Source organism: Cytobacillus spongiae, from assembly GCF_021390075.1.
Map to the genome: position 1 here is coordinate 1 of NZ_CP089998.1, position 57,671 is coordinate 57,671.

At 39.5% G+C, this 57,671-nt stretch carries 50 protein-coding genes (1 of these 50 running past the window's edge); 41 read left to right on the plus strand and 9 right to left on the minus strand.

What is annotated here, in order from left to right; translation table 11 throughout:
* Positions 1-176 precede the first annotated feature (176 nt).
* From LS684_RS20515 to LS684_RS20680, 34 genes are all read left to right on the plus strand, one after another.
* Positions 177-1,166: a polysaccharide deacetylase family protein gene (locus LS684_RS20515; RefSeq protein ID WP_233811730.1), complete on the plus strand. Its 990-nt coding sequence runs from the start codon at positions 177-179 to the stop codon at positions 1,164-1,166.
* Positions 1,167-1,210: 44 nt separating this feature from the next.
* Positions 1,211-2,452, plus strand: coding sequence for a M16 family metallopeptidase (locus LS684_RS20520; RefSeq protein ID WP_169215962.1), 1,242 nt, complete (start codon positions 1,211-1,213; stop codon positions 2,450-2,452).
* A 128-nt stretch (positions 2,453-2,580) separates the two neighbouring features.
* Positions 2,581-2,814, plus strand: coding sequence for a YlmC/YmxH family sporulation protein (locus LS684_RS20525; protein ID WP_169215961.1), 234 nt, complete (start codon positions 2,581-2,583; stop codon positions 2,812-2,814).
* A gap of 164 nt (positions 2,815-2,978) precedes the next feature.
* A complete protein-coding gene (gene dpaA, locus LS684_RS20530; protein WP_233811731.1) occupies positions 2,979-3,881 on the plus strand; it encodes a dipicolinic acid synthetase subunit A in 903 nt (300 codons plus the stop codon).
* Positions 3,878-4,471: a dipicolinate synthase subunit B gene (dpaB, locus tag LS684_RS20535; protein ID WP_169215960.1), complete on the plus strand. Its 594-nt coding sequence runs from the start codon at positions 3,878-3,880 to the stop codon at positions 4,469-4,471. The genes dpaA and dpaB overlap by 4 nt, the downstream gene beginning before the upstream one ends.
* Before the next feature lie 365 nt (positions 4,472-4,836).
* On the plus strand, positions 4,837-5,886 hold the full coding sequence (gene asd / locus LS684_RS20540) for an aspartate-semialdehyde dehydrogenase (RefSeq protein ID WP_267930464.1): 1,050 nt from the start codon (positions 4,837-4,839) through the stop codon (positions 5,884-5,886).
* Positions 5,887-5,972: 86 nt separating this feature from the next.
* Positions 5,973-7,211: an aspartate kinase gene (gene dapG / locus LS684_RS20545; RefSeq protein WP_169215959.1), complete on the plus strand. Its 1,239-nt coding sequence runs from the start codon at positions 5,973-5,975 to the stop codon at positions 7,209-7,211.
* Positions 7,212-7,233: 22 nt separating this feature from the next.
* Positions 7,234-8,106, plus strand: coding sequence for a 4-hydroxy-tetrahydrodipicolinate synthase (gene dapA / locus LS684_RS20550; RefSeq protein ID WP_225003027.1), 873 nt, complete (start codon positions 7,234-7,236; stop codon positions 8,104-8,106).
* A gap of 551 nt (positions 8,107-8,657) precedes the next feature.
* Positions 8,658-10,325, plus strand: coding sequence for a ribonuclease J (locus LS684_RS20555; RefSeq protein ID WP_233811732.1), 1,668 nt, complete (start codon positions 8,658-8,660; stop codon positions 10,323-10,325).
* Between the two features lie 184 nt (positions 10,326-10,509).
* Positions 10,510-11,247: a ClpP family protease gene (locus LS684_RS20560; protein WP_432418847.1), complete on the plus strand. Its 738-nt coding sequence runs from the start codon at positions 10,510-10,512 to the stop codon at positions 11,245-11,247.
* A complete protein-coding gene (locus LS684_RS20565; protein WP_169215955.1) occupies positions 11,244-11,450 on the plus strand; it encodes a YlzJ-like family protein in 207 nt (68 codons plus the stop codon). The genes LS684_RS20560 and LS684_RS20565 overlap by 4 nt, the downstream gene beginning before the upstream one ends.
* Before the next feature lie 191 nt (positions 11,451-11,641).
* The gene (locus LS684_RS20570) at positions 11,642-14,005 is read left to right on the plus strand and encodes a DNA translocase FtsK (protein WP_169215954.1); all 2,364 of its coding nucleotides are present in this window, start codon (positions 11,642-11,644) and stop codon (positions 14,003-14,005) included.
* A 423-nt stretch (positions 14,006-14,428) separates the two neighbouring features.
* Positions 14,429-15,154, plus strand: coding sequence for a GntR family transcriptional regulator (locus tag LS684_RS20575; RefSeq protein WP_169215953.1), 726 nt, complete (start codon positions 14,429-14,431; stop codon positions 15,152-15,154).
* A gap of 50 nt (positions 15,155-15,204) precedes the next feature.
* A complete protein-coding gene (locus LS684_RS20580) occupies positions 15,205-16,302 on the plus strand; it encodes a BMP family lipoprotein (protein ID WP_169215952.1) in 1,098 nt (365 codons plus the stop codon).
* A 214-nt stretch (positions 16,303-16,516) separates the two neighbouring features.
* Positions 16,517-18,052, plus strand: coding sequence for an ABC transporter ATP-binding protein (locus LS684_RS20585; protein WP_169215951.1), 1,536 nt, complete (start codon positions 16,517-16,519; stop codon positions 18,050-18,052).
* On the plus strand, positions 18,045-19,094 hold the full coding sequence (locus LS684_RS20590; RefSeq protein ID WP_233811733.1) for an ABC transporter permease: 1,050 nt from the start codon (positions 18,045-18,047) through the stop codon (positions 19,092-19,094). Before LS684_RS20585 ends, LS684_RS20590 begins: the two co-directional genes overlap by 8 nt.
* Positions 19,095-20,054, plus strand: coding sequence for an ABC transporter permease (locus LS684_RS20595; protein WP_233811734.1), 960 nt, complete (start codon positions 19,095-19,097; stop codon positions 20,052-20,054).
* A gap of 656 nt (positions 20,055-20,710) precedes the next feature.
* Positions 20,711-21,988, plus strand: a complete 1,278-nt coding sequence (gene yfmF, locus LS684_RS20600) for an EF-P 5-aminopentanol modification-associated protein YfmF (RefSeq protein WP_169215948.1) — start codon at positions 20,711-20,713, stop codon at positions 21,986-21,988.
* A gap of 2 nt (positions 21,989-21,990) precedes the next feature.
* A complete protein-coding gene (gene yfmH / locus LS684_RS20605; protein WP_233812123.1) occupies positions 21,991-23,280 on the plus strand; it encodes an EF-P 5-aminopentanol modification-associated protein YfmH in 1,290 nt (429 codons plus the stop codon).
* 64 nt (positions 23,281-23,344) lie between these two features.
* Positions 23,345-24,061 carry an elongation factor P 5-aminopentanone reductase gene (gene ymfI / locus LS684_RS20610; protein WP_233811735.1) on the plus strand — a complete coding sequence of 239 codons (717 nt, stop codon included), beginning with the start codon at positions 23,345-23,347 and terminating at the stop codon, positions 24,059-24,061.
* Between the two features lie 89 nt (positions 24,062-24,150).
* Positions 24,151-24,408: a DUF3243 domain-containing protein gene (locus LS684_RS20615; RefSeq protein WP_169215945.1), complete on the plus strand. Its 258-nt coding sequence runs from the start codon at positions 24,151-24,153 to the stop codon at positions 24,406-24,408.
* A 253-nt stretch (positions 24,409-24,661) separates the two neighbouring features.
* On the plus strand, positions 24,662-25,453 hold the full coding sequence (locus LS684_RS20620) for a DUF3388 domain-containing protein (protein WP_233811736.1): 792 nt from the start codon (positions 24,662-24,664) through the stop codon (positions 25,451-25,453).
* Positions 25,454-25,472: 19 nt separating this feature from the next.
* Positions 25,473-26,375, plus strand: a complete 903-nt coding sequence (locus LS684_RS20625; protein WP_233812124.1) for a helix-turn-helix domain-containing protein — start codon at positions 25,473-25,475, stop codon at positions 26,373-26,375.
* Between the two features lie 80 nt (positions 26,376-26,455).
* A complete protein-coding gene (pgsA, locus tag LS684_RS20630) occupies positions 26,456-27,034 on the plus strand; it encodes a CDP-diacylglycerol--glycerol-3-phosphate 3-phosphatidyltransferase (protein ID WP_169215942.1) in 579 nt (192 codons plus the stop codon).
* 72 nt (positions 27,035-27,106) lie between these two features.
* A complete protein-coding gene (locus LS684_RS20635; protein ID WP_233812125.1) occupies positions 27,107-28,342 on the plus strand; it encodes a competence/damage-inducible protein A in 1,236 nt (411 codons plus the stop codon).
* 260 nt (positions 28,343-28,602) lie between these two features.
* Entirely contained in the window at positions 28,603-29,640 is a 1,038-nt protein-coding gene (gene recA / locus LS684_RS20640) for a recombinase RecA (protein ID WP_169215940.1), read from the plus strand.
* Between the two features lie 428 nt (positions 29,641-30,068).
* On the plus strand, positions 30,069-31,628 hold the full coding sequence (rny, locus tag LS684_RS20645) for a ribonuclease Y (RefSeq protein WP_169215939.1): 1,560 nt from the start codon (positions 30,069-30,071) through the stop codon (positions 31,626-31,628).
* 166 nt (positions 31,629-31,794) lie between these two features.
* Positions 31,795-32,598, plus strand: coding sequence for a TIGR00282 family metallophosphoesterase (locus LS684_RS20650; protein ID WP_225003034.1), 804 nt, complete (start codon positions 31,795-31,797; stop codon positions 32,596-32,598).
* Positions 32,599-32,735: 137 nt separating this feature from the next.
* Positions 32,736-32,996: a stage V sporulation protein SpoVS gene (spoVS, locus tag LS684_RS20655; protein WP_034760060.1), complete on the plus strand. Its 261-nt coding sequence runs from the start codon at positions 32,736-32,738 to the stop codon at positions 32,994-32,996.
* Positions 32,997-33,101: 105 nt separating this feature from the next.
* Entirely contained in the window at positions 33,102-34,025 is a 924-nt protein-coding gene (locus LS684_RS20660; protein ID WP_169215937.1) for a dipeptidase, read from the plus strand.
* Positions 34,026-34,263: 238 nt separating this feature from the next.
* Positions 34,264-36,006 (plus strand): 2-oxoacid:acceptor oxidoreductase subunit alpha, encoded by a 1,743-nt coding sequence (locus LS684_RS20665; RefSeq protein WP_233811737.1) that lies wholly within the window; start codon positions 34,264-34,266, stop codon positions 36,004-36,006.
* 3 nt (positions 36,007-36,009) lie between these two features.
* Positions 36,010-36,876 (plus strand): 2-oxoacid:ferredoxin oxidoreductase subunit beta, encoded by an 867-nt coding sequence (locus tag LS684_RS20670; protein WP_233811738.1) that lies wholly within the window; start codon positions 36,010-36,012, stop codon positions 36,874-36,876.
* 138 nt (positions 36,877-37,014) lie between these two features.
* Positions 37,015-37,716, plus strand: a complete 702-nt coding sequence (locus LS684_RS20675; protein ID WP_169215934.1) for a class I SAM-dependent methyltransferase — start codon at positions 37,015-37,017, stop codon at positions 37,714-37,716.
* A gap of 346 nt (positions 37,717-38,062) precedes the next feature.
* A complete protein-coding gene (locus tag LS684_RS20680) occupies positions 38,063-38,245 on the plus strand; it encodes a hypothetical protein (protein ID WP_233811739.1) in 183 nt (60 codons plus the stop codon).
* A gap of 90 nt (positions 38,246-38,335) precedes the next feature.
* Here LS684_RS20680 and LS684_RS20685 read toward each other — a convergent pair whose 3' ends face one another.
* The 6 genes from LS684_RS20685 to LS684_RS20710 all read right to left on the minus strand — a co-directional run bounded on the left by LS684_RS20685 (position 38,336) and on the right by LS684_RS20710 (position 46,295).
* Positions 38,336-40,024 (minus strand): alginate lyase family protein, encoded by a 1,689-nt coding sequence (locus tag LS684_RS20685; RefSeq protein WP_233811740.1) that lies wholly within the window; start codon positions 40,022-40,024, stop codon positions 38,336-38,338.
* Positions 40,017-41,021 carry a glycosyltransferase gene (locus tag LS684_RS20690; RefSeq protein WP_233811741.1) on the minus strand — a complete coding sequence of 335 codons (1,005 nt, stop codon included), beginning with the start codon at positions 41,019-41,021 and terminating at the stop codon, positions 40,017-40,019. Before LS684_RS20690 ends, LS684_RS20685 begins: the two co-directional genes overlap by 8 nt.
* On the minus strand, positions 41,018-42,145 hold the full coding sequence (locus tag LS684_RS20695; RefSeq protein ID WP_233811742.1) for a glycosyltransferase family protein: 1,128 nt from the start codon (positions 42,143-42,145) through the stop codon (positions 41,018-41,020). The genes LS684_RS20690 and LS684_RS20695 overlap by 4 nt, the downstream gene beginning before the upstream one ends.
* Positions 42,146-42,167: 22 nt before the next feature.
* Complete coding sequence (locus LS684_RS20700; RefSeq protein ID WP_169215930.1) at positions 42,168-43,763, minus strand: CgeB family protein; 1,596 nt, start codon at positions 43,761-43,763, stop codon at positions 42,168-42,170.
* On the minus strand, positions 43,763-45,043 hold the full coding sequence (locus LS684_RS20705) for a nucleotide sugar dehydrogenase (RefSeq protein ID WP_233812126.1): 1,281 nt from the start codon (positions 45,041-45,043) through the stop codon (positions 43,763-43,765). Before LS684_RS20705 ends, LS684_RS20700 begins: the two co-directional genes overlap by 1 nt.
* Positions 45,044-45,491: 448 nt before the next feature.
* The gene (locus tag LS684_RS20710) at positions 45,492-46,295 is read right to left on the minus strand and encodes a coiled-coil domain-containing protein (RefSeq protein WP_233811743.1); all 804 of its coding nucleotides are present in this window, start codon (positions 46,293-46,295) and stop codon (positions 45,492-45,494) included.
* A 720-nt stretch (positions 46,296-47,015) separates the two neighbouring features.
* Here LS684_RS20710 and LS684_RS20715 point away from each other — a divergent pair.
* The 3 genes from LS684_RS20715 (at position 47,016) to LS684_RS20725 (ending at position 50,019) form a co-directional block, all read left to right on the plus strand.
* The gene (locus LS684_RS20715; protein ID WP_169215927.1) at positions 47,016-48,200 is read left to right on the plus strand and encodes a BMQ_0737 family morphogenetic spore coat protein; all 1,185 of its coding nucleotides are present in this window, start codon (positions 47,016-47,018) and stop codon (positions 48,198-48,200) included.
* 94 nt (positions 48,201-48,294) lie between these two features.
* Positions 48,295-49,461: a hypothetical protein gene (locus LS684_RS20720; RefSeq protein ID WP_233811744.1), complete on the plus strand. Its 1,167-nt coding sequence runs from the start codon at positions 48,295-48,297 to the stop codon at positions 49,459-49,461.
* A gap of 72 nt (positions 49,462-49,533) precedes the next feature.
* A complete protein-coding gene (locus LS684_RS20725) occupies positions 49,534-50,019 on the plus strand; it encodes a M67 family metallopeptidase (RefSeq protein ID WP_233811745.1) in 486 nt (161 codons plus the stop codon).
* A 74-nt stretch (positions 50,020-50,093) separates the two neighbouring features.
* Here the strand turns inward: LS684_RS20725 and LS684_RS20730 are convergent, their stop codons facing one another.
* On the minus strand, positions 50,094-50,789 hold the full coding sequence (locus tag LS684_RS20730) for a galactosyltransferase-related protein (protein WP_233811746.1): 696 nt from the start codon (positions 50,787-50,789) through the stop codon (positions 50,094-50,096).
* A 366-nt stretch (positions 50,790-51,155) separates the two neighbouring features.
* Positions 51,156-52,031, minus strand: coding sequence for a glycosyltransferase (locus LS684_RS20735; RefSeq protein ID WP_233812127.1), 876 nt, complete (start codon positions 52,029-52,031; stop codon positions 51,156-51,158).
* A 168-nt stretch (positions 52,032-52,199) separates the two neighbouring features.
* On the opposite strand from LS684_RS20735, the gene LS684_RS20740 reads away from it, so the two are divergent.
* Positions 52,200-53,405 (plus strand): hypothetical protein, encoded by a 1,206-nt coding sequence (locus LS684_RS20740; RefSeq protein WP_233811747.1) that lies wholly within the window; start codon positions 52,200-52,202, stop codon positions 53,403-53,405.
* 53 nt (positions 53,406-53,458) lie between these two features.
* Here LS684_RS20740 and LS684_RS20745 read toward each other — a convergent pair whose 3' ends face one another.
* On the minus strand, positions 53,459-54,667 hold the full coding sequence (locus LS684_RS20745) for a coiled-coil domain-containing protein (RefSeq protein ID WP_233811748.1): 1,209 nt from the start codon (positions 54,665-54,667) through the stop codon (positions 53,459-53,461).
* Positions 54,668-54,948: 281 nt separating this feature from the next.
* Between LS684_RS20745 and miaB the strand changes: the two genes are divergently transcribed.
* The 3 genes from miaB to LS684_RS20760 all read left to right on the plus strand — a co-directional run.
* Entirely contained in the window at positions 54,949-56,514 is a 1,566-nt protein-coding gene (miaB, locus tag LS684_RS20750) for a tRNA (N6-isopentenyl adenosine(37)-C2)-methylthiotransferase MiaB (protein WP_169215921.1), read from the plus strand.
* 1 nt (position 56,515) lies between these two features.
* A complete protein-coding gene (locus LS684_RS20755; protein ID WP_169215920.1) occupies positions 56,516-56,947 on the plus strand; it encodes a YlbF/YmcA family competence regulator in 432 nt (143 codons plus the stop codon).
* 312 nt (positions 56,948-57,259) lie between these two features.
* A protein-coding gene (locus LS684_RS20760) for an outer spore coat protein CotE (RefSeq protein WP_169215919.1) crosses the window boundary here: on the plus strand, positions 57,260-57,671 show its 5' portion. It continues 125 nt past the right edge of the window; 412 of the gene's 537 nt are visible here — the first part of the coding sequence; the start codon lies at positions 57,260-57,262; the stop codon falls past the right edge of the window.

Here is a 57,671-nt window from a genome sequence, read left to right on the forward strand (position 1 = left end):
TCGTCCAGCTCCGGCGGCTAGAGGCTCGAGGTCATAAGGAAAACCTGCCAGAAAGGCAAAGGACGCCTTTCCGACAGCTTTTCCTTATGCTTGTCGCCTCTGGGCGAGCAGCCTGCGCTTTTGTTCTACCATGTCCTTTTTCTTCATATGTTTTAGGAGAAGGAAGGTGGACATGTATGGGAAAAAAATACTTGATTGGAATCAGTCTAATTGCTATTCTGACTATAGTCGTGGTTGAGAACCCTTTATCAGATCAGTATCTCACAAGGTTAAAGCAGGAATCGCTGGAAGTGAGCGGAGTAAGCGAAACCAGTGATTTAACACGAAGAATAAGGGAAGAAGCTAAATCAAGGGAAATTCCGGCAAAAGATGCTATGATAGATACTGTTTGGAAAGCAACACCTGGTTATAATGGAATAAAGGTGGATGTGGAAGCATCTCTAACTAATATGAAAAAGGAAAAGTCGTTCAATGAAGACAAGCTGATCTACAAGCAAGTTCCACCGGAGAAGCACTTGCCTGATTTGCCCGCATCTCCCTTATACAGGGGAAATCCAGATAAACCAATGGTATCCTTTATCATAAATGTAGCCTGGGGAAATGAATTTATTCCTGATATGCTGGCAACTTTGAAAAAGCATCAAGTATATGCTACCTTCTTTTTAGAGGGGAGATGGGTTAAGAATAATCCGGATTTAGCGAAGATGATCGTGGATGCGGGACATGAGGTAGGAAATCATTCATATTCACATCCTGATATGAAAACGTTACATTCAGGTAAGATAAGAGAAGAAATGAAGAAAACGAATGAGATTATTGAGGTTACGACTGGTGAAACAGTGAAGTGGTTTGCTCCACCTAGCGGAAGCTACAGGGATGAAGTGGTAGAGATTGCACATGACATGCAGATGAGAACCATTATGTGGAGTGTGGATACTGTGGATTGGCAAAAACCTCAGCCTGACGTCTTAATCGATCGTGTGATGAGGAAAATGCATAAAGGGGCTATTGTTCTCATGCATCCAACAGCTTCTACTGCCAATTCACTCAATTCGTTGATTCTTCAAATAAAAGGAAAAGATTTGAGGCTGGGTACGGTTTCAAGCCTGGTTAAAGAGGAACGTATTTTATTGGACGCCGATAATTCATCCGGGCCAAGGAAATAGTAAGAAGAAGCAGTAAGTTTGCACCATGAATAGGAGGAAGTTTTTTGATTAAGAAGTATACATGCCAAAATGGACTGAGAATCGTGCTGGAAGAAATCCCTCATGTCCGCTCAGTAGCGATAGGAGTCTGGATTGCAACAGGGTCAAGAAATGAAACGGAACAAAACAATGGGATTTCCCACTTCCTGGAACATATGTTCTTTAAAGGGACTAAAACAAAGACAGCCCGGGAAATTGCCGAGTCTTTTGATAGTATCGGCGGACAGGTAAATGCTTTTACATCAAAGGAATATACCTGTTACTATGCCAAAGTATTGGACAATCATGCAGATTACGCATTACATACACTTTCTGATATGTTCTTTAACTCTACTTATATAGAAGAGGAACTGAATAAGGAGAAAAATGTGGTGTATGAAGAGATTAAAATGTATGAAGACACACCTGACGATATCGTTCATGACCTGCTTAGCAAAGCAGTTTATGAAGAGCATCCGCTAGGATACCCGATTCTCGGAACGGAAGAAACTTTGGACTCCTTCAATCAGGCTAAATTAAAAGAATATATGCATGACATGTATACCCCTGATCAAGTAGTGGTATCTGTGGCAGGAAATGTAAATGAAACGTTCATCAAAGAAGTAGAAAAGTTATTTGGATCCTATGAAGGTGGTAAAGGACCTGAAGACCGGGTCAAACCGGCTTTTCAGACCAATAAGCTGACTCGAAAAAAAGATACGGAGCAAGCTCATTTGTGTCTTGGTTTTGACGGATTGCAGATCGGCCATCCAGACATCTATAATCTGATTGTATTAAATAACGTATTGGGAGGAAGTATGTCATCCCGCTTGTTTCAAGAAGTCCGCGAGCAAAGGGGACTTGCTTACTCTGTTTTTTCTTATCACTCCGCTTATGAAGATAGCGGAATGGTGACGATCTATGGAGGAACAGGCGCAAATCAATTAGATCAATTGTTTGATACGATCGACAGCACCTTGCAAGCCTTAAAAGCGGAAGGTATCACCTCAAAAGAATTACTGAATAGCAAAGAACAGCTCAAAGGGAATCTGATGCTCAGTCTAGAAAGCACAAACAGCCGTATGAGCCGTAACGGAAAGAATGAATTGCTTCTGAAAAGGCACAGAACCCTTGATGAGATCGTTGAAGAGATTGATGGTGTAACAATGGATAAGGTAAATCATCTGGCCAAGGACATCTTTACGGATGATTATGCATTATCAATCATAAGCCCTGAAGGAAAACTTCCTCAGAATATTAGAAATTAACTGGTTAAAGCAGGCTGTAAAAGGTCTGCTTTTTTACATGTTTGCTGAAAATGTGCCAAGAAATCCTTCTAAAAAAACTGGACAGTGTATACATTGTACTACAGAGCTCAATTTATGGAGGGATCTACATGAGGTTAAGTGAGTTAAGTGGTAAAGAGATCGTGGACTACAAAAAAGCAGAACGTCTTGGGGTACTTGGGCAAACGGATCTTGAATTCAATGATAAATCAGGGAGCATCAATGCACTTATCATTCCGACAGGGAAATGGTTGCGAAAGCAAGGGGGGGAGATCAGGGTGCCCTGGCATCAAATTCGGACAATTGGAGCAGATATGATCATACTTGAAGTATCGGAAGATTAAAAAACGGGGCTGCCCCGTTTTTTTTTTTTGAATAAAAGTCATCAGACATTTACTATCACGGTTCCATTTGCTTTTATACTCACCCATTAGGTAAGAGCTACATACACTGTTGAAGTGAAAAGGGATTTAGAATAGCGATTATGTTAAAGTAGGTGAAATCAGTGATGCTGACCGGAATGCAGATCGCAGTTCTAGGCGGAGATGCCCGACAACTTGAGATTATTCGAAAGCTTACGGAGCTTGATGCTAAGATATCGCTCGTTGGTTTTGAACAACTGGATCATGCCTTTACAGGGGCTTCGAAGGAAAAGCTCGATGAAGTGGACTTTTCCATAATCGATGCCATCATCTTACCTGTACCCGGCACGAATCTACAAGGGGAAATTGATACGATATTTTCTAAAGAAAAAATCATTTTAACAGAAGAAATCGTGTCTCAGACGCCAGAGCACTGTACGATCTATTCAGGAATTAGTAATAAGTATTTGGATGAAATCATGTCAATAACGAAGCGGAAACTTGTTCAATTGTTTGAGAGGGACGATGTTGCCATTTATAATTCCATACCTACAGTAGAGGGAACGATTATGATGGCTATTCAACATACAGACTTTACCATTCATGGATCGACCATTGTGATATTGGGTCTCGGGAGAGTGGGTATGAGTGTAGCCAGAACGTTCCATCATTTAGGCGGAAAAGTGAAGGTTGGCGTTCGCAAAAGCGAGCATCTTGCCAGGGTAACCGAAATGGGATTGGAGCCATTTCACTTAGATAGCCTGGAAAAAGAGGTAGAGGATTGTGATATATGTATCAATACCATACCGGTGCATATTGTGAAAGCTGCTGTGATAGCCAAAATGCCGGCTCATACATTAATCATCGATTTGGCTTCAAAGCCTGGAGGGACAGATTTCCGTTATGCGGAAAAGCGAGGGATTAAAGCATTGTTGGCGCCTGGATTGCCTGGAATCGTAGCGCCTAAGACTGCAGGACAGATTTTGGCGAATGTTCTTTCTCAATTATTAGAGGAAGATTTTGATTCAGGGAAGGAGAATTCTTCATGAGTGTAAAAGGAAAGCGAATTGGGTTTGGATTGACAGGGTCTCATTGTACCTATGATGCAGTATTTCCCGAAATCGAACGGTTAGTGAACAATGGGGCTGAAGTGATACCGGTTGTGACGTCAACAGTAATGAATACTGAAACGAGATTCGGTAAAGGAGAAGACTGGATTAAGCGTATTGAAGACGTTACGGGCCATAAGGTCATTGATTCCATCGTAAAGGCTGAACCACTCGGTCCTAAAATCCCCCTTGATTGCATGGTAATCGCTCCTCTTACAGGAAATTCCATGAGTAAATTCGCCAATGCCATGACTGATTCCCCCGTGTTAATGGCTGCTAAAGCGACTCTTCGAAATCACCGTCCGGTAGTTCTTGGGATTTCTACAAATGATGCGCTTGGATTAAACGGTGTGAATCTAATGAGATTGATCTCGACGAAAGATATTTACTTTATCCCGTTCGGGCAGGATGCACCTGAAAGTAAACCGAAATCAATGGTGGCAAGGATGACAATGATCCAGGAAACAATTGAAGCTGCAATTGAGGGGAGGCAGCTTCAGCCGGTTGTCATTGAAAGATATTTAGATTAATACGTTAAGAAGGCTATCACCTGACACAGCTGAGATGGCCTTCTTTTCATGCATAAGTAGATCAGAAGATTGGGTCTTCCGTAGTTCCAGGAAAAGGTGAAGTCAGTCATGAATAGTTTGTAGGAAATATAGAATTCATATCAGTAGAAGATCTGGCCCTTATTTGGGTGCATACTGGCTGCACGGAGGAATGGATATATGTCAATAATCAACCAATTCCATGGGAAGTGTCGTAGGAAATAATATCTTATATAAAAAATTCCCTATTGTCGAATAATTGTTTATGTTAAAATATTCTTTATTATAGTAATAGACTAAAAGGATATACCTACTATGAGAATACTGAATGGCTGGAAGGAGAGAAGATTTTGAATACAACGGGATTTCATGTAGCGGTTGTAGGTGCCACTGGTGCAGTTGGTCAGCAAATGCTACAAACATTAGAAAAAAGGGATTTTCCAATAAAACAACTCACGTTACTATCTTCGGCGCGCTCAGCAGGATCTACCGTTACCTTTAAAGGGAAAGAATGGACGGTTGAAGAAGCGAAGCCGGAAAGTTTTGAAGGAGTGGATATTGCCTTATTTAGCGCAGGTGGAAGTGTATCCAAACTTCTTGCACCGGAAGCCGTTAAACGCGGAGCGATTGTCGTGGACAATACAAGTGCCTATCGTATGGATCCGGATGTTCCCCTTGTAGTTCCTGAAGTAAATGAAGAAGATATCAAGCTTCATAAAGGAATCATTGCAAATCCAAATTGTTCTACGATTCAGATGGTGGCAGCACTTGAACCGATTCGAAAAGAGTACGGTTTGTCAAAAGTCATTGTGTCGACATACCAGGCAGTATCAGGGGCAGGCGCAGTGGCAATCGATGAGCTTCATGAACAGACCCAGGCGATTCTTTCCGGTGAATCCTTTGAACCGGCTGTGCTGCCTGTAAAAGGGGATAAGAAGCATTATCAGATCGCATACAATGCCATTCCACAAATTGATAAATTTCAGGATAACGGCTTTACATTTGAAGAAATGAAAATGATCAATGAAACGAAAAAAATAATGCATATGCAGTCATTAAAGGTATCTGCAACTTGCGTCAGATTACCTGTTGTAACAGGTCACTCAGAAAGTGTATATATTGAAATTGAGAAGGATGCTGTTTCAGTGAAAGATATACACTCACTGTTAAAAGATGCTCGTGGTGTGACATTAGAAGATATTCCTGAAGAACAAATTTATCCTATGCCCGCTCATGCTGTAGGGAAACCGGATGTTTTTGTAGGCAGAGTGCGAAAAGACCTTGATGAAGACAAGGGCTTCCATATGTGGGTTGTGTCGGATAATTTACTTAAGGGAGCGGCCTGGAACTCGGTCCAAATCGCAGAAAGTCTATTAAGACTCGGTTTAATTAAATAAAGAAGAGGAATCATTCCAGTTATAAAACTATCTATCCACTATTCGTTCTCTCATACCTCTTGAACATATGACAATGAGGTGTAGTCATGAAAGTGATCGTTCAAAAATTTGGTGGAACGTCTGTACGAAATGAGGCTGGCCGTCTGAAGGCCCTCAGTCATACAAAAAAAGCGATTGAAAAAGGATATAAAGTGGTGGTAGTCGTTTCAGCCATGGGAAGAAAAGGTGAACCTTATGCCACTGATTCCCTATTATCCTTAATTGGCGGCAAAAATACGTCAATAAGTAAAAGAGAGCAGGACTTATTATTATCTTGTGGGGAAATCATTTCAAGCCTTGTTTTTTCCAATATGCTCCTTGAAAATGGAATCCGGTCCACCGCTTTGACAGGTGCTCAAGCTGGATTCCGGACAAATGATGATTTTAACAATGCCAAGATAGTAGAAATGAGGTGTAGCAGGCTCTTGAAAGAGCTGGAGACTCATGATGCAGTGGTGGTTGCTGGTTTTCAAGGTGCAACCAAAGACGGGGATGTCACCACTATCGGAAGAGGGGGTAGTGATACGTCAGCTTCTGCTTTGGGTGTGGCATTAAAAGCTGAATATATTGATATTTTTACGGATGTTGAGGGGATCATGACTGCGGATCCCCGAATCTCTTCAAAAGCAAGACCCATACAGGTTGCTTCGTATAATGAAGTGTGTAATATGGCCTATCAGGGAGCGAAGGTGATTCATCCGCGAGCAGTTGAAATCGCAATGAATTCAAACGTTCCGATTCGAATCCGATCTACGTATTCAGATGGTGAAGGGACCCTTGTCACCACTTTGGAAAATACGAAGGCACATAAAGAATTTCGAAACCACCCTGTAACAGGAATCGCACATGTGACGAGCCTCACCCAAATTAAAGTATTCGCAAAGGAAGAACAATATAATCTGCAAGCCGAGGTCTTTAAAGCGATGGCGAAAGAGGGGATAAGTGTAGATTTTATTAACATATCCCCCAGGGGAGTGGTTTACACTGTACCTTCCACTCTGGCGGACGGGGCGATTACCGTATTGGAAGCTTTAGGGTATAAACCTGTCGTAGAGTCAGAGTGTGCGAAAATTTCAGTGGTAGGGGCAGGCATGACTGGCGTACCTGGAGTGACTTCAGCCATCGTATCGACGTTGTCCAATGAAGGGATCCGAATTCTCCAGTCTGCTGATAGTCATACGACCATTTGGGTACTTGTGAAAGAGCAAGACTTGATTAGTGCAATCAATGCACTTCATGATACGTTTCAGTTGCAAGAGAGAAGCGCTACTTTCAGAGTGGGATAAACATAAGAGGAGAGTGACAAGATTGACTTTTGGCCGCGTTTCTACGGCGATGGTGACCCCATTTGACCGTAAAGGAAATATTGACTTTACCAAGACGACCCAATTAATTCAATATCTGATCGGAAATGGATCAGATTCGTTGGTAGTCGCAGGGACTACTGGTGAGTCCCCGACCCTAACAAAAGAAGAGAAAATCGCATTATTTCGTCATACAGTAAAAGTGGTGAATGGGAGAGTGCCTGTCATTGCCGGTACGGGCAGCAATAACACCCACGCCTCAATCGAACTTACCAAGAAGGCAGAGGAAGCAGGCGTAGATGCCATTATGCTTGTAGCCCCTTATTACAACAAGCCGAGTCAGGAAGGTCTCTTTCAACATTTTAAGGCGATTGCTGAATCGACTACCTTACCTGTCATGCTTTACAACATTCCGGGAAGATCAAGCGTCAATGTGACTCCCGAAACCATAATCCGATTGTCAGGAATCAATAACATTGTTGCTGTTAAGGAAGCAAGCGGTGATCTGGATAGTATGACTGAGATCATTTCTCATACATCAGATGATTTCATGCTGTATAGTGGTGACGACGGACTAACTGTTCCTGTTTTGTCAATAGGAGGAACTGGAATCGTGTCAGTTGCATCACATATTATCGGAAATGAAATGCAGGAAATGGTTGGCGCCTTCTTGGGTGGGAAGCATATGGAGGCAGCCAAGATGCATCAACAACTCCTTCCGGTCATGAAGGGCTTGTTTGCAAGTCCAAATCCGACACCGGTAAAGACTGCCCTCCAGATGAAAGGTCTGGATGTGGGATCTGTCCGCTTACCACTCATTCCGCTGACTGAAGTGGAAAGAGCAAAACTGTCTCAAGTGCTAAAGGCATTATCCTGAGAATAAGAGGCTGGGACCTACGTGTTTGAGTCTAAATAAAGCCCGAACTAATTTGCCTTTTAGGAGGTGATTTAGTTCGGGTTTTTAACTTGTTCAATGTGCTCCTAGTTTATTCTTTATCCAGCGGTTGATTGGTGTGCAAGACAGCCTTCTGAGAAGACACACGGGCTACCCCGGGAAAGCATAGTCTTGTACGGAAATCATGAGCGGTATTCAGAACAAACACTCAATTAGTTTGTTTCCATTTGAAGGATTTTTCGCTTTGTCCCAATCTCTTTTATATTCGATAACTACCAACGTATAGAGGTCCTGTTCCTGTAAGAGAAATAACAGGATTGCAATCCGGGCAACACCTTCGAAGATTAATTTATTTTAAAGAAGAAGGATTTAGTCCCAATGTATCGAAATAGTAATGTAGTAAAATGAATGCAGTCTTTTTCCTAATCATATTCTAGGAAGGATAAAATTGGTTGTACTCCCAAAATATTATCAAGTATAATAAATCGTAACTGATTGAAGATCGGGAAAGGCACAGCATAGGAGGACATAATGTGAGTAAGACAAAGAATGAAAGTATAAAGATCATCCCACTCGGAGGAGTCGGGGAAATTGGTAAGAACATGTACGTAATTGAAGTAGATGAAGAAATTTTTGTGATTGATGCAGGGCTGATGTTCCCTGAAAATGAAATGCTTGGGATCGATATCGTTATTCCTGACATTCAATATCTCATCGAAAATAAAGAACGTGTGAAAGGTATCTTCCTTACTCATGGACATGAGGATAGCATAGGGGCCATTTCATATGTACTCAATAACATTAAAGCACCTGTTTATGGCACCCGTTTAACGAATGCGCTCGTAAAGGCAAGATTGAAAGATGAAAATGTCCGTGAAGATGTGAAGTTCTTTACGATTCATTCCGATAGCTACCTCACTTTCAATGGTGTCAATGTCACGTTTTTTAAAACCACTCATAGTATTCCGGATTCAGTTGGTGTATGTATTCACACATCAGAAGGAGTCATCGTACATACTGGAGAATTCAAATTTGATCAATCAGCTAAGCATCTTTATCGACCTGATTTAGGAAAGATGGCTCAAATCGGAGAGAAAGGTGTTCTCTGCTTGCTGTCTGACAGCACAGAAGCTGAGAGACCGGGATATACCACTTCCGAGGCAGTCATTGAACAACATATTACAAGTGCCTTACGGACGGCATCCGGCAGAGTGATTGTCGCCTGTTTTGCATCAAACCTAATTCGCCTTCAGCAAGTTTTTGATGCGGCAGAGCAGAATAATCGAAAGGTCGCTGTCGTGGGGAAGAGTTTAAAGAGAGTATATGATGTAGCGCTAAAATTAGGCTACCTTCATGTCCGTGATGAGATGATCATTGGAATTGATGAAATAAGTGATCATCCAAAGGGTGAAGTCGTCATCATCGCTACGGGAACTCAAGGAGAGCCTTTTGAAGCGCTTCAACGAATGTCAAAACGATCTCATCGACTTGTCAATATCGAAGAAGGGGATACAGTCCTTATTACAGCTACTCCGTCACCTGGAATGGAAGTCATTGTAGGAAAAACAATCGACATGCTGTACAGAGCAGGAGCAAACGTCTTGACCGCTAATAAGAAAGTTCATGTTTCAGGACATGGAAGCCAGGAAGACCTAAAGTTTATGTTGAATATCATGAAGCCGAAGTATTTCATTCCGATACAAGGGGAGTATAAAATGCTGGTGGCCCATACTCAAATCGCACATGATATCGGTCTTCCTTTCAAGCAAATCTTCATCTTGGACAAAGGAGATGTGCTCCAATACAAGGATGGTAAGATGAGAATGAGCGGACGTGTACAAGCAGGGAATGTGTTGATCGATGGAATCGGTGTAGGAGATGTGGGGAATATTGTTCTCCGTGATCGAAAGTTATTATCAGAAGATGGTGTCTTTACAGTGGTTGTAACCATCAACCGGAAGTCCAAATCCATTGTGTCAGGACCTGAAATCATTTCCCGGGGCTTCGTCTATGTGAGAGAATCAGAGGAATTAATTCAAGGGGCCGGCGGTATTGTGACGGATGTGGTGCATACCTATTTGCAAAGAGGGTCATTTGAATGGACAACCATCAAACAAGATATCCGGGATCAGCTTAATTCCTATTTATTCAATAAGACAAGAAGAAGACCGATGATATTACCGATCATCATGGAAGTGTAAAAAGGGAGGCTATTTGTGAAATATGACAAATAGCCTCTTTTTTTAGATCATCTTCAAACAATGGTTGCGAACGAAAATCCCGTGAACATAAAGTATAAAGTATGAAAACACACCCATATTAAAATAATAAAAAGAGAATGGAATGAAAAGGAGATGTTTTCATATGGCAGAAAATCACGAGGGAATGCAACAGGATCAGCCCAACAAGGGGCAGGATGATAATAAAGATAAACCATCAGGATTAATGGAAAAAATTCAGCAATTAGGACAGACCAACGTACCTCAACTCTCACAGGATTCCAATATTCATTGCTTGACCATTGTCGGTCAAATCGAGGGGCATATGCAGCTCCCCCCTCAAAATAAAACGACAAAGTATGAACATGTTATACCTCAACTTGTCGCAATTGAACAAAACTCTAAAATAGAGGGTTTGGTCGTGATCTTAAATACAGTGGGAGGGGATGTGGAAGCTGGGTTGGCGATCTCTGAAATGATTGCTTCCTTATCTAAACCTACCGTTTCCGTTGTACTCGGAGGCGGGCATAGCATAGGCGTGCCGATTGCGGTTTCATGCGATTTCTCCTATATTGCCAGTACAGCAACAATGACCATTCACCCTGTTCGCTTGACAGGATTAGTAATTGGGGTACCCCAGACTTTCGAATACTTAGATAAAATGCAGGAGAGAGTGGTCAGTTTCGTGACAAAGCACAGCAATATTTCAGAAGAGGACTTCAAAGACTTGATGTTTGCAAAAGGTAACCTCACAAGGGACATTGGAACGAATGTAGTTGGTGATGATGCTGTCTCATACGGACTGATAGACGGTATCGGCGGCATAGGAACGGCCATAAAAAAAATTAACGAGCTGATTGAAATCAAAAAACAATCGGATCAACAAGAGGGATTAGTGCAATGATTCTTTACACGATGGTTCCAAATGACTTTGTATTCCCGACAGATGCAAGTGTTTTCAGCGGCCAAATGATGATGGAATATCAAGGTGTTCCTGTTTTAGTACAGCAAGAAGAAAACCGATATCGAATTGTAAGGGTGATGAGCAGCGATCCAGCTCATTATCTTGATGATCAGATATGCCCAGGGGAATTTATCAACAATTAAGAGAGAAAGAGGATTTTCCCGAAATAGTGGTTATGCTATAATATTACTGGAAGAAACAAAACATAATGATACATTAAGTTAACGGGAAGGGTCTGACACCTTAGGCACATATATTGCCCCAAAGGATCAGCCCTTTCTTCATCTTTGGGTACATATGAAGAAAGACTTCAATAGAATTTAGGTGAAAAGGATTGGCAAAACGGAAAAGAAGAAAAAAACGTTCCTCTACGAGTTCAACCTTAAAACAGACCATTAAGTATGAAATCACAGGAATGATACTGGCAGCCCTCAGTTTGATTTCCATCATCGAGCTTGGCGCCGTGGGGAAGGCGTTGGTATATTTCTATCGATTCTTTCTGGGTGAATGGTATATGGTTGCTCTCTTATGGATGCTTTATTCAGCAGGATATCTCATGATTAAGAGAGAGGTCCCCATGTTATTCAGCCGCAGATTGGTGGGGATATACATCATCATCGCGAGTTTTTTACTGCTGAGTCATGTGAAACTATTTGACTTGCTCTCAAATGAAGGTTCTTTTGAAAATCCCAGCGTCATCCTGAATACATGGGATTTATATTGGATGGATGTAGGCGGTGAAACAAGTACATCTGATCTTGGAGGGGGAATGATAGGGAGCGTTTTATTTGCCGTTTCTTATTTTCTCTTTGATTCGCCCGGGGCAAGGATTGTAAGTGCGACATTCATCTTAATCGGCATTATTCTAGTGACGGGCAAATCCATAGGGGATGTACTGGGTAGAGCCGGGAAGCGCTTCGGTGCTTTCTTAAGTGGACAATGGTCTGCCTTTAAACAGGACATGACGGATTGGAAAGAAGAGCAATCAAAGAAGAAAGAAGTGAAAGAAAAGAAAAAGAAAGAAACTGCTGCCATACAGAAGGAAGCGATGGAGCCGGTCCATTCCCATGAAGAAGAGACGAGGGAACCACTGATCTCAAATTTCGCGGAAAGGGCTTATGGAGGGGATCAGGCTAAAGAGGATCCACATTCTTCACATGGAGAAATGAATGGTGAGAAAGAAGGCTTAGGTGGTCAGGATAAACCGGATGAAGAAGGCGAAGAGGATACAGCCCCGCCTATAACGTTTACGGAAGTGGAAAATAAGGATTATAAACTCCCTTCCATCTCTTTGTTAAAGAGCCCGAGAAAAACCGATCAAAGTAATGAGTATCAGTTGATACATGCCAATGCAGCGAAGCTCGAACGAACTTTCCAAAGCTTTGGGGTCAAGGCAAAAGTAACGCAGGTTCATTTAGGTCCTGCAGTCACCAAATATGAAGTTCACCCTGATGTTGGGGTGAAAGTCAGCCGGATCGTAAACCTGAGTGATGATTTGGCGTTGGCTCTTGCCGCCAAGGATATCCGAATTGAAGCTCCGATTCCCGGGAAGTCGGCTATCGGTATTGAAGTCCCGAATTCAGAGGTAGCAATGGTATCCCTTAGGGAGGTCCTTGAAGCAAAGGAACAAAATAAACCGGATTCCAAGCTTCAAATTGGATTAGGACGGGACATCACGGGTGAAGCGGTACTGGCAGAATTGAATAAAATGCCTCATCTGCTGGTGGCCGGCGCTACAGGAAGCGGAAAAAGTGTATGTATCAATGGGATCATCACAAGCATTTTGATGAGGGCAAAGCCACATGAAGTGAAACTGATGATGATCGATCCCAAAATGGTCGAGTTAAATGTATACAATGGAGTTCCCCATCTATTGGCACCTGTTGTAACGGATGCCAAAAAAGCTTCTCAGGCCTTAAAAAAGGTCGTAAGCGAAATGGAACGCCGATACGAATTGTTCTCTCACACAGGAACAAGAAATATTGAAGGGTACAATGAGTATGTAAAGAAACAGAACATAGAGAATGAAGAAAAGCAGCCTCTCTTACCTTACATTGTGGTCATAGTGGATGAGTTGGCGGATTTAATGATGGTCGCTTCCGGCGATGTAGAAGACGCCATCACGAGGCTAGCACAGATGGCACGTGCAGCGGGGATTCATTTAATCATTGCAACTCAGCGTCCGTCAGTGGATGTCATTACGGGTGTCATTAAAGCAAATATTCCGTCCAGAATTGCCTTCGCTGTTTCATCCCAAACCGATTCAAGAACCATTCTGGACTCGGGCGGGGCAGAAAAACTCCTGGGAAGAGGAGACATGCTCTTCATGCCTGTCGGAGCTTCGAAGCCCACGAGAGTTCAAGGCGCTTTCTTATCTGATGAAGAAGTAGAAGAAATCGTGGATTTCGTCATTTCTCAGCAAAAAGCGCAATATCAGGAAGAAATGATTCCAGATGAAATACAAGAAGATGAGAAAACAGGCGAAGCAGAAGATGAGTTATATGATGATGCGGTGCAGTTGATCGCTGAAATGCAGACAGCATCTGTATCCATGCTTCAAAGGAGATTTAGAATCGGGTATACAAGAGCAGCCCGTCTGATCGATGAAATGGAAGTAAGGGGGGTTGTCGGCCCCTATGAGGGAAGTAAGCCAAGAACCGTCTTAATCGGAAAGCCTTCAGAAGAACAGAGCTCTTAATAAAAGGTGTGTCACCCTAATTCAAAAGAATGGGGCTGACACACCTTTTTTATTTGGAAATGGAGGTTCACACGTAAAAATGAATTGTACATAAGGAATACATTCTAGTTTATCCACTATTATGTTATACTATTAAAAACGCTTACATTTGTCATGCTTTTGTCTCGGGAATGTAAATATTGTTATTTAAACCTTCACCGTTGTAAATTAATTGTAAAAATACTCCATGAAAACCTTTTACTCGCACAAAAATTACCATTAAAATGCAAAAAAAGATTTTTAATTGTCATTCTAGTCTTTTTTTTCGACAAAATCACACAATGCTATTTATTTATTAATAGAAAAGTGTTATAGTATTTTCGATTAGTAGGAAAGATATACATCAGAGGTCTGATGTCTTGAGAAAATTTGGTGGTGGTTCCAGTGACAATAAAGACAGACAATCGACATTTATACTTACAAGTGATTGACCGTTTGAAGAAAGACATAGAAGCAGGAGTGTACAAAGAAAAAGAAAAACTCCCTTCTGAATTTGATCTCTCCAAACAACTGGGTGTGAGCAGGGCTACTCTAAGGGAAGCTCTCAGAATTCTTGAGGAAGAAAGTGTCATAGTAAGACGTCATGGAGTAGGTACATTTGTAAACGCTAAACCGCTCTTTACTTCTGGTATTGAGCAGCTGAACAGTGTAACGAACATGATTAAGCAGGCTGGTATGGAGCCAGGGACCATTTTCTTAAGCTCGACAACTCAAGAAGCTACTGAGGATGATGTGAAGAGGTTTACTTGCGATGAAGAGGACGACGTGATCCTGATTGAGAGGGTTCGTACTGCAAACGGGGAACCGGTTGTATATTGTGTGGATAAAATTCCGGAAAGAATCATGCCAAGGAATTTCACGCATGAGGATAATTCGATATTCACCGTTTTGGAAAAACGAGAGAATAAGAGAATTACACATGCTGTGGCACAAATTGAACCGATGGGATATCACGATAAAATCTCCCCTATTCTAAATTGCGATCCTGAAACGGCCTTACTCGTCTTGAAACAAATGCATTTCGATGAAAACGATGAGCCGATTCTGTATTCAGTAAACTATTTCCGATCAGACAAATTTAGCTTCCAGGTATTACGGAAACGAGTATAATATCAATCCATCTTACTACTAATTTATTACATTAATAGGGGGTACTCTAGGTGAAAAAACGTAAATTTGGTTTAGCGTTGTCATTTGTTCTAGCTGCTGGTACATTATTAGGTGCTTGTGGAACAAGCGAGGACAAAGAAGGTGCATCTAGTGGTGAAGGTAGCAAGAAAGAAGATCAATTTACAGTAGCAATGGTTACGGATGTTGGTGGAGTAGATGACAAATCTTTCAACCAATCAGCTTGGGAAGGTTTAAAAGCTTTCGGTGAAGAGCACGGCTTAGAAAAAGGTAAGAATGGTTATGACTACTTGCAATCACAATCTGATGCTGACTATGCTACGAACTTAAACACATTAGCTCGTCAAGACTTTGACTTAGTATATGGTATCGGCTTCCTTATGGAAGGTGCGATCAATGATATTGCACAACAACAAAAAGATTCTCACTTTTCAATCGTTGATGCTGTTGTAGATCAACCAAACGTTGCAAGCATCACGTTTAAAGAGCAGGAAGGTTCATTCCTTGCGGGAGTGGTTGCTGGATTAACAACGAAAACGAACAAAATCGGTTTCCTTGGCGGTATGGAAATCCCTGTAATCGAGCGTTTCCACTCTGGATTCATCGCTGGTGTAAAATCCGTTAATCCAGATGCTGAAATCGTAGCAGATTATGCAGGAGCTTTCGACAAAGCGGAACTTGGTCAAACAATCGCATCTAAAATGTACTCTCAAGATGTAGATGTTATCTTCCATGCAGCTGGTGGAACTGGAAATGGATTATTTAAAGAAGCACGCGATTTAAAAGAAAAAGACCCTTCTCGTGAACTATGGGCAATCGGAGTTGACTCTGACCAATCGGCAGAAGGTAAAGTCGGAGATCACAACATCATCTTAACGTCTTCATTAAAACGTGTTGATAATGCCGTATTGGATCTTGCTAATAAAGCAAAAGAAGGCAACTTCCCTGGTGGAGAAGTTATCTCTTACGGTCTTAACGAAGAGGGTGTTGGATTAGCAGAACTTAACGAAGAGCTTTCTAACAAAGACGAGGTAATGACGAAGGTTGACGAATGGAAAGAAAAAATCAAGAGCGGGGAAATCACTGTTCCAGAATCTCTTGATGCAGCAAAATCATTCTCAGCTAACTAATTGAAAAGGGATAATGGGGCCAATGCAAGCCGGTCTCTTATCCCTTTTTTAAAAAGAAAATTCACAATAATTAAAAATCTAATTGAAGCATAGAAATTATTTCTATCTTTCATTTAGAGTTTTAAAACGGGGAAACCCTTTTTTTCTAGCGTGTTAAGGTCTGACCTCTAACTACTAGATAAATATCCCTAGCCTATGCAAGGAGTGATCAGCAATGGATTATGTAATTGAGATGCTGAATATTCGCAAAGAATTTCCCGGCATCGTAGCAAATGATAATATTACCCTCCAGCTCAAAAAAGGTGAAATTCATGCGCTTCTTGGTGAAAACGGAGCAGGTAAATCAACACTGATGAATGTATTGTTTGGACTTTATCAGCCTGAACAAGGAGAAATTCGTGTTAAAGGAAAGAAAGTAAACATCACGAATCCCAACATTGCCAATGATTTAGGGATCGGAATGGTTCACCAGCATTTTATGCTTGTTGATACTTTTACGGTTACTGAGAATATTATTCTCGGTCGAGAACCGAAGTCAGGTGCAACAGTTGATATTAAAAAGGCAGAGAAGGATATTCTTGATATATCAGAAAGATATGGTTTGAAAGTTGACCCTTCTGCCAAGATTTCTGACATATCTGTTGGCATGCAGCAGCGTGTGGAAATCCTGAAAACGCTTTATCGCGGTGCGGAAATCCTGATCTTTGACGAACCGACAGCGGTACTGACTCCTCAAGAAATCAAAGAGCTGATCCAAATTATGAAAACGCTCATTCAAGAAGGCAAGTCTATTATTCTAATTACACACAAACTAAAAGAAATCATGGAAGTGTGTGATAATGTAACCGTTATTAGGAAAGGGAAGGGAATCGGGACAGTACAAGTTTCAGATACAGACCCGAACCATCTTGCAAGCCTCATGGTTGGACGGGAAGTGACCTTCAAGACTGAGAAGAAGGATGCAACTCCTTCAGACAATGTTCTTGAGATTCGGGAATTGAATGTAAAAGACCACCGCAATGTTCCGGTTGTGAAGGGGTTGAACCTGGAAGTCAAAGCAGGGGAGATACTAGGAATAGCAGGAGTCGATGGGAACGGACAAAGTGAGTTGATAGAAGCCATCACAGGGTTACACAAAGTCGATAGTGGATCTATTAAATTGAACGGGAAAGACATAGTCAATATGAAGCCCCGTAAGATTTATGAAACAGGCGTAGGACATATTCCCCAGGATCGACATAAGCATGGACTGGTATTGGATTTTCCGATTGGAGAAAATATGGTTCTACAAACCTATTACCAAAAGCCCTATTCCAATAAAGGGGTATTAAGCTATAAAAACATTTACAACCAAGCGAGAAAACTGATTAAAGAGTTTGATGTTAGAACACCTTCAGAATTTACTCTTGCCAGGGCTCTATCCGGAGGTAACCAGCAAAAGGCGATCATCGGAAGGGAAGTGGACCGCGATCCCGATCTTCTGATCGCGGCGCAACCGACTCGCGGCCTGGATGTAGGAGCGATTGAGTTTATTCACAAACGCCTGATCGAACAACGGGATAACGGAAAAGCGGTTCTATTACTTTCATTTGAATTGGATGAAATCATGAATGTCAGTGATCGTATCGCCGTTATCTATGAAGGGCAAATTGTAGCCATAGTGAATCCTAAAGAAACAACGGAACAGGAACTTGGACTGCTCATGGCTGGTTCGAAGAGGAAGGAAGCGGGGGAGAACTCACATGTCTAATCGTTTAACAAATATCTTAATCCCGGTCATTTCGGTCCTTTTAGGTATTATTGTGGGAACCGTCATCATGCTGGTCAGTGGTTATGATCCGATTGCAGGATACTCTGCACTTTGGCAAGGGGTATTCGGAGAGATTTATTATGTAGGTGAAACGGTACGTCAAGTGACGCCATACATCTTAGCGGGCTTGGCGGTAGCCTTTGCATTCAGGACCGGATTATTCAATATCGGGGTTGAGGGACAACTGATTGTAGGTTGGCTGGCTGCGGTCTGGGTAGGGGTTGCTTTCGAAGATCTGCCAAAGATCATTCACCTGCCCCTTGCAGTTATCGCAGCTGCACTGGCTGGTGCTTTATGGGGATTCATTCCAGGTTTGCTTAAAGCAAGATATCGTGTACATGAAGTAATTGTAACGATCATGATGAACTATATTGCGCTTCACCTCACGAATGCCATTATCCGTGATGTATTGACAGAACGTAAAGATCGTACAGACTATATAGCTGAGACGTCTTCACTTAAGTCACCTTTCTTTGAAGCTTTAACGGATTACTCAAGACTTCATTGGGGTATTTTTATAGCCCTGGCCTGTGTTTTCATCATGTGGTTCTTATTAGAGAAAACAACTCGTGGATATGAACTGCGTTCCGTAGGCTTCAATCAGCATGCTTCCCAGTATGCGGGGATGAACGTGAACGGAAACATTATTCTCTCCATGGTCATCTCAGGAGCGTTTGCGGGACTTGCCGGCGCTATGGAAGGATTAGGGACCTTTGGTTATGCCTCTATTAAAGGAGGATTTACAGGGGTTGGTTTCGACGGAATCGCTGTAGCTCTATTAGGAGGTAACGTGGCGATCGGTGTGGTATTCGCAGCATTGTTGTTCGGAGGCCTGAAAGTGGGAGCCCTAAATATGCCTCTTGAAGCAGGTATTCCAAATGAATTGGTGGATATCATCATCGCCCTTATTATTTTCTTCGTAGCATCAGGTTATATGATTCGTTATCTCATTCAACGTTTTAGTAAAAAGGGGGTGAAATAAGTGGGCTTTATCGATATCTTAACAATCCTTATTCCTTCAACATTATTGTGGGCGTCACCACTTATTTTCACTGCTTTAGGCGGAGCGTTCTCTGAACGTTCTGGAGTGGTAAATATCGGTCTTGAAGGGTTAATGGTGATTGGTGCTTTCTCAAGTATCGTTTTCAATATTGCATTTGCAGATACGTTTGGCTCCGCGACTCCTTGGGTAGCTCTTTTGATTGCCATGTTAATGGGAGGTCTCTTGGCTGTTCTCCATGCCGTTGCTTCCATTTCATTCAGAGCGGACCAGGTTGTTTCGGGTGTAGCCATCAACTTACTTGCCATCGGCTTAACGCTTTTCCTGGTTAAACGCATATACGGTAAAGGTCAAACGGATATCATTTCTGAAGGATTCGGAAAAGTGGATGTTCCATTCCTTCATAAAATTCCGGTGCTTGGAGATATTTTCTTTTCCAACACATACTGGCCGCCATTTGTTGCGATTATTGTATCAATCATTGTTTGGTTCATCATGTTCAAGACTCCATTTGGGTTAAGACTCCGTTCCGTAGGTGAACACCCGATGGCAGCTGACACCATGGGAATTAACGTGACGAAAATGCGCTATATCGGCGTTATCATTTCAGGTGCTTTCGCTGGGGTCGGAGGGGGAGTTTATGCTCAATCGATTTCCTCTGACTTTAGTCATGCTACGATCAGTGGACAGGGGTTCATGGCCTTAGCCGCCTTGATTTTCGGTAAATGGCACCCACTGGGAGCCATGGGTGCAGCGTTATTCTTTGGATTCGCCCAAAGCTTAAGCATCATCGGGTCAAGCATCCCTTTATTTGAAAACATTCCAAGTGTATACCTGTTAATCGCCCCTTACGTATTAACCATCCTGGCACTTACCGGCTTCATCGGACGTGCAGATGCGCCTAAAGCGCTTGGAACACCGTACATCAAAGGGAATCGATAATGTCGATATTATAACGAAGAGACTGGGACAAAAGGATTTATACCAAACAAAACCCGAACTATTATGCCTGAGAATAGGTAAAATAGCTCGGGTTTTTTGATTGCTCAAATATACCTAAGATTTCAATGCTATCCAGAGGTTGATTAGAGTGCAAAACGGAAACTCCTTCGGGGTAGCTTATGTGAGACCTGTCCAGCTGCGGGGCTTAAGGGCACATGTCATAAGTCAAACCGTCCAAGTAGGCAAAGGACACCTTCAGGGCCGTTTCTCCTTATGCCAAAAGCCTCTCGGAGGAAGCCCTTCTGCTTTCCTTCCCGGCGGCTTGCCGAGGAGACTCACGGGCTGCCCGGGGAAAGCGGAGTCTTGCACGGAAATCATTAGCTGCATAAAGAAGCATCAATGAAATGGTTCGTGTTTAAGCGAGGTTGTTATAGTTTTGTCCCAGTCTCTTTTTACTTTATTCTTTCCCTGTCATAATGAAAACTCCACATGCATATATTAGTTTACTCTATGGGTAATTTTCCAATAGAGGAAGATGCTTGAAATCAATATATCACTACATGTATAGTTATACATAAATACCGTACAATAAAGGTGTTTATAACTTTTTTGAATACAAAAATTGACGGAAGTATGGAACCAAGGAGGACGGTACGATGACAGCCATAAATGAAGTAGTGAAAAAGAAGCATGGATACACGCTACATATCGTTCAGACAGATAAGTATAAAACGAACAGCCTGATCTTGAAAATGAAAGCTCCTTTGGATCATGAAACTGTGACACTACGAGGGTTGCTCCCTCATGTCATGCAAAGCAGCACGAATACTTATCCGAGTACAACGGATTTAAGGTCTTACTTGGATGAGTTATATGGCGCGAACTTTTTCGTGGATTTAGGGAAAAAAGGAGAGTACCACATTGTCAGCATGTCTGTTGAAATCGCCAACGAAAAGTTTTTAAAGGACTCTGAGCCCCTGCTTCAAAAAGGGATTGAATTTTTGTCAGATGTATTGCAAAATCCTCATGTTGATGAACAAAACGGATTCGATGAGAAAACGGTCTCTAAAGAAAAACGGAACCAAAAGGTGAGAATCCAAGCAGTATATGATGATAAAATGCGATATGCGAATTCTCGTCTGGTCGAGGAGATGTGTAAAGGAGAAAGGTTCGCCCTTCATGTAAATGGAGTTAGTGAAGAAGTGGACGCTATTACGGCCAAGAGTTTATATGATTATTACAAGAAAGTCATGAGTGAAGACCAATTTGATCTATATGTAATTGGAGATGTAGATGTCCGAGAGGTTGAAATGCTGTGCGACCGGCTCCTTCATTTGAATGAACGTACTCCCCAGGAAGTGGATTCGTCAGAGGTGAAGAGGAAAGAAAAAGAACATGTCGTGAAAGAGAAGCAAGACGTCAAGCAAGGAAAGCTCAATATGGGCTACCGTACTCATACGAAATACGGTGATCGTGACTACTTTGCCCTGCAGGTTTTCAATGGCATTTTCGGCGGTTTTTCCCACTCCAAATTATTCATTAATGTTAGAGAAAAAGCGAGCCTGGCTTATTATGCGGCAAGTAGACTGGAAAGCCATAAAGGCTTATTGATGGTCATGTCCGGAATTGAATTCGAAAAGTATGATCAGGCAGTAGGCATCATCAATGAGCAGCTTAAGGCAATGAAAGATGGGGACTTTACAGAAGGAGAAATAGACCAAACGAAAGCGGTCATCCGCAATCAGCTGCTTGAAACCATTGATACGTCCCGTGGGCTGGTTGAGATCCTCTATCACAACGCTGTCGCCCATGAAGAGATTGATTTATCACACTGGCTGAATGAAATCGAAAAAACGACGAAGGAAGATATCGTCAAAGCAGCCCAAAAAGTCGAACTTGATACCATCTACTTTTTAACAGGAATGGAGGGATAATGATGAAGAAGATTTCCTTCGATCAACTACAAGAAAACCTGTATTATGAAAAGATGTCGAATGGACTGGATGTCTATATTCTCCCGAAAAAAGGGTTCAACAAGACCTATGCTACGTTTACAACGAAATACGGAAGCATAGACAATCATTTTGTTCCTTTAGACGAAGAAGAATACGTCAAAGTGCCAGACGGGATCGCTCATTTCTTGGAACATAAATTATTTGAAAAAGAAGACGGGGATGTATTTCAGCAATTCAGCCGCCAGGGAGCGTCTGCCAATGCCTTCACATCCTTTACGCGAACGGCCTATCTTTTCTCAAGTACAACCAACGTGGAAAGAAATCTGGAAACCCTAATTGACTTTGTTCAGGACCCATACTTTACAGAAAAGACGGTTGAAAAAGAAAAAGGAATCATTGGACAGGAAATCACCATGTATGATGATAACCCTGATTGGCGTTTGTACTTCGGGGTAATACAGAATATGTACAATAACCACCCTGTAAAGATTGATATCGCAGGAACGATCGAGTCCATCACACCGATCACCAAGGATATGCTGTATCAGTGCTATAACACATTCTACCATCCAAGCAATATGCTTCTCTTTATAGTGGGATCTGTAGATCCCGATCAAATCATGGATCAAATACGTTCTAATCAAGAGAAGAAGGATTATGAGAAAATGCCTGAAATCAAACGTAAATTTGAAGATGAACCTGAAACTGTGGCAGAGCAGAAAAAGGTCCTCAAGATGAACGTTCAAAGCCCTAAATGCCTGGTGGGCCTTAAAGCACCCGAACCAAAACAACAGGGACGGGAAATGCTTAGACAAGAGCTTTCAATGAATGTTTTTCTCGATATGTTGTTCGGTAAAAGCTCTTCACACTACTCTGAACTATACAACGATGGTTTGATCGATGAAACGTTCCATTATGACTTTACACAGGAAAACGGGTTCGGATTCCTGACGGTAGGTGGAGATACAGAAAGGCCCGATGAGTTGGCTGAGAAGGTGCAATCATTACTGCTCAAAGCAAAACAAGAGTCACTCTTTAAAGAAGAGGACTTAGAGAGAACGAAGAAAAAGAAGATTGGAGCGTTTTTACGGGCCATTAATTCTCCTGAGTATATTGCGAACCAATTTACCCGATATGCTTTTAACGAAATGGATCTCTTTGAAGTTGTCCCTACTCTTGAATCATTAACATATAATGACATACAAACAGTAGTGAACACGATTATAAGTGAAGAACGATTCACGGTTTGTCAAGTAGTACCTAATGCATAAAACAGAGGGAGCTGCCGGATGGTAGTTCCTCTCTTTATGTCGATGAATTCTCGAGGTGATACAAATGAAATATGCTTTAATAACTGGGGCTTCAGGTGGGATCGGAAGCAGTACGGCATTAAGGTTGGCGGAAAATGGATGGAATTTATATTTGCATTATCATTCAAATGAGACTGCAATGATAGAATTGGTACGTCAGGTGGAAAAGTATGGTGTGGAGGTCGTCCCCATACGGGCAAATCTTGCTTATCCTGAAGAAGTAGAGAGTCTTGTGAGCAATATCTTTCAACTTGATGCCATTGTATATAGCAGTGGAAACTCGAGTTGGGGGCTATTCCAGGACTTGAAAGAAGAAGAGATGGACTATATGATGAACGTTCATGTGAAAAGTCCCTTGCTCCTTGTGCAAAAGTTGCTGTCGAAGTTGATGGAGCGTAAAGGGAATATTGTTATGGTAAGCTCCATATGGGGACAGATAGGGGGAGCTTGTGAGGTCGTATACTCTACGGTTAAAGGTGCTCAACTTGCTTTCGTGAAATCATTGAGCAAGGAAGTGGCGCCAAGTGGTGTAAGGGTCAATGCCATCGCTCCGGGTGCAGTTGATACTGCCATGATGAGTTCGTTCACTGAAGGGGAGATAGATGCCCTTCAAGAGGAAATTCCAATGGGGCGACTGGCTCAGGCGGATGAAATAGCTGACACGATTCATTTCCTCACCTCTCCTAAAGCCTCTTATATAACAGGTCAAACCCTCGCAGTCAATGGGGGATGGCATACTTGAAAAAGTTTTTCAGCCAAAAGATAAAGGCGAATAATTTTTCCTCCGGGATACAAACTAAGGTTGTATTTCAATAAAGGAGGTCATGACAAATGTCTGTATTAGATAACTGGTCTGATTGGAAAAACTTCTTAGGCGACCGCCTTCACCAAGCTCAACATGGTGGGATGGAGAACGAAACGATTTCTGATTTAGCCTATCAAATTGGTGATTATCTGGCGAATCAAGTTGAAGCAAAAAACGATCAGGAAAAAGTGTTAGCTGATTTATGGTCTGTCGCTTCTCCTGAAGAGCAACATGCCATCGCAAACATGATGGTTAAACTTGTAAACAACAACGGTACTCGTTAAGGAGAGGGATTTTTCCTCTCCTTTTTCTCATATTTAGGGCTGGATTTACTTCTTTTATTATGTGATCAATGCTTATAGTGATCAATAAAACCAGTTCCTTTATGTTAAAATGAGAAATTGTACATATTTATGTAGGTTTTGCTTTTCTATTATTGGAAAATCATTTATTATAATACCTAGATGTTTTTATGACTTTACGAAATGTGTCAATTTCTATCGAATTGAAATGTCACACATGTCATGGAGGTAACCAATGGAACGCAAAGAATGGTATTTAGAGTATGAAATCCAAAAAAATCGTCCTGGCCTCTTAGGTGATATTTCCTCGTTATTAGGAATGCTTTCTATAAATATTGTGACGATAAATGGAGTCGATGAAGGAAGAAGGGGAATGCTTCTCCTTGCCAATAATGATGAACAGATCATGAGACTTGAATCCATCCTGCAAACGATGGATACAATCAATGTGACAAAGCTCCGGGAACCAAAATTAAGGGACCGGCTTGCGGTCCGTCACGGGCGGTATATTCAACGTGACGCCGATGATAAGAAAACGTTTCGGTTTGTCCGTGATGAACTTGGTTTATTAGTCGATTTTTTAGCAGAGCTATTTAAGCAAGAGGGACATAAACTTGTTGGGATCAGAGGGATGCCCCGTGTGGGGAAGACGGAATCCATCGTGGCTTCTAGTGTATGTGCAAATAAGAAATGGCTTTTTGTTTCTTCTACACTATTGAAGCAAACGATAAGAAGCAAGCTGATTGAAGATGAATACTCATCTGAAAATCTTTTTATTATCGATGGAATCGTTTCAACTCGCCGGGCAAGTGAGAAGCACTGGCAGCTTGTAAGAGAAATTATGAGATTACCTGCAGTGAAAGTGATTGAACATCCTGATATTTTCGTTCAAAACTCTGAATATTCACTTGAAGATTTTGATTATATCATTGAACTGAGAAACGATCCTGATGAAGAGATTACATATGAATTGGTAGAACAAAATAATCCATTTCAAAATTCCGATTTTGGAGGTTTTGATTTTTAATATTGGAAGGTGTTAATTGGTGACGGAATTAGGAATTCGTTTAAAGGAAGCGCGGGAAGCTAAAGGCTATAGCCTGGATGACCTGCAGAAAATAACCAAAATTCAAAAGCGTTATTTGGTCGGGATTGAGGAAGGCTCGTATGATGCGATGCCTGGGAAGTTCTATGTGCGGGCATTTATTAAACAGTATTGTGAAGCGGTTGGTCTTCCATCTGAAGTGATCTTTGAGGAATATAAGGATGATATTCCGACTACATACGATGATGAAATACCTGTTTCCCTTTCAAGGGTACAGTCCAGGAAGTCTGTATCAGAAAGTTCCGGCAAGGTATTTGACTTCGTTCCAAAGCTTCTTATCGCATTGTTTGTCATTGGTGCATTGGTAGTTGTATGGGTTTTTTGGCAGGGGAAAGTGGGGGACAAGGCTCCTGAGAGGCAACCTTCTGAGAACCAGGAGCAAGTGGCTGTAGATGAAAATGAAAAGGCTGAAAAGGAGAAGCCTGCAGATGTAGGCGATGATCAAGCTGAAACAGAAGAAGATGCTCCTGCTCAAGAAGAAGATGAGGCTGACGAAGAGGAACCAAAGTCGGAACAGTCACTGGATGCAGTTAATACAGAAGGCAAGAAAACCACTTATGAGCTTAAAAATACAGACGACTTCAAGCTCCGATTATCGGCTAAGGGCGACACGTGGATCGGGGTTTACAACACTGAGGATGATTTATTGTTTGAGGGCCTTCTGAAGGAGGGGAATGAAAAGGAATTTGACTTTTCCAAGGAGAAGGTAGCTTATCTGGTCATCGGAAATGCTGCGAATACAGATATTTCAGTGAATGGAAAAATGCTGGAGTATAAAGTGTCTCCTACAGAGGTAGTAAGGCAGGATATCGTCATCAACTACGAACGGGAAGCAACACAATAGTGAAGAATGAAGGAGTGTTCATAACTCCTTCATTCTTACATACTAGCAGGATAACGTTTATGAGCATTGGAGGTAGAAAGGTGAATTTACCTAATAAGATAACAGTTTCCAGGATATTTTTAATACCATTATTTCTTATCATCATGCTGGCACCATTAAATTGGGGCGACATGATATTTCTTGGGGCAGAAATGCCGGTTAAGCATTTTGTCGGGGCTTTAATCTTCATCATTGCCGCAACGACTGATTGGGTCGATGGATACTATGCACGAAAGCTTGACCTCGTTACGAACCTAGGGAAATTCCTAGATCCATTAGCGGATAAGTTGCTCGTTTCTGCAGCATTGATTGTCCTCGTTGAGCTTGGTCTTGCTCCGTCGTGGATTGTCATCATCATCATCAGCCGAGAGTTTGCCGTAACAGGTCTCCGTCTGGTGTTGGCAGGAGAAGGGGAAGTGGTTGCAGCGGGGCAATTAGGAAAGATCAAGACATGGGCACAGATCATTGCCATTTCAGCCCTGCTTTTGCATAACGCCATTTTCGAATTAATCAACCTTCCATTTGCGACCATTGCTCTATGGGTAGCTATGTTCTTTACCATTTGGTCCGGTTGGGATTATTTCAAACATAACAAAAAAGCATTTGTAAATTCAAAATAACATATACAAAGAAGGGGATTGATTCTTACAGGGTCATCCCCTTCTTTACATCAGCTATAGGGGGAGATCATGATGAACGCAGAAATTATCGCAGTTGGATCTGAATTGCTATTAGGTCAAATCGTCAATTCGAATGCTCAATTCATTTCAGAGCAACTGGCTGAAGTGGGTGTAAATGTCTATTACCATACAAGCGTCGGAGATAACCCAGTCCGTTTGAAACATGCCATCCAGGTAGCAAGAGAAAGAGCAGATCTGTTGATATTTACAGGAGGGCTCGGACCCACGAAAGATGATTTGACAAAAGAAACCATTGCGGATGCATTAGGCACGACCCTAAGCATGGACGAAGATGCATTGAAATCGATAAAAGATTATTTTTTAAAGGTCGATCGTGAAATGACACCCAATAATGAAAAGCAGGCTCTTATTCTAGCGGGTTCAGAAGTACTGAAGAATGAACACGGTATGGCTCCCGGGATGTTATTGAAAAGGGATACTAAAGCTTATATGCTTCTGCCGGGACCTCCTTCAGAAATGAGGCCGATGTTCAGTAAATATGGAAAACAGGCGATTCTCTCCTTGATGAAGAAGAAAGAAGTCATCCATTCGAGGGTCCTCCGTTTCTTTGGAATAGGAGAAGCGCAGCTTGAAACGGAGTTAGAGGATTTGCTTGATAAGCAGACCAATCCTACCATTGCCCCCCTTGCAAGTGACGGGGAAGTGACTTTGAGGCTGACGGCTAAGCACGAGTCAAGGGAGACGGCCATGGCTTTATTGGATTCGACAGAAAGGGAGATCCTGAACATTGTAGGTGAGTACTTTTATGGCTATGATCAAGCTTCAATCGTAGAAGTGGGACTTAGACTATTGAAGGAAAAATCCCACACCATATCATGTGCTGAGAGCTTAACAGGAGGATTATTTCAGGCTCAATTAACATCTATTCCCGGTGCATCAGAGGTGCTGAATGGTGGGGTGATTTGTTACCAGGATGAGATTAAGAAGAAGATTTTATCTGTCAAGGCTGATACCTTGAAGCAATATTCATCCGTAAGCGAGCAATGTGCTCTGGAACTCGCTGATAATGTAAGGGAGCTTTTTTCTACAGACATCGGGATCAGCTTCACAGGGGTAGCAGGTCCTGAGCCACACGGAGGTCATCCCGCTGGGACTGTTTGGATCGGTTTATCCTTTAAAGGCAGGCCGACCAGGGCTTTTCAACTGAATCTCGGCGGAGGGCGGAATGGCAACCGTTTGAGAACAGCAAAGTATGGATGGTACTATTTGATCAAGGAATTAAGTTAGGTCATGGAACGGCTGTCTTCCACAGGGGGGCAGCTTTTTGACGTATTTGGATGAGTTCTGTCATTCAACATGTTTAGAAACTGATCATTTCATACATACCTATCCGATTCAATACATCCCAGCTATCGAAAAAAACCGAATGAATGTTCGATTTTTTTCTTGTTTTCTATAATAAAAACGTTTATAGTATAGATAGGTTGGATTTGAGACAAGATTATAAGTTGTCGATTACAAGTTCTATATTCAAAGGAGGAAGATTTGTGAGCGATCGTAAAGCAGCCTTAGATATGGCGTTAAAACAAATAGAAAAGCAGTTTGGTAAAGGCTCAATCATGAAACTTGGGGAGCAGACTGATAGAAAAGTTGTTACATGCCCAAGTGGTTCATTGGCATTGGATGCAGCTCTTGGAGTTGGCGGGTATCCTCGTGGAAGAATCATCGAGGTATATGGTCCCGAATCATCAGGTAAAACAACAGTGGCGCTTCACGCGATTGCAGAGGTTCAGGCTCAAGGAGGTCAAGCGGCATTCATCGACGCAGAGCACGCACTTGATCCCGAATATGCTCAAAAGCTTGGAGTAAACATAGATGAATTATTACTTTCTCAACCAGATACGGGTGAGCAGGCACTGGAGATTGCAGAAGCTTTAGTACGGAGCGGAGCAGTGGATGCTATCGTCATTGACTCTGTTGCTGCCCTGGTACCAAAAGCCGAAATCGAGGGGGAGATGGGTGATGCCCACGTAGGTCTTCAAGCTCGTTTAATGTCACAGGCCCTTCGTAAGCTTTCTGGTGCGATCAACAAGTCAAAGACCATTGCGATTTTTATTAACCAGATCCGTGAGAAGGTCGGAGTCATGTTCGGAAATCCTGAGACAACGCCTGGTGGTCGTGCACTGAAATTCTATTCTTCTGTACGTCTAGAAGTCCGTCGTGCTGAGACCCTCAAACAGGGTAATGAAATGGTAGGGAACAAAACAAAGATCAAGGTCGTAAAGAATAAAGTCGCTCCACCGTTCCGTGTAGCCGAAGTGGATATCATGTATGGAGAAGGGATTTCCAAAGAAGGTGAAATCGTCGACCTTGGATCTGAGCTGGACATTGTCCAGAAGAGTGGAGCCTGGTACTCTTATAATGAAGAACGTTTAGGTCAAGGACGTGAAAATGCAAAGATTTTCCTTAAAGAAAATCCGGAAATCCGCACAGAAATCATGCTGAAGATCCGTGAACACTATGGATTGGATACTGGGCGTGCTGAAACGGACGATCAAGGTGAATTAAGCCTATTGGAAGACTGATTAATATGGAGGAGAAGCAGACGTCTTCGTTTGCTTCTCTTTATTATGTATGTTTACCAATGATATGGTAGAAAATAGTAACATTCCCAAAATCGTTTCAATAAAGGAGACCAGGTCAAGATTTACAGTCTTCTAAGGAAACAGATAGAATAGTTGAAACAAATGATTTGGATGTTTTTAGCACCCATAATCCCTCTATGACAGCGTCACTTATAGTCGAATGGAAAAAAACCCTTGAGAAATCTAGTGATAGAAGGCTCTACCCCTTGACAATAAATTTTCAGAGATTTAAAATTAACATGTATATTTTACAAATTTTTCGAATGAATATTTGAAAGCCTAGCGCTGTATATTTTGTTCAAATGAGCAATGTACAAGCCGACATGTAAAAGACATGATGACAGTTCATAGCAAGAGGAGGTGAAATAATGCAACCTATTACAATCATCTTCATTTTGCTTGGCCTAATCGTCGGTGTAGTTGTTGGATACTTAATTCGTAAGTCCATTGCTGAAGCAAAGATTGCTGGTGCTAAAGGTTCAGCAGAGCAGATTTTAGAAGATGCAAGGCGCGAGGCGGATGCTCTGAAGAAAGAAGCACTTTTAGAAGCAAAGGACGAAAATCATAAACTTCGCACAGAAATGGAAAATGAACTTCGTGAACGAAGAAATGAATTGCAAAAACAAGAAAATCGTTTAATGCAAAAAGAGGAAAACCTCGATCGAAAAGATGAAACGCTGGATAAGCGTGAAGCTTTACTTGAGAGAAAAGAGGGGACTCTTAACGAAAGACAACAACATATTGAAGAGATGGAAAGCAAAGTGGACGAGATGGTACGATCACAGCAAACCGAGCTAGAACGTATCTCGAGCTTAACTCGTGACGAAGCGAAAGGGATCATTCTCGACCGCGTTGAAAATGAACTCTCCCATGATATCGCTATTATGGTCAGAGAGCATGAAACACGGGCGAAGGAAGACGCCGATAAGAAAGCGAAAGAAGTCCTTTCACTGGCTATACAACGTTGTGCTGCCGAACATGTGGCTGAAACGACAGTTAGTGTTGTGAATCTACCGAATGATGAGATGAAAGGTCGAATTATTGGGCGAGAAGGACGTAACATTCGTACGCTGGAAACACTTACAGGAATCGATTTGATCATTGATGATACTCCTGAAGCGGTTATTCTTTCTGGTTTTGATCCGATTCGTAGAGAAACGGCTCGAATTGCATTAGAGAAATTAGTACAGGATGGACGTATCCACCCTGCACGTATTGAAGAGATGGTAGATAAATCCAGACGTGAAGTGGATGAATACATCCGTGAAATTGGAGAACAAACAACATTCGAAGTTGGTGTTCATGGGCTTCACCCGGATTTAATTAAAATCCTTGGCCGTTTGAAGTATCGTACCAGTTACGGTCAAAACGTATTGAAACACTCAATGGAAGTGGCATATCTTTCAGGATTACTGGCAGCTGAGCTTGGTGAAGACGAAAGACTGGCTAAACGTGCCGGATTACTTCATGATATCGGTAAAGCGATTGACCATGAAGTAGAAGGAAGTCATGTTGAAATTGGTGTTGAACTGGCCACGAAGTATAAAGAACACCCGGTGGTCATTAACAGTATTGCTTCTCACCATGGAGATACAGAGCCAACCTCCATCATTGCGGTTCTTGTTGCAGCAGCAGATGCACTTTCAGCTGCTCGACCAGGGGCAAGAAGCGAGACGCTTGAGAACTATATCCGTCGCCTAGAGAAGCTCGAAGAAATTTCAGAGTCTTATGAAGGCGTTGAGAAGTCCTTTGCGATCCAGGCAGGACGTGAAGTGCGAATCATGGTAAGACCTGAAGCCATTGACGATTTGGAATCTCACCGATTAGCAAGGGATATCCGTAAACGAATTGAAGATGAGCTTGATTACCCGGGCCATATTAAAGTAACGGTCATACGTGAAACAAGGGCTGTCGAATACGCGAAATAAGAGGTTGACTCGAGAAGGGGATATTCCCTTTTTGAGTCAGCTTTTTTTATGGTTTATATCCTTAAGATTCATATAGTGAATTCTATAGGGATGAATAGACGGCAACTTATTTGTGATACAATAACTACATGACTCAATACATATAGAGAAGGGACATTTATTTTTCATGAAAATATTATTTGTTGGAGACGTAGTCGGTTCACTGGGCCGAGAAATGATTACAGAATACCTTCCGAAGTTAAAGAAGAAGCATTCACCGGATTTTACCATTGTGAACGGGGAAAATGCAGCATCAGGCAGGGGAATCACAGAGAAAATATATAAACAATTTATACAAGATGGCGCCAATATGGTGACTTTAGGGAATCATGCTTGGGACAATAAAGACATTTTCAATTTTATAGAATCATCTAAACAGTTGGTGAGACCGGCTAATTTTCCTGAAGGAACCCCTGGCACCGGACTAGTATTTGGGGAAGTGTACGGTAAAGAAGTAGCGGTCATCAACGCCCAGGGAAGAACCTTCATGCCTCCTCTGGATGACCCGTTTAAAGCACTTGATGAGCTTGTTGACGAAGCCAAAAAGAGAACATCCATTATCTTTGTTGATTTTCATGCAGAGGCAACAAGTGAAAAGCAGGCAGTCGGATGGTTCCTGGATGGGCGTGTATCTGCCGTAGTAGGAACCCATACCCATGTTCAAACAGCTGATAACCGAATCCTTCCCAATGGAACAGCATTTATGTGTGATGTCGGTATGACAGGTCCTTATGATGAAGTGCTTGGAATGAGTAAGGAGTCTGTTTTAAAAAGATTCCAGACAAGTCTGCCTGTTCGGTTTGAAGTTCCAAAGACGGGCAGGAAGATATTGAGTGCCTGTTTAATTGATATTGATCAAAAAACGGGTAAAGCGAAAAAAATAGAACGGATATTAATCAACGAAGACCATCCATTTATGGCAGAATATTAAATGTTTTCATTCCTTTTTTCGGTGTGACCGGAATGATTTGTCCATTTCCTGAATATAGTATCAGTGGAATCATTTATACCAAGTTTGTTCTTTACCACGGACATACGGTATGGGGGAAATGACAAGGAGGAAAAGGAATGGAAATATTAAAAGTTTCAGCAAAATCTAATCCTAATTCTGTAGCTGGTGCACTTGCCGGTGTTCTTCGTGAGAGAGGAGGAGCTGAGATCCAGGCTATTGGCGCTGGTGCTTTAAATCAGGCAGTCAAAGCAGTCGCCATTGCCAGAGGCTTTGTTGCTCCTAGTGGTTTAGATTTGATATGCATCCCGGCATTTACAGATATTTTGATTGATGGAGAAGAGCGGACGGCGATAAAGTTAATTGTGGAACCAAGATAATATATTATAGGCTGTTCATTAAAGTGGGTACTTTAGTGGACAGCCTTTATATTATTCCATAGTATGATAAGTAGCAGGAACTGACAGATGAGAGGATGAGGAAACATGATATTTGATGCACACTGCGACGTGCTGATGAAGTTATACCTGAAACCCGGGCAGGCGGCATTTCAATCTCAGCATTCATTACATATTACATATCCAATGCTAATTGAGAAGAGAAGCAGGGTCCAATTGTTCGCCATCTATATTCCATCACATCTGAAAGCGGGGCAGCGTTTTCAAGCGGCGTTGGAAATGGTGAACCTTTTTCATAATGAGATATTGAAACCAAATCCCAAGCTAAGGCATGTAACCTCCAAACATGAAGTCGATAGGCTTGCCCATGATGAAATTGGTGCCATGCTTACATTGGAAGGTACTGAGGCTATTGAAGAGGATCTCACGAAGCTCGAAATCCTTTACAGACTTGGAGTCCGTTCTGTAGGTTTAACGTGGAATTGGGCCAATGCAGCAGCAGACGGTGCGTTAGAGCCAAGGGGGGGAGGCTTGACTCATTTTGGGCATGAGGTCGTATCCTTTTTAAATCAGAATAAGGTATGGACCGATGTTTCCCACCTTAGTGAAAAAGCGTTCTGGGATACAATGGAATGTGCTGAATATCCGATAGCTTCACATTCCAATGCGTACTCCATATGTCCACACCCACGTAATTTGAAGAATGACCAAATTCAAGCGATGATCAAAAAGGATAGTGTGATGGGGATTACGTTTGTCCCTCCATTTTTAAATAAAAAGGGACATGCGGTTGTGACAGATGTTATCAGACATGTAGAGCATGTATGCAGCCTCGGGGGAGAAAATCACATTGGCTTCGGCTCAGATTTCGATGGGATATCCGAAACCGTGCAGGGACTATCCTCATTTCATCAATATGACAATCTGATCAATGCCCTTCAACGATACTATAGTGAGAGTCAGGTGAAAAAATTCCTTTTCAATAACTTCGCAGAAAGGTTAACAGGCTGATCACGGACCAGGCCATCAAAGAGACCCATCTTTGATGGCCTGTATGTTTCAACAAGAAAGTGTTTTCAATTTCATAAATTATTCATTCCGGTAGTGAATTAAATAGAAAAGTGATAAACTGATAGAGTGAACGTAAACCGTAAATACGGTGACAAACCTTAGTAGAATTGAAGTGTTCGAAAAAATAGAATTTGCTGATCTTATAGATGTTGCAAAATTGAATGAAGGGGTGTAATAAATGAAGGAACAACTTTCATGGAAAGTTGGCGGCCAGCAGGGTGAAGGGATAGAGAGTACGGGTGAAATTTTCTCTATGGCTCTCAATCGCCTTGGGTATTACTTATACGGGTACCGTCATTTCTCCTCTCGAATTAAGGGAGGCCATACAAATAATAAGATTCGGGTCAGCACGACACAAGTGCGTGCGATTGCAGACGACCTCGATATCCTTATCGCCTTTGATCAGGAAACCATTGATGTGAATTATAAAGAATTACATAGAGATGGAGTCATTATTGCAGATGAAAAGTTTAAGCCTGAGAAACCTGAAGATACGGATGCATCTCTCTATATCATACCTTTCACTCAGTTAGCTACAGAATTGGGGACGTCGTTGATGAAGAATATGGTGGCCGTCGGTGCGACATGTGCCGTTCTAAACCTGGATCCTGACGTTTTTAAGGAAGTCGTGGAGGAGATTTTCGGCCGTAAAGGTGAGACCGTAGTAGAGAAAAACATGGAAGCCATCAGGCAAGGATTCCAAAAGATGAAAGGTGAACTGGGAAGCAAGGTTGGTTCATTACAATTGAAAGAAGCAGATGGAAATAAGCGCATGTTTATGATCGGAAACGATGCGATTGCACTCGGAGCACTGGCTGGGGGAGTTCGTTTGATGGCAGCATATCCAATTACACCTGCGTCAGAAATCATGGAATACCTCATTAAGAAGCTTCCGATGGTTGGTGGAACGGTTATCCAAACAGAAGATGAGATTGCAGCCGCAACGATGGCGATCGGTGCAAACTATGGTGGAATCCGTTCATTCACTGCATCTGCGGGACCAGGTCTTTCTCTTATGATGGAAGCAATCGGCTTATCCGGTATGACAGAACAGCCTTTAGTGGTGGTGGATACACAACGTGGGGGACCTTCAACGGGACTACCAACGAAACAGGAACAGTCCGATTTAATGGCCATGATTTACGGTACCCACGGGGAAATACCAAAGATCGTCCTGGCTCCAAGTACTGTACAGGAAGCATTCTATGATACGGTGGAGGCGTTTAACCTCGCTGAAGAGTATCAATGTCCAGTCATCATCCTTTCTGACCTTCAACTTTCCCTAGGAAAGCAAACCGTTGAACCTCTCGATTACAGTAAAGTGGAAATTCGCAGAGGCAAGCTTGTCGGCAATGAATCCGATTTAAATGAATTAGAGGCGAAGAAATATTTTAAGCGTTTTGAAGTGACAGAAGATGGGGTATCTCCACGTGTCATTCCTGGAATGAAGAACGGGATTCACCATGTTACCGGAGTAGAACATGATGAAACAGGTAAACCTTCAGAATCTCCTGCGAATAGACAAGCTCAGATGGATAAACGGATGCGAAAAGTGGAGAATCTCCGCTTTAACAATCCTATTCACACTCATGCACCCCACGAGGATGCCGATTTATTATTGGTCGGTTTTAACTCAACACGTGGAGTGATAGAGGAAGCAATGGTACGTCTTGAAGCAGATGGGCTGAAAGTAAACCACGCTCATGTTCGCTTACTACACCCCTTCCCGTCGGAGGATCTGGAGCCACTTATGCAATCAGCGAAGAAAGTGGTCGTGATTGAGCATAATGCAACAGGACAATTGGCTGATATTATAAAAATGAATGTCGGGTATGGGAACAAAATCACGAAAATGACAAAGTATGATGGAACACCATACTTACCAAATGAAATTCATACTAGATGTAAGGAGTTGATCTGATCCATGGCTACCTTTAAAGATTTCAGAAATAATGTTAAACCCAACTGGTGTCCTGGATGTGGTGACTTCTCTGTACAGGCAGCGATTCAACGAGCATCTGCAAATGTAGGACTGAATCCTGAACAATTGGCAGTCGTTTCAGGTATCGGTTGCTCAGGACGTATTTCAGGTTACATTAACTCATACGGTTTTCATGGGATTCATGGACGTTCTCTTCCCATCGCCCAAGGATTAAAAATGGCCAATAAGGATTTAACTGTCATCGCTTCAGGTGGGGATGGAGATGGATTTGCCATCGGACTTGGACATACGATCCACGCGATTCGCCGTAATGTAGATGTGACGTACATCGTTATGGATAACCAGATTTATGGACTGACAAAAGGACAGACATCTCCACGTTCTTCAACTGGATTCAAGACAAAATCAACGCCTCAGGGGAGCATCGAGCCGGCACTGGCACCGATGGAAATGGCCCTGACGGCGGGTGCAACTTTTGTTGCCCAAAGCTTTTCGTCTGACTTAAAGGAATTGACAGCATTAATCGAAGCGGGACTTAATCATAAAGGGTTTTCATTTATTAATGTGTTCAGCCCTTGTGTAACCTATAATAAAATCAATACGTACGATTGGTTCAAAGAGAATCTTACAAAGCTTGCTGATGTGGAAGGATATGACCCATCTAATCGGGAGCAGGCAATGAATACCCTCATGGAAAAGGATGGACTGGTGACGGGATTGATTTATCAAAACAAAGAACAGCCTTCATACCAGGATCTTGTGGCTGGGTATTCCGAAGAACCCCTGAGTACTCACGATTTAAGATTAGATGAACGTAAATTTGATGAATTGGTGAAGGAATTTATGTAATAATAGCTTTTTCAAAAAGAGAGATTAGGTGCAATTGCGCTTAATCTCTCTTTTTTATTATCGAGATTAAACTGTCCAATCAAGGAATGATGTTTTACATATAATAAATATAAAAGAACATTCTGTGGGGGGAAAAAGATGAAAAATAATCTTGATAGAGTTAATGAAGCATATTATGGTGAAATGGGCGAATATATGAAATCTAAAACAATAAAAAGAATAAATTGGATCTTAAATCATGTTGTTGGCGAAAAAGTTTTAGATGTGGGATGCAGTCAAGGGATTATTGATATATTATTAGCTAGAAAAGGTATACATGTTACAGCCGTTGATATAGAAAAAGAAGCAATTCAATATGCAAAAAAAGAATTGAGTAAAGAAAAACAATCAACAAGAGAGAAAGTGGAATTAATCCATGCAAATTATCTTCATTATGATGTTAATAGAAAATTTAACTGTATATTATTAACAGAGATTTTAGAACATTTCGAAGAGTCATCATTAATCATTAAAAAAGTATATAAAATGCTAAGTAAAGGTGGTAGAGTGATTGTAACAATCCCTTTTGGAATCAATGAACATCCAGGACATTTAAGAACTTTATACTTGGCAGAATTGTACAAAGAACTTTACCCATATATGAAAATACAAAAAGTTGAAATGATTGAAAGTTGGATTGGTCTTATTTGTGAAAGGAAAATAGAAGTAGAAGAAAATGTTGATGTTAGCATTCCAATAAAATTAGTAGAAGAAATAGAAAAGGGATTTTTTAAAAAAGAAAGAAAGCTTCTTGATCAATTAAATTATCAAAAAAAGCTGAATGATAGCAAAGAAACATAGTTTAAAAGCCAATTAACAAATTTCTTGAACTTCACCCGAATATAGGACAATGATTAAAGGTCCACATATTTGGGTTCTTCAAGTTTTTGAAAGAATAACCCGTTAATCATGATTCATAAATTTGACCGAAAAATTGATTATCATTAAAAAGGTCTATATTTTTTACAAAAAAGGCATTAAAAGCTACTCAAAACTTTTATTGGGATTACCAGAGCTCTTTTTCTTGCCACCCAGTTTTAAAAGAGTATCTGACTATTAGCTAACATTCCCTTCAAAACCAATATTGAGCTTGGCTTAAATCTAAGAAATGATCAATTCGAAAAGTGCTTAAACTGATGGATAGAAGTTGATAAAAACTGGGTATGAGTGGCTTTTAATCAAAGGCAGTGGAGTAGGAAAAACTGGTCGTCCATCTTCTAAATCTCTAACACTAGAAGAACAAGAGATGGATGTAGAAAAATACGTAACCACTTTTTTAAAAAACACATTGAAACAAGAATACAGATATAATCTCATTAGCGGGAAATGAAAAATGACCCCTGTTCAATATAGGGGTCATTCACAATCCGCTTAGGACTTTTTTTACAGGTGTGCAGTCATCTCTAAAGTTTTTCATCAGTTAATATAATTGAAGGTTACTAATGATTTCTGAATTAATATCATTTGTCTCAATGATTAATGTATTGATAGGTGTTTTTTTTGCATCTTGACCAATAAACCATCCTAGTACGGGGTCCTTCGAGCCTCTTAACAGTCGAGTTTTAATATTGCTTTTTGAATGAATAGACAGTTTCATTACTTTTCTACTATTTCTAAAACAAATTACTTCATTAGAATTGTGTTGCACATCGATATCAGGTGCGAAATGCCATAAAACTTTATAATTGTGCATTTTTGTTGATATAATTTTATCATGTACTTTAATGAATTTCTGACTTTTTTGATATTTTATTGTCCTTTCATGAACTACACCGGGATATCGTCTGTTTATACCTTTCACTTCTGAATAATCTTTTCCAATTTTATATTGCTGAATTTTCACATGATTAAATTTATTGTCCACTCTTGGAAGGCTTGTATCATCCACAATTAAAGTATTATGAGAAAATGATGAATAAGCATATTTAGTGAAAGGGTCTTCATAATCATACCCATTTGGTCCACTTTCAACAAGAATGTCACCATCTGAGTAAAGCCAAATTGACAAATCATCACAATGCTTATGATAGCTAGTATAGTAAGCTGCATAAAATAATAAATAAGTTCCACCATTACCTTTTTTCCATTCATCTCTAAACACTGCATATCCAGATTGAGGAAAAACTTTATCTATATAGGGTGGAGGTAGTCCTTTAAATCCTTTACTAATAGCATATAAATAATGTTTGTCATGTGGCCAAAGATGAGAAGAGGGAATATCTTTAAAGAATGTATCTCCTATTAATGGCCATCTTCCGTCAGGTTTAATGATATATGTGGCATAGTCAGCTAGTGAATCGTATTTTTGAGAAAAGAAATGATGATCGAGGCTATTTTCGAAAAATTTAGCGTACCGCAATACGGCATTGGAAATAACCTGATGGTAGCTAGGAGAATGTTCTAAATGGACACCTTCACTGGAAATGATATAATTAAAATAATTTGTTAATCTTTTTATTGCTAACTTTTTTATTTCATTACTTTCTTTAATATTATTAAAATATTCACTAAAGACTAATAAGCTCTCATCTTGAAACATACCATGATTTGTATTTGTAGTATGAAAAGATTCTGTTCGTAATAAGTTAACATGCAATAAGATGTTCTCGTAAAAAAAAGATATTTCCTTTTCGCTTAGTAAACTCCTGGCACAATCAAAAAAATGGATCCAAATAACTAATCTTCTAGCAGTTACTTCATCGCTCCATGCCATTTTATGTTTAGGAATGGGTTTTGGATTTTTACTAATCCAATCTTTAATAATTGAAAATCCATAGGTGATATATTCCTTTTTTCCGAGTTTAGCAAAAGAGGCAATCAAATCTGTTAAAAAGAAATGTCCATGTAGTTGTCTTAGAAACGATCTAGATCGATTACTTTTGTTTTCCCAGTCGATACCATTAGTGAAATTTATTGTTCCATAGGAAGGGAAGCTGAAATTTCCCTTTAGTATATTTTCACTTGAGTACATATAATTATTCTTATTTAAAGGTTTTATAAGCAAATCTTGTAATTTTTTTATTTGCAAATTTGTTTTTTTATCTTTATAAAACTGAACTATTTTTTGCTTATCCTCTGGCCAACTATAAAGAATTCTTCCTTCACTCATGTGTTAGACCCCTCTCTAAAAAGAGTTTTGTGAAGATGTCTTCTATCATAGTAACAATCATGTTTTTGTCAAAGTTATTCTTAACATGATGCATAAGAATTTGTTCTAGATTTTTATGAGAACTTTGATTTTTAATTAACGCTACTGCCTCATGAATATTGTTATAAATAAACTGAGTAGGGTATATGTTTGATGCACCTTCCCAGTTTCTTATAACAGGTACTGCTCCCGAGGCCATGCCTTCTGAAACTGATAAATGAAAGCTTTCAAAATCACTTGTGGATAGAATATAGCCAATCTTATTTAACCATGAAGGTACATCATTGTCCCATCCATCAAAAAAAACACTATTTCTCCAAGGAGATATTTTAATCCTTTTAAAAATATCTTCATAATATTTTCTTTCTTGTTTGTTTCTCCATAACCAATTATATTCCATTGGCTGTTTCCCTTTTATAAATAATTTGTACCTTGCATCATATTTCCATAGCTCTTCAAAAATATTTAAAGCTATGTCTAATCTCTTTAGTTTGGGCACGAATCCGATAATTCCTATATTGTATATTGAACTATCGATTTTCTTGTTTGTAAATTTGCTAGTGTCTACTACATTGGGAATAACTTTACCTAAATTAGAAGGTATCTTATTCTTTGATTCGATTATTTTTCTTAAATGTGAAGACACATAGATCACTTTATCGACTCTTTCCCACAGTATCTTTTGGGTAAATTGAGACATTCTTTCTTGTCCTAACATTCTAATAATCAATAATTGCTTTTGGAGTTTATGTTGAGAGTACCATACAGAATTACCTAGACCCCATTCACAAAAGATGATATCTGCCCATTGAAGTAACTGAGTACTTTTTTTGATATCATGTTTCTCGTGTCCACTCCATTTATCAATCTTGAGTTCAAATCGGGGGTGATTGTTAAAGTAATCGATAATTTCTTTTGTGAATTTCAAGTCATGGCCAGCTATTAACAATTTGATCATTGATTTTCACCTCTTGAAGATCCTTTTATGTGAGGCAGAATTTTTTGATAAACAGAATCAAATGTGTGTCTTAAACTTACTTGATGGATTCGCTCAGCAGCAAGATTATATATATCTTTATTGTCAAATGCTAATTTGATTTTTTTAATGAATTCAAGTTCAGAATTGGCGTACAATGGATAATCAGTACCAAATAAATTTTCATGAAGTTTAGTTCGATTTAATATAACTGGTTTATGAAACAAACCATATTCCAATACTTTAGTGGATATCTCCATTGAATGATCTAATGAAGAATCTCTCCATGAAATACCGATATAACTCTCTTTAATGTTTCTAAATACTTCTTCTCGAGAGGCACTCTCAATCCATTTAATATATGTGTTCGAACTAAGTGCTTTCTTTACCATTTCCTTATAATTTTCTTTATACGGGTGATTATGAAATTTATTTCCGATTATTAAAAATTTCAATTTAGGGTCTTTAATTTTGTTGAAAGCAAAAATCATATTTGGCATCATCCAATATGGGGATAACTTTCCGGCATATATTATTTGATTGTTAATAAGAAATGAAGTGTTTGAAGTTGTATGAATTTTAGGGAGTAAAGGTGGGAGTAAAAGGAAAATGTTATCATTGGTATTCAATTTTTGTTTGTAATATTGTAACAGTTCATTTGTTTGACATAGAATCTTGTTGGAAAACTTAAGAATCCGCTTAAATTGTTCAATATCGTCTTTATTGGACTGCGACGTAGGGAAATCTGTAAAGTAAAACCAAACCTTGTTTCTTATTAGGTCGTTAGAATTACTCACTAAAAATTTTGAGAAATTGAATCCTCTTACAATTAACAAGTCAAATTTCTCTTTACTAAATAGTAAATCTATTTGCTGAAGTGCACCTATTTGGGTTAATTTACCTGTAGAGTGACTGTCTACCATATGGAAATTTTTGTATTTCAACAAAGGATTTATCAATTGTTTATTTTTGATTGATTTATATACTATTACTTTAACGGAATTGTTATTATCTTGTAGTAGCATTTCAGCTAAGGATACTAACCAAATGGAGGACCCATCTATAATATTTAAATCTATCTCTGCATATATCGCTATTTTCCTCATTCTATTCAAAGTCACCACCTCTTTAAACTTTCACTTTATCAATTAATTGATACTCGTTGTTGATGTCTTTTTCACTATTAACGAAATTGTATGGATCTATAGAAAAGCATATTTGATCTACAATTTTATTCCTGAAACTTTTGAGATTTAATAAGTCTGTCAAAGTCAATTGAGAAGTTTCAATGAATTCATGTTTTATTATACTTCCTGTATTTAATATATTTTTATTGTATACAAAGTGCTCATCTTTATTTAGTAAAGCAATATTTCCAGTAGATCTCCTTTGATAGTAACCTGCTTTACCAACAATTGATGCTTCAGAGTAAATTGCCCCGTTATATAAATCTTTTAAATAATGAGGTCCATAATAATTCGTTGGATAGAATAACGCAGCAAAGGTACTCCCTTTACAATAATCAGATAATTTAATGTTTGTGTTAGTAATTTTGATAAATTCAATATAATCTTTATGATGAATGTTATTGAACCTATCCAATGGCAGTGAGTTTTCTATAAAGATGATTAATTTCTTATTTCTATAATTTTGCTTGTTAAATGAAGAAAGAAGTAATTCGACTTTTTTAAGTGTATCCGCATATCCTAACACTAATATATCTTTAAAGAAGGGGTTTTCTACAGGTATTTTACAACTTTTTAATATATTATATATTCTGTGTGTGTAAGTGTGGTGATCGTAAATTAACCTGATACCTTTAACTTCTCTTATTTTCCTCCAATCTTCTCTATTTAAAATGCTTGATATAATAAAATTTGCATCAGTTTTGTTGGCAACTACTGAAATTAAATTACTAAACATGCTTTGAATTGCATTCGAATTTGTACTTACAACCGAAACTCCAGATGCCAGTAGTTCAAAAAGTCTTCTGGAACACATTGTGTTTGAATTTTTTACAGAATTAACATTTAAGCATATCTTATATTTTTTGCAATGATTAACGAGTTGTTGATATTCAAGTGAACCCCTGATATAACGCTTATACTTTTGCGGGAATTTAAATACAGAATTTTTATTGTAATTCCTATCATATATATCTAACCCATATATTGAAGCAACATCTAAAAGTAGGTGAACATCTTGATTTCGTTCTGGGTGCTGCTTCCCATAATAACTACCTGCAAACATAATGTTCTTTTCTTTATAACCAGTGACACGTATTGGATTGTGTAATTTTGGTTGAGCGGCAAATGTCAAAGTTTGTACCCTGTTATGACCTAAATATGTTTTATACTTTTCAACACAATTTTCATCTGTAGTGTAGACATAATCAAACAATTTAGCGGCTTTAATAAAAAAGTCAAAATGAACAGGGTCTTCTTTATTCCAGAATACAGTAGGTATACCTTGAGATCTGCACCATTGAGTTAACATTTTTAAGTCTCTATAGTCATTATTCTGGTAATTTCCAATTTTGAATTGCCATCTAGACTCATTTCCTTGCCAAGCAGATTCTACGAATAATATATCTGGTTTTTCTCTGATAAGTGCCGATTGCCAATTTTCAGGATATACTTTAATGAATTTGCATTCATGCCTAAAACATTCATAAGAAAATTCGTCTAAAATACACGCCACTTTTACATTTGACAATGCAATCACTACTTTTCCTCCTTTTCAAGATTGTTATATCCAACTAAGTAAGTATCAAATCCTTCATTTTGTAACATTTCATGATTCAACAAGTTGATAGTATCAACAACATTCCTATGATTGAACTTTTCTTTGTAATCAGTTAAATTCAATTTCAAATATCCATCATGTCTGGTTAAAAAAACCAGGCAATCCGTGTTATCAATGGCATCCTCAAAATGAACGTATTTGTTAGCGAAATTCTCTTTGACTAGAGGATCATGTAATTTAAGCTTGTATCCTTTCTTTATTAGTTCAGACATGATGACAAGTGAAGGGCTTTCTCGAACATCGTCAATATTGCCTTTGTAGGCAAGCCCGCATAGGGTGATTATAGGATCGTCAATGTCTTTTACTGTTTGTTCAATAATATTTACAATTCTGGAGGGGGCAGTTTCATTGATTGTTCTTGATAAATGAATTAATTTAGATGTTTCTGGGGATTTTTCAACAATAAACCATGGATCCACTGCAATACAATGACCGCCAACTCCAGGCCCAGGGAAGTGAATATTCACCCTTGGATGATAATTGGCAAGTTTAATGGCATCCCAAATATTGATGTCCAGCTGTTCTCCAATTACAGCCAATTCGTTCGCTAATGCAATATTTACATCACGATACGTATTCTCAATAAGTTTGACCATCTCTGCCGTCTTTGCATCGGTCATATAAATATTTCCTTTTACAAATTTTTTATAGAGGAATACGGTTTTCAGGCAGGATTCTTCATTTATTCCACCAACGATGCGATCATTTTCAATCAATTCCTCAAATAATCTTCCTGGAAGCACTCTTTCTGGAGAATGGGAAACGAGTAAATCTATTCCAACTTTATAGCCGGTTTGGGAAAGTATAGGCAGAAGAATATCCTCAGTAGTTCTTGGGGGTACAGTTGATTCGAGAATAATTAGGTTGTCCTTTTTTAGGAAAGGTAGTATTGCTTCTGTAGCACTGATCACATAAGATAAATCAGCTTCTTTGTCTTTTGTAATAGGAGTAGGGACAGCAATAATATATACATCCGCTTCAGTTGGGACGGTTGATACGGTCAACTTCCCTGAATTCATAACAGAATGGAAGCGATCCTTTAAGCCCGGTTCTTCAATGTGGAGGCTTCTATTCTTTAATTGATTTATTACATTTTCATTAATATCCACACCAACGACTTCTAATCCATGCTGTGCAAACATAACCGCAGTGGGTAAGCCAATATATCCAAGTCCCATAACACATAGTTTCATACTCATCATCAATCATCACCTTTATATTTTTTCTACTCTATAAGCATATGTACAAGATAAATAGATTGAGTGGATGGGTACCTATATATGTAAAAATATGTAAAATATAATAATGCAAAAAAACGAATGATAAATGATTAACAATGAAGGAAGGAATAAATCATCACAGCGTTTTTAATCTTTTTGTATTTGATCTGTCATATTGTTGATGAATACAAGTACAAAATGACCAACGTCGAACTTATTCAACCTTGAATAAAGAGGCTCAGGTAAATCAATGTTGAAGTGATTCAACATGGAGAAACTAATACGTAGAATAATGATATTGGACCAGTATTTGATGTGGACTTTCATGCACTATTTTAAAAAGGTCATGTTTACAACAACTATAGGAGAAAATGTTTTTTTGTGTATCTGGTGAAGGTATATATAATAGAAAAAAACCGGTTTCTCTTTAGGGACCCGGTTTGTTTTTTATTTTATTGATTTCCTGGAGCAACAATGCATTTGTATATTGAAGGTGATGAATGGAATTCTCATATTTTGTTAGGGTATCTTCTACAGAGGTTGGTTCTTTATCGATTGCAAAGACTTCACCTTTCATTTGTCTGATGCTTTCCCTTACGCTTTTGAGGGCAGTGATATATTCTGTTTTATCCTGGTGTAGTTCTTTTATTTCCTGCTCTTTTTGTTGGAGAAACGATTCCTTATTCTTTTGGCGTTGATCTGCTTCAGAAAGTTTTTGTTTTTGAAAATGGATGATGTTTTTATAGTAGAGATCGGATTCTTTCTGGAGTCTGTGAGTTTCGTATAATTCGATTTCTGTTAAGTACAACTGGGTTTCTAATAATTGATTAATGTCCTTGAGTCGGCTTTTTTCATCATCGGCAAATGTAATATCCATCTCGAAACACTGAGTACTGTAATCCAACTTCTCTTTGAAATCCTTCAGAAGTTCTTCAAGTTGCCAAGAGTCGATTTCTTCTCTATATAATTGTTTCTCTGACATTTTTATCCTTCTCCATAAACATTCATTCTCATCTCTGAGATAACTGTTCTCTTCCTGTAATGAGAGAATCTCTCCTTGCTGCGCCTCTTTTCTTTGAAGTAAATATTCATTATGTTTTATTGAAAGCTTTACTTGAAGAGTATGTTTTTGGAGTTGTTCTTTAAGCTGGTTGAAAGAAGAACGGAGCTTATTCATTTCCTTTTCCTGTGAGGAGAGCAGTAAGTGATATTTTAATGTTTCTTGTTTCATTTCGGCTTCCTTGCTAGTAAGTTCCTGATTCCGGGTATCTATATAGGCTTGTAATTGACGATTTTCTTTTTTGAGGGCTTTATATTTCTTGGCGAGGTATTCGTCCTCCAATGTTTCACATTTTCTTTTGTACTTTTCCAATTCAGATTTATAATGGATGATCTGCTGCTGCAGCTGGATGGGGGAAAGTTGTCTCATGTCGACAGACTCCTTCTGCTGTTTTACTTATATGTATATGTAATCAGATGGATGAACGCTACGTGTCCATTGAAATAAGCCATGAAAACCTCCCAGTGTTTACATGGCTTTTATATTTATAATGAATATCATTGCAATGATAAGAAAAGCGTTTACGTTCGTCATATTCATTTAAAGAGTAAGCGTAACCTTAATGAAGCTTGTTTCTACAGTGCTTTATATGAATGTCATTTTTATAATGGTGACATGATTTCACATTTAAGGTGGAGCAAATTGTTTGGTAAAATATATTCCCCCTTTCCTTATGGTATATGATATGCCGGCTTTGATATTGGAGTACTGGCAAATGTCTATATGATAAGCCTATTTTTTTATCGTTTAAAACGACTATTAGTGTGTCTATTATTTATTACGGGAATTATTTGGAAAAAATAGGTATTTTATCTATACCATTTTCTTCCAAGTCCATAGGATATAGTGTGATAGAAATCTAATATTCATTTAAGGAAAGGAAGGATTTTTTTGAAGAAGCGTAAACAAATTAGGGGTTCCCAGACTCCAACACCAACGCCAACAGGTATTCCTTTGGATCCAAACGACTTGGCACCTGAATGTATCCGAGTAGACAAAGTTTATGACTGGGTATTCTTTGCGAACAGGTACGAAAACAAGAACTTTATTCCTGATGAAGCTTGTCGTGAAGCAGTCAGTGCGGCACTGGCGGCAGGTCAGAGAGTAGAGGTGCAAACGGCTCCAGTAGATCCATCTGACGTCAGTGTAACAGGTACCATCATTGAAAATGGAAATCCTGGAAAAGTTCTGATCGTGTGGACAGTACCAGTGGAAGTGACGATCCTAATCGATGGAGTAGCAGTATGTTCATTCACAGTCCGTACTCAATTCACTGATGAAATTATGCTTTGCGTACCTACAGGCATCACAAACGACAACTTAAACATCAGAGCGACACAAGTAATTGCGTCTTCCGGCGGTGTATTAATGGGACCGGATCCATTTGGACCAATGATCCCGTTAAAAGTCGTTCTATGTAAAGATGTTCAAGTTGAATATCCTGTTAAGCTTGAAGTACTGGCTAAATTCTGTTTCCCACGTCCAAATAATATTCCAGTACCAGAAGACAGACTTAAGTGTGATTTGAGCTTACTGCAATTCCCTCGTCAATGCCCAGGATTATTCCCGGTTGATAACTGTGAATGCCAGGCGACGGCCCTTGCAAGAAATGAAGATACAACGGCAACATTTGGCTCAGGAGCATCAGCAGATGAAGTAACCGGTCTATCCACTCTCAGAGCAGAAATTTGTCAGGAATGTTCACTGGCTGATAGCACATGGTCCTATTCCTTTACCGATACTGAAGTAGGCCCTACACCAACTCCAACTGGCACAGGATTCCAACCAGACTTCAGCTTTAATTTTGATCCATCTTCCATTGATAGCGTCACTTGTGGAGACGACTCATTGACAGCTGTAGGAGAAGGTATCCGTTACTTTGACGGAGCTCCTGAACAATTATTCTACGAATTACAGATTTTTACAGGACTACTGGGTCCTATCGCAGAAGGCTTCCGCTTGATCTTGAGAAACACAGCTAATGTTGTCATCTTTGATAGTGGAGTTGTTGAAGCGTTGGTAGAATTCGGTGAGTGTGATACATTTGGTGACCTGCTTAGTGGGTTGGATAGCTAATTGAATGAGGGAGAGAGGAATCTCTCTCCCTTTTTAACATGTAAAACAGATAATACATAAGATAATAAAAAGAAATCTGTGGGGGTGTATATGGGTGATAAAGGAGGAGAATGAAGCGATAAACATCACAGTCTATCCGAAATTCATGAATGACATTCAAATGCTATCTGAAGAACTTGAGTCTCTCTATAGTCATTATTCAAGGCGAATGAAGAGTGTGTCAGAGGAATTGTCCCGTGAAAGAGCAAAACATAAGGTGTATCAATTAGAGGTCGCGGAGAATCATCAAACCATTCAATTGTTGACAGAACAAATTGATTATTTACTTGTAGAGAGTGAATCAAAATATGAACGAAATGGAGGACAATTTTCAATTGAATCTGAATCAACAGATGAAGAAAGTAGTAGTTTAGAACTGGTATCCCTCACTGCTGGAAAAGAATTGAGGGAGGTTGATGAGCTTTTACTCCCTCCAGTCATCCCAGAAATAAGGGTATTGTATGAGAACACATATAGTTATAAAAAAACGATGATGGACAGAGTTAAAAATGAAGTAATCTCTATGTTGATCGAAGCCAATGAGTATTTTATATCTGATAACAAAAGGCCATTAGAGTTTGAGATTAATTCAATAGCCTATAAATCTCAGTTAGCATGGATAAGAAAGCAGCAGAGGCAATACATGAAGAGGAAAAAAGAAAGGTGGTATTCGAAAATGTGGAATTTTTTATGGGGGAAACAAGATTCTAATCATCCTGAGGTAATAAAAAAGCTTAATCTAATTGAAGAACAATTAGAATCGTATTCTGACCATTTTAATGAAGTAAAAGAATCATTGACTAAGAACAATGAAAGAGACGAAGCCACTCAGAATTATTTACAGAGAATGAGTGCCTTGCATGAAGAGCTAAAGAAAATTGAGATGCACTATGAGGATGAACTTCAGGCATTAAGGAATCAAATTGAAGAATTCAGACAAAGAGAAACAGATCTTGAAAAACAATTGAAGTTAATGACTGAAAAAAACACAGAAAAGCAGGAGGAAAAAAACCAGAGAGAAGCGGCGCTTGAAAAGGAATTGACTTTGCTTCGACAAAATCAGAAATCACAGTCCATTAAAAAAAATGATCTCTATTCTAAAATGAAGCGGCAAAGGGAAAAAGCAGACCAGGGGAACCCACAATTTGAAGAGTTCGGAAACCTACCCATGGCTCCTGAAGGGAAACGGACCATGTTTGATCCCAACAAATACATCCGTTGAATTTGAAAGGGGGGAAAAAAATGCAATCTAATGACCTAAATAAAATTTACAAACAGCAAAAGAGTGTACCCATTGGGATCAAAAAAGAACAAAAGAAGAAAATGGAAGCGAAACGAACAAAGTTTAGATTTAAGGGATGCGGGTGCAACGCCTAAAGAAAAAGTGTATATTTCAAAAAAATTAAGACATCTACTCATAAGGGAATGTAAGAAGGAACTTCCAAATGAAGCATGTGGATTTATTTCTGGTCATAGGAAAGTATGTAAACATGTTTGGCCGGCAAAAAACACAAACCCTTCTCCTTATACGTTCTCCATTGATATCGATGATCAAGATAGAATTATGAGTGAAATGAAAAAAAACAATGAAGAACCGGTGGGAATTTATCATTCTCATCCTTATGGAAAAGCAGTACCATCCACCGATGATATAAACCATGCCCCTAGTCAACCGGTTTACTATTTTATCATAGCAATAGGAAAGGTTAAGGCAGACATTCGATGTTATATAATTTCAAAAGGTAATGTGAAAGAAGTTCATCTCGAAGTTTTTGGTTGATTCAACCCCTAAAAAAAGAGTTCTGTCATAAAGCAGAACTCTTTTTTAATAATAATTTATCACAGCGTAAAACCTCAAAAACGATCCCTTTTCGTAAGAATTTTCATCATTTCTTCTTTTTTATTATAGGCTTTAAAATATTCCGTAACCATCTTATGGTTTTTAGAATAGTATGGGTTTGCTTCAGCTTTTTTTGTTGGATGCCATAAGTGATAAATGCCACCGGACAATCTTTTATGAGGACCACACATTGTATCGCAAGCCGCTACGAAAGCATCGTCCTCACCACCCCATCCTTTAAAACGTTCATCAAATCCTTTAACCTTCAAAAAGCATGCTTTTTGAATTAAATTTATTCCGCCCACAGGGACCGACTTCTGATTGTGTCGAAGTTTGCCATGTAAAATGGAGGTGTTTAGAGAATTGTTTGGTTTGTCATATATCCCTTCAGACATAGAACGGGACAAATCAAACACTTTGTTATAAGGAAGGACAAGCGGGAAATATGGAAGATGTTTTAAACCTGATAGGATGGTATTTTTGGGGCAAAGTATATCGGCATCTATAATCGCAATGAAATGAGTGTTAACCTTTTGTACTGCATTGTTTATTGCAGAGGACTTGGAGTAAGGATCATTTCCTTCAGTAGCTATAAGAATATCTGTATTAGGAAACAATGTTTTGTAGTAATGTCTTACAACTTTTAACGCTTTGTTTCGATAGGGGTCATTTGAGTAAAAAGGGATGATGATTGAAAAGTTAATCATCATAAGCACCTCCTTTCAACGAAAAAGATTAAAAGAATAAGAATAGTAACTCTATCAATTTTCATATATTATATCGATTATCGATCTCAATGTAGAAACAATTTAGTTAATCGCATGTACTTTCTTGTTCACTTCTATTAAATATGCTGTCTGTAACTCCATTGAACCCATCACTACATAGTACCATTTTACTAACACCCAAAAACAGTTACCTCAAATTGAGATCATTTTCTTTACCCTCTTATAATATGCAAAGAGAAATGAAATTGCCTGGACAAACATTTACAAGTTAAAATATCACCTCGGTAAATTAGGACATTATAATATTAAAAACCATTTCTTTATTACAAAAAGAAATGGTTTTCGTTTTCAAAATGGGATGTTAAAGTGTTTAAAATACCACTCATCATTTAAAGCCCGGCTTTTTAAATATTTATTTCTTCTTTGCTCCACTCCATCCTTAAGAACAAGGCGGTCAATTTTTTTGGCACTCCTGTGAACGATTAAATCCTTCGTTTTTTTAATTCTAGCTTCATTGAAATGAAGGTACGCCATTCGCAATAAGTTATAATACACTCCATCATAATCTACCTTGTAAGGGTGAGACTTCCTGAATAAATGTTTGATCGTCACGGATGGCTCACAGCTGCATCGATAACCGAACAACCAAAGCTTAATCGATAATTCTACATCCTCATGTCCCCAGGTCCTAAATCCTGTTTCGAATCCACCCACTTTAAAAAAGGCATCTCGTTTGATTAAGAAACACCCTCCTGGAATGACTGCGGTGTTGAATAACATTGGCTTTTTCTTATGCCATTGTATTCGTAAGCTGCTGTTTAACGTCTGTCCATATCCTACAATCTTCGGGTCGTCCATTGAAGCGATGGCAGGACAAACAACATCTGACATATTCAATCTGAGAGGTGTCAACAATTTATCTATCCAGAATGGCTCGAAAGATAAATGAGCATCACAAAACAGTAAATAGTCAGATGCAGTGTTTTCTGCCCCTATATTACGTGCAACCGAGGGACCGACTCCTTCCGTTTTAATTAACTTGACTTTGTTCTTAAAATGAGATTTTTCTATGAAATCACAACACCGATCTTCAGAAGCATCGTCAACTATAATCACTTCGTAGTCAATAGAAGTATTTGTGGAAAAAAGTGAAGTCAATGTGTTCTTAACGTTTACACCTTCATTTTTCACAGGAAAGATGATAGATACCTTCGTATGATCCATTTCCACGTCATTTTCTCTCCTTCACATAAATATTCATCCATTTATCTTATGTCAATAATTTCTGTTGGTGTTTTTTGGAATTCAAGCTTATGAGATTGCATCATAGATAGTCGACATGAATCATAAGATAAAAAGACCGACTAAGAACCAGGGGTGGTGAGCCAGTAAATGAAATTAAAGATCAATGATCAGGATTGGGGATCAGTTCCCGATTATTGTTTATCAGCCATCCAATTTTTTTGTGTGGAGAATCAATATCATTATCATTGGAACAAAGAAGAACAAACGGTGGAAGTGAATAGTTCCCTACACGGAAAGAAAGTATGGCTATCAGTGAACACATCGAATGAAAGCATAAATGAAAAGATAAATAAAAAAGTCAAAGAGGTATTAATTCATTATGGAATAGATATTGCATTTTTGGATAATTCAGAAGGGCTCAGTGAGGGGGATCTATTGATTGAATTAGTCTCGGGTAAAACAAAAAATGATAAACGGTTTGTTTCATTTGGATATAATGAAAAGCTGAATCCCATCAATGTAAAAAAGATTCTCTCGATCTATAAGGATGAACTGCAATTTAATGGGTATTATCTATTGCCTGAGAGCCATTCGATTCCCCACCTTAGATGTTCCATCCAGTGTAATGATGAAGAATTCTTACTGAATGAATCCCCTGCGATTTTAACCAACTGTGTGTTGAAAGTATTGCTTGGGAATCAGAAACCCACCTTACTTGATTTGAATGTTCTACATTTATTAAAAACAGCAGGTGAAGATGTTGAGGATTCGGGAAAAAACAGGGGAAAGCTGATGAAACCGGCTAGGAAAACCCAAATTGATGATAAAGAATACGAGGAGATCAAAAAACAAAAAGCGAAACGAAAAATACGGGAAGCAGAGGCGAAGAAATCTTCTGCTGAAATATATTTTGATTATATTGTCCTGCCTAACCGTAAACTGGAACGATATTCTATTAAAGCCGACTTGTTTATTAAAAATACGGGAAACACTGACTTATTGAATCCAAAAATCTGCTTGCGGATGAACCCTCCTGATAAGATTGAAATTGGAGGACAGATCCTTCCCCCTGAAATGAGTGATATTTTTTCCATTCAAGGCCAAAATGGCGCAGAGGGATGGAAGTATATGGGGGAAGACTGGCTGGAAAAGGCTTATGAAACGGGTGAGTATTGGATTGAGACCATTCAGGAATCCACCATTCCACCTGGTGAATCAATTATGGTAGAAGGGATGCAATTTACGCTGGAAAACCTTGAGGAACAGGAAACGTCTACTATACTGGGTTTTGTTTTATTTGAAGAACAAGGGCTTCAGCTTAATGCCAACAATACAATCAGGATTATCTTTTAGTCATAGAGAAAAGTTGCCATGGGATCTCCCGGGCAACTTTCTTTTATGATAAGTCATTCCCTTGTATTTTCATCACTTCGTGTGACCATCTTATCTGAAGAAGCTTTCAAACGGGGTTTGATAATATGTGTTTGACTTCGCTTCTGATTTTCTACCATACGTTTAAGTTCAAATAGATTATGGGTCATTCTGGAATTATGGTCACGGATCAAATCCACTTCTTCAATAAATTCTATAAACCGCTCTTCGACTTCTTGAAATTTCTCTATCAAGGCTTCATTCTGATGCAGAAAGTGAAGTTCTTGCCCCTGTTCTATTGCATCAATCCTCTCTTCCTGTTGTTTGGACCGTAGATCAACATCGGCAAATTGGCTGGAAAACCACCACTCATTCTCTTCAAAGTGCTTTTGATATTCGCTGATGAATGTTTTTATATAGAGCATTTTCTGTTTTTCTGCTTCAACCAATTGATCTTTTGCAAACTGTAATGAATCAAGAGTATGCTTTCTCTCGGACAATAGTTTTTCTAACTCTTCTGTTTTAGTTATCAGGTTATAAAACATTTCTTTTTTCGTATCTTCAGAATGAGATAATGCAGCATTCAAATCATTAATATGCTGTTGTTGACTTTGCACCTTCGTATTTAAGGATTGGTTTGATTGAAGCAGGGTTTGATTTTCATTCATTAATGTATTGTTTTCTGAGGTTGACTTGTCATGACTTTCCTGCAACTTGGACATGGAAAGCGAGAGGCTCTTGAGTTCATTTTCGGATTGAAGGAGTAATTTTTCAAGTTGATGAATCGACATGATCTTCTCATCAAGGAGTTCTTCCTTCTGGTGAAGCTGATGACGGACGGATTCGCTTTCTTTGTCCAGCTTGGATAAAGACAGTTCAAGGCTTTTTCGTTCCGTTTCAGTTTGCAGCAGTTTCTGTTCAATTTCATGAATCGTCCCAACCTTCTCTTGTACGATTTGATCTTTGGTGAGCAGTTGGTGATGAAGGTCATTTACTTGATGCTCAAGCTTCTCTTTCCATTCTTTAAATCTATTTCGATCCTTGAGAAGTTCTTCCTCAGAAACCCGGTTTACTTCTATTTCTTTGTTTAAATGCTCTATTTGCTGTCGTTTGGAATGGACGAGTTCTTTATAATGCTGGACCTCAGCATACAGATAACTTTCTTGTAGTTTTTTTATGAGTTGGTTTAATTCATCTATTTTTGAATGGAAGTATAATCTTTCTTGGTTTTCAATGTGATACATAGGAGTTTCTAGTTCATTCTTTGCTATTTGAATCTCCTCCCTGGGTATTTGTCTTACTTTACGTTATGCACCATTTGCATTGTAAGTTACTTGGATGGAAGCCCATTTATCCACGTATAGAGAATGTGTAAAACAAATTCCATCAATTAAGCGCCTCTATTGTATGTATCCTTAAAAACCTTTATACTGTTATAATGTGCAAGAGTGTTTTATTGTTCATTCTGCCGAATTTATAATAGAAGATAAACGGTTTGGTTATAGAGGTAGAAAGGGGATTTTTCATGAACGAAGAACAACGAAAATATGGACAACAATCGAAGTCTGTCACTCCATCGGACCAAAAATCCGAGAAGGATTACAGTAAGTACTTTGAAAGTGTCTATATCCCACCGTCGTTAAAAGATGCCAAAAAGCGTGGGAAAGAAGAAATAAAATATCATAATGACTTTACCATTGATGAGCGATTTAGGGGTTTAGGCAATGGTAAGAAGTTCTATATAAGAACGTATGGCTGTCAAATGAATGAACATGATACGGAGGTAATGGCTGGGATTTTCATGGCACTTGGCTATGAAGCGACAAATTCCACTGATGATGCTGATGTCATCCTCCTAAATACATGCGCCATTCGTGAAAACGCTGAAAATAAGGTATTCGGGGAACTTGGGCACCTAAAACATTTAAAGAGAGAAAAGCCTGAGCTTTTAATAGGTGTATGTGGATGCATGTCCCAGGAAGAATCAGTAGTTAATAAGATTTTGAAAACTTATCAGCAGGTCGATATGATTTTTGGGACTCATAATATTCACCGTCTTCCAAACATACTTTCTGATGCTTATATGTCAAAAGCAATGGTGGTAGAGGTATGGTCTAAAGAAGGGGATGTCATAGAGAACCTTCCGAAGGTGCGCCGTGGAAACATCAAAGCATGGGTCAACATTATGTATGGATGTGACAAATTCTGTACGTACTGTATCGTTCCATATACACGTGGCAAAGAGCGAAGCCGCCGTCCCGAAGAAATTATTCAGGAGGTTCGGCACCTGGCTTCTCAAGGATATCAGGAAATCACTCTACTTGGACAAAATGTCAATGCATACGGGAAAGATATCGAAGACCTGGAGTATGGTTTAGGTGATTTAATGGATGATCTAAGGAAAGTGGATATCCCACGCATCAGGTTCACAACGAGTCATCCAAGAGATTTTGATGACCATTTAATCGAAGTTCTTTCAAAGAAAGGCAATTTGGTTGAACATATTCATTTACCGGTTCAATCAGGTTCCACAGATGTCCTGAAGATCATGGCCCGTAAATATACCCGGGAGCAATTTTTAGAATTAGTACGTAAAATCAAAAAAGCAATGCCGGATGTCGCTCTTACAACAGACATCATCGTTGGTTATCCAAACGAAACCGATGAGCAATTCGAAGAAACACTGTCGTTATACAGAGAAGTAGGCTTTGAATCGGCTTACACATACATCTACTCCCCAAGGGAAGGTACTCCTGCTGCAAAGATGAATGATAATGTACCGATGGAAGTGAAAAAAGAGCGACTTCAACGATTGAATGATGTCGTAAAAGAATACTCTGCTGAAGCGATGAAGAAATATACCGGACAGGTAGTAGAGGTGCTGGTGGATGGGGAAAGTAAGAAGAATCCCGATATCCTTGCCGGTTACACCAGACGCAGTAAGCTTGTAAACTTTAAGGCTCCTAAAACAGCAATTGGCAAAATAGTGAAAGTAAAGATAACGGATGCCAAGTCATGGTCATTAGATGGGGAAATGATCGAAGAAGGCCGGATTGGTACAGAATTTCAAGAAGCGGTAGAGGTGAAATAATATGGCAAAGTATACAAAAGACGATATTATGAAGAGGGCAGAAGAGCTTGCAACAATGATTGCTGAAACAGAGGAAGTGGATTTCTTCAAACGCGCAGAAGCTCAAATTCATGAAAATCAAAAAGTACGGGAAATGATTGCAAGTATTAAAAGCTTGCAAAAACAAGCGGTCAACTTCCAACATTACGGAAAAACAGAAGCGCTGAAAATGGTCGAAGCAAAGATTGAGAACCTGGAAAAGGAAATCGATGCCATTCCGGTTGTTCAACAATTCAAGGAGTCTCAAACCGATGTGAATGATCTCCTGCAAATCGTAGCATCTGTTATTTCCAATAATGTGACTGATCATATTATTGAAACCACAGGCGGAGACTTACTCCGTGGGGAAACCGGATCACAGGTGAAAAATTCAACACCTGGCAGCTGTTCTTAATATAAGAAGGTTCGAGTCTGGTCCATAAATAGTAAAGGTCTCTGATGAAAGGATATTCTTTCATCAGAGACCTTTTTGTATGGGGAAAAACCTATTCTATCCTTCCGTCAATTGCTAATTATCGTCATAAAGGAAAAGAAAATCACATCATCATTTTCTATCCGGTGTACCGGTGCTTCAGGGAACATTCAATAGGTATTCGCATACAATACATTATCTCGCAACAATCCCATTATGTAATTAAATTTAATCGCACAAACACCTAGTTAGTCGCATAAGATGAATTGAAAATGAATGAGGAGGTTCGCTCGAATGGCAGAATATAGAGAGATTATTACTAAAGCGGTCGTAGCGAAGGGACGAAAATTTACACAGTCTCATCATACGATTTGCCCGCCGCATAATCCATCGAGCATTTTAGGCTGCTGGATCATCAATCATCAGTATGAAGCACATAAGGTAGGTAAGAAGGTGGAAGTTCACGGTTCGTACGATATTAACGTATGGTACTCTTATAATGACAACAGTAAGACAGCTGTTGTTACAGAAAGAGTAGAGTATACAGATTGCATTAAGCTGAAATACCGTGACCCTGATTGCTTAGATGATATTGAAGTATGTGCCAGAGTGCTGCAACAGCCGAATTGCTGCGAAGCGGTTATTTCACCAAACGGTAACAAGATCATTGTTCACGTCGAACGTGAATTCCTAGTGGAAGTTATAG

Excerpts from the sequence above, each read along its gene's own strand:
- LS684_RS20560 (WP_432418847.1), top strand. The coding sequence starts at position 10,510 with ATGCAACAGGATCAGCCCAACAAGGGGCAGGATGATAATAAAGATAAA.
- LS684_RS20565 (WP_169215955.1), top strand. The coding sequence starts at position 11,244 with ATGATTCTTTACACGATGGTTCCAAATGACTTTGTATTCCCGACAGAT.
- spoVS (WP_034760060.1), top strand. The coding sequence starts at position 32,736 with ATGGAAATATTAAAAGTTTCAGCAAAATCTAATCCTAATTCTGTAGCT.
- LS684_RS20710 (WP_233811743.1), bottom strand. The coding sequence starts at position 46,295 with ATGAAACAAGAAACATTAAAATATCACTTACTGCTCTCCTCACAGGAA.
- LS684_RS20735 (WP_233812127.1), bottom strand. The coding sequence starts at position 52,031 with ATGGATCATACGAAGGTATCTATCATCTTTCCTGTGAAAAATGAAGGT.
- LS684_RS20730 (WP_233811746.1), bottom strand. The coding sequence starts at position 50,789 with ATGATGATTAACTTTTCAATCATCATCCCTTTTTACTCAAATGACCCC.
- LS684_RS20740 (WP_233811747.1), top strand. The coding sequence starts at position 52,200 with ATGAAATTAAAGATCAATGATCAGGATTGGGGATCAGTTCCCGATTAT.
- LS684_RS20745 (WP_233811748.1), bottom strand. The coding sequence starts at position 54,667 with ATGTATCACATTGAAAACCAAGAAAGATTATACTTCCATTCAAAAATA.
- dpaA (WP_233811731.1), top strand. The coding sequence starts at position 2,979 with ATGCTGACCGGAATGCAGATCGCAGTTCTAGGCGGAGATGCCCGACAA.
- yfmF (WP_169215948.1), top strand. The coding sequence starts at position 20,711 with ATGACAGCCATAAATGAAGTAGTGAAAAAGAAGCATGGATACACGCTA.
- LS684_RS20590 (WP_233811733.1), top strand. The coding sequence starts at position 18,045 with ATGTCTAATCGTTTAACAAATATCTTAATCCCGGTCATTTCGGTCCTT.
- yfmH (WP_233812123.1), top strand. The coding sequence starts at position 21,991 with ATGAAGAAGATTTCCTTCGATCAACTACAAGAAAACCTGTATTATGAA.
- LS684_RS20665 (WP_233811737.1), top strand. The coding sequence starts at position 34,264 with ATGAAGGAACAACTTTCATGGAAAGTTGGCGGCCAGCAGGGTGAAGGG.
- LS684_RS20685 (WP_233811740.1), bottom strand. The coding sequence starts at position 40,024 with ATGAGTGAAGGAAGAATTCTTTATAGTTGGCCAGAGGATAAGCAAAAA.
- LS684_RS20620 (WP_233811736.1), top strand. The coding sequence starts at position 24,662 with ATGGAACGCAAAGAATGGTATTTAGAGTATGAAATCCAAAAAAATCGT.
- LS684_RS20525 (WP_169215961.1), top strand. The coding sequence starts at position 2,581 with ATGAGGTTAAGTGAGTTAAGTGGTAAAGAGATCGTGGACTACAAAAAA.
- dpaB (WP_169215960.1), top strand. The coding sequence starts at position 3,878 with ATGAGTGTAAAAGGAAAGCGAATTGGGTTTGGATTGACAGGGTCTCAT.
- LS684_RS20585 (WP_169215951.1), top strand. The coding sequence starts at position 16,517 with ATGGATTATGTAATTGAGATGCTGAATATTCGCAAAGAATTTCCCGGC.
- LS684_RS20515 (WP_233811730.1), top strand. The coding sequence starts at position 177 with ATGGGAAAAAAATACTTGATTGGAATCAGTCTAATTGCTATTCTGACT.
- LS684_RS20705 (WP_233812126.1), bottom strand. The coding sequence starts at position 45,043 with ATGAGTATGAAACTATGTGTTATGGGACTTGGATATATTGGCTTACCC.
- LS684_RS20675 (WP_169215934.1), top strand. The coding sequence starts at position 37,015 with ATGAAAAATAATCTTGATAGAGTTAATGAAGCATATTATGGTGAAATG.
- rny (WP_169215939.1), top strand. The coding sequence starts at position 30,069 with ATGCAACCTATTACAATCATCTTCATTTTGCTTGGCCTAATCGTCGGT.
- LS684_RS20650 (WP_225003034.1), top strand. The coding sequence starts at position 31,795 with ATGAAAATATTATTTGTTGGAGACGTAGTCGGTTCACTGGGCCGAGAA.
- LS684_RS20695 (WP_233811742.1), bottom strand. The coding sequence starts at position 42,145 with ATGAGGAAAATAGCGATATATGCAGAGATAGATTTAAATATTATAGAT.
- LS684_RS20690 (WP_233811741.1), bottom strand. The coding sequence starts at position 41,021 with ATGATCAAATTGTTAATAGCTGGCCATGACTTGAAATTCACAAAAGAA.
- ymfI (WP_233811735.1), top strand. The coding sequence starts at position 23,345 with ATGAAATATGCTTTAATAACTGGGGCTTCAGGTGGGATCGGAAGCAGT.
- LS684_RS20615 (WP_169215945.1), top strand. The coding sequence starts at position 24,151 with ATGTCTGTATTAGATAACTGGTCTGATTGGAAAAACTTCTTAGGCGAC.
- LS684_RS20635 (WP_233812125.1), top strand. The coding sequence starts at position 27,107 with ATGAACGCAGAAATTATCGCAGTTGGATCTGAATTGCTATTAGGTCAA.
- LS684_RS20670 (WP_233811738.1), top strand. The coding sequence starts at position 36,010 with ATGGCTACCTTTAAAGATTTCAGAAATAATGTTAAACCCAACTGGTGT.
- miaB (WP_169215921.1), top strand. The coding sequence starts at position 54,949 with ATGAACGAAGAACAACGAAAATATGGACAACAATCGAAGTCTGTCACT.
- dapG (WP_169215959.1), top strand. The coding sequence starts at position 5,973 with ATGAAAGTGATCGTTCAAAAATTTGGTGGAACGTCTGTACGAAATGAG.
- LS684_RS20755 (WP_169215920.1), top strand. The coding sequence starts at position 56,516 with ATGGCAAAGTATACAAAAGACGATATTATGAAGAGGGCAGAAGAGCTT.
- LS684_RS20660 (WP_169215937.1), top strand. The coding sequence starts at position 33,102 with ATGATATTTGATGCACACTGCGACGTGCTGATGAAGTTATACCTGAAA.